Below are 57,671 nucleotides of genomic sequence, written 5' to 3'. Positions count from 1 at the left end.
CTGGATGATAGGTGGCTTGCCTTCATCCAGGCTTTAATTTATAAACCTTAAAACTGCCCCTTTACTTTTTGCAATGCCTGCCTCCAACCACGATAATCCATTTCTACCTGTTCTAAAGATCTTTGGGGATTAAATGCTTGTTCCATATCCCAGATAGCATGCAACTCATCTAAAGAATTAAAAACACCGGCTCCTAAAGCTGCCAATATTGCCGCTCCCTTAGCAGTAGTCTCGATATCTTTAGGCTTTTGTATTTGTAATTGGCATTGATCTGCCAAAAATTGCAAAAACCACCGATTAACAGCCATCCCACCATCAACACGCAAAAGAGACAAATCCAATTGACTGTCTTCTCTCATACAAAAACATACTTCGCGTGTTTGATAACAAACCCCTTCTAACGCGGCTCTGGCAAAATGAGCTCTGTTGCTAGACAAGCTTAAACCAATCATAGATGCTCCGGGTAGTGATAACCAATGTGGCGCTCCTAAACCCGTAAAGGCTGAAACCAAGTAGACCCCCTCATTTCCTTTTAATGAATTTGCTAAAGTTTCAGTCTCATCAGCATGTTTAATAAGCTTCATCGAGTCACGTAACCACTTTACAGTGGTACCCGCATGATAAATACTACCCTCTAGTCCATAAACTGTTTGACCTTGAATCTTATATGCGACTGTTGTTAAAAGTTTATGTTGTGATAAAACAGGTTTATTTCCTGTATTGAGTAATAAAAATGCACCAGTACCAAAAGTTGCTTTTATCATTCCTATGTGGAAACAGCCCTGACCAATTAATGCAGCTTGCTGATCGCCAGCAACTCCAGTAATTGGAAGTTCAACACCTAACCACTGTTTGTCAATCAGACCAAAATGACTGTCACTCGCACAAACTTTTGGCAAAACGGATTCAGGAATTTTAAAATAATCGAGTAAATCCCAATCCCATCGCTCTTTCATAATATTAAAAAGCATGGTTCTTGATGCATTTGTCACATCAGTTAAATGTAAATGTTCGGTAGTTAAGCGCCAGATAAGAAAACTATCAATAGTACCAAACGCTAAATCACCTTTATTTGCTAATTCTTTAGCTTCAGGATTATTTTCTAAAAGCCATTTTAATTTAGTCGCAGAAAAATATGGATCCGGAATTAAGCCGGTTTTCTCTTGAATCATGGGTTCATTAACCACCAATGTCTTGCAATATTCAGCTGTTCTGCGATCTTGCCATACAATAGCAGGTGCCAGACAAGCACCTGTTTTTTTATTCCAGATTACTGTTGTCTCTCTTTGGTTTGTTAGACCACAAGACACTATTTGCTCTACAGGAACTCGAGACACAACATCCCGCATAGCTGCTAGAGTTTTTTGCCATATTTCTTCCGGATCATGTTCGACCCAACCTGTTTGAGGATAATGTTGAGTCAGAGGATATTGACTGGAGGTAACTAATTCGCCTTGAACAGTGTATATCATAGCGCGTGTACTGCTCGTTCCTTGATCTATTGCAAGTAAATAATTCATTGTTGCAGAGTTCCTTGTCCCAACTATTATGTGTATATTGTAAGTGTATACTTTTTTTTTGGAGACCAAAATATGAATTCGGTTTTTGATGTTGCAATTATCGGTGGCGGCATCAATGGCTGTGGTTGTGCTGCAGATGCAGCACTAAGAGGATTATCTGTAGTACTCTTGGAACAAGATGATTTAGCCTCTAAAACCTCCTCAAGCAGCACAAAACTAATTCATGGTGGGTTTAGATATTTAGAAAATTATGAATTTGGAATGGTTAAAAAAGCAATTTCCGAAAGACAACGACTTTTAGATTTAGCACCACATTTAGTACATCCTCAAGCCTTAGTTCTACCTTATGAAGAACATATGCGTCCCGCTTGGTTTTTACGTTTAGGACTCTTTATTTATGATCATTTAAGCAGCAAAAATCGCTTGCCCAAATGCAAAACAATTTATAGAAAAAACAAAATAGAATATTTTGATCCTTTAATTAATAAATTAGATATGGGTTTTCTATTTTATGATGCTGTAACTGACGATGCTCGCTTAACCATTGTTAATGCAATCCAGGCAAAAAATCATGGGGCAAGCATTAGAACACACTCTGCAGTAATTCATATTGAAGTTGTAAATAATTTATGGCAATTAACAATACAACCTAAAGTAGGCCCAAGCTATGTACTTCATGCCAAATCAGTAATTAATGCAGCTGGTCCTTGGGTTAAATCGGTAGAGCAACTCACTCAAATTCCAGATCGACAAAAAATCAGTTTGATAAAGGGAAGCCACATTATTGTGCCCAAAATGTATGAGGGTAATCACGCATATTTATTACAACATCAGGACAATCGTGTCATTTTTGTTATTCCCTACCATGGATTTAGTATGATAGGTACTACTGATATTCCACTCACTGGTAACTCGGATAATGCGTGCATAAGTGACGAAGAAATTCATTATTTGATTGATTTGGTTAATGTTTACTTTAACAGCAAGATATCAGAAAAAGATATTATCTATACTTGGAGTGGTGTTAGAGCCTTACTCGCTGATGAAAACAAAGAAGCTAAAGCGTTAAGTCGTGATTATGCATATGAGGTTCACCTTAAACCTGCACCAAGTGTTACGATTTATGGTGGAAAAATTACCACCTACCGAAGATTAGCCGAAGAAGTCATAAACCAACTCCTTCAAACATTTCCACAAATGGGACATTCAATTACAGCGTCAACTCCGTTACCAGGGTCTTTTTTTGAACAAATGAATTTTGAGCAATACGTACATTATGCCCACAAAAAATATAAATGGATGGATACAGACTTACTTAATCGTTATTTGAATACTTATGGAAGTCGCATGGAACTTTTCCTTTCTTCCTGTAATAGTACAGAGTCCTTGGGAAAAAAATACTGTACCTATCTTTATCAAGTTGAAGTAGATTATTTGATTTTGGAAGAATGGGCACAAAATTGTGATGACATACTCAAGCGGCGAACAAAGCTCGATCTCATCATAGATGAAGCAGGCAAGAAAGAACTGGCGAATTATTTGTCAAAGATCAGTTCTTATCCTTCTGCTGAAGTTCCGCTTTTATTGCACTGACATCAACTGCCACGGCTTGTTCTACCAATTCCTTGAGGGTTGAAGCTGGCATACTGCCAGCATTTGAATAAATAACAATTCCTTCTTTGAACACCATCAGATGAGGAATTGAGCGTATTTCAAAGAAATCAGACAATTGTTGTTCTGCTTCAATATTTACTTTTGCAAATTTTATATTTGGAAACTGTTCAGCTACTTGCTCATAAACCTTAGAAAATTGTTTACATGGAGCACACCAGTCTGCCCAAAAATCAATGAATACAATTTCATTTTCATCAATTAAAGATTGGAATTCAGAACCGGTTGTAGTGAGGCTAGTCATATTTCTTCCTTAGCTTCTATTGAATTAACAATTTTTTGAAATACATCATCCACATCTCCAGTGCCACAAATACTATGAAATTCAGGAGCACCATGAGCGCTACTCTCTGCCCAAGACTTATAGTAATGAATTAAAGGGGCTGTCTGACTACGATAAACTTCCAAACGTTTTCTTACAGTTTCTTCCTTATCATCTTCACGTTGAATTAAAGCCTCACCTGTAACATCATCTATGCCAGCACGTTTTGGAGGATGATTTTGGATGTGATAAACACGTCCTGAAGGTTGATGAATCCGTCTTCCACTAATGCGCTTAATGATTTCTTCATCATCAACATCAATTTCAATGACATGGTCTAAATAAATTCCCGCTTGCTTCAAGGCATCTGCCTGTACAATTGTTCTAGGAAAACCATCAAATAGAAAACCCTTGGCGCAATCACTCTTTTTTAATCGTTCTTTGACTAATCCAATAATAATATCATCGGATACCAGCCCTCCCGTTTCCATAATTTTTTTGGCACTCAATCCCAAAGGAGTTCCTTGTGCAATAGCAGCGCGTAGCATATCACCTGTGGAGATTTGCGGAATTTGATAACGTTCAATCAAACGCAAAGCCTGGGTTCCTTTTCCTGCACCCGGCCCACCCAAAAGCATTAATCGCATTAAAAACTCCTTAGTGATCTGTATCAATTTTAATTACAGAGTATATTATTACTTATTAAACCATATAAATTCAAATGTACTCTAAATTTCTGCTTCATAAATTCAGGAAAACATTAGAATCAAGAACTCGATTCTAAAGTTTTTTACATGAATTAAGTTGCATTGCATAAAGTTGCGAACGTGCTTTTACTTTGCGAGCAACAGGGATTAACCATGATTTTCTCAAATATGTTTTACGCAGATAACCACCTATACCTTCATGATAGGCCAAATAAAGTGAATAAGCATCTGTACGAGGGACTCTTGCTCTTTTATAAGCTTCATTTGCGTACCAACCAATAAAATCAACACCATCACCAAAATCATCACGTGAAGCAAACCAGCCGCCACAACTTTGTTTATAGTGATTCCAGGTTCCATGCAGAGCTTGGGTATATCCATAAGCTGATGAAGGTCTTTTCCACGGGATAATACAAAAAAGCTTCTGACGTGGTGGTCGTGCTCGCGCATTAAATTTTGATTCTTGATGGATAATAGCCATTTGCACCGGAATAGGAACTCTCCATCGACGCTCAACATCCTTAGCGTCTCTATACCATTTGGGGTACTGTCTAAATATATTACAAAGATTATTTACATCCGCAGGAGGATGGCTAACACAAGCAGTAAGCACTACAGCAAATAATAAAAAAAGGGCTATTCGTAACTTCTTAAACATGTGTAATAAAGCGTCCATGAGCAACCAAACATTAAAAAGGCACATCTTAACAAATTTGATAACTACAATCTACGCTTGAATTATAGTCATGATGAACTCAAGATAACCTCTTATTCTTAAAAAATAAACCAGGCCTGTTTCCCTCCCCCTACGCCATGCTAAGATGTGGGTTCATTTAGGATAAATTAAGTTAAAGCGATGACAATTCTTGTATTCGATATAGAAACAATTCCCGATATTGAAACAGGCCGTAATTTATATGATTTACACGGTTTGTCTGATAAGGACACAGCAGAAGCAATGTTTGCATTGCGTCGTGCTAAAGTAGGTAACGATTTTTTGCCTCATTATTTACAGAAAATCTGTGCAATTTCCTTGGTTATGAGTCATGGCTCACAAATAAAAGTTTGGTCTTTAGGTGATGAATCCTCTGATGAAAAAGAATTAATAACCCGTTTTTTTGCTGGAATTGATAAACATACCCCAACTTTGGTGAGCTGGAATGGCAGTGGATTTGATCTACCTGTTTTACATTATCGTTCTTTGTTACATGGCATCACAGCCCCTACTTATTGGGAAATAGGGGAAAATCAACAAAATTTTCGTTGGAATAACTACTTAAGTCGGTTTCATTATAGACATCTTGATCTCATGGACGTAATTGCGGGATATCAAAATAAAGCGTTTGCTCCGCTTGATGAAATATCCAGCATGCTTGGATTCCCTGGAAAAATGGGTATGAGCGGTTCTAAAGTGTGGGAACAGTATTTATTAGGCCAAATAAAAAGTATTCGTGATTATTGTGAAACTGATGTACTCAATACATATTGTGTTTTTTTACGGTTTGAACTCATGCGTGGAGTGCTTCAACATGATGAATATCACCGTTTATTGGAATTGCTAAAAACTTATTTAAGTACGGAACAAGAGAAAAAACATTTACAAGAATTTTTGAGTAACATGGCATAAATCAATGTAGCCAGAGTGCAGCGAAAGGCCCTATGGGGACGGTCCGGGACGGCCCCCTGTTCACCTTAAATGGTCAAAATAATTTAAACAATCTGAACACTTCTTGCTGGGGTCCGTCCCGGACCGTCCCCACCTAGATCGTAAAAGGTCTATGACCATCAAAAGCAGGCTTTAATTTATCTGCATTAATCGTCTCAAGAGCACTCAGGTATTCTTCGCTCTGTAAATGTTCTAAAGTTTTTGCAAAACGTTCCGAGCCTAATTTTATGTATTCTTCTTTACTCACAGATTTTGCTTCATTTGCCAATTGGGTCCATGACCAAAGTGTTATCCACCACTCTACAACTGGTTTATACGCAGTAAACCATGCCTGTACTGAGTCTGTAAGTTCTGCTCCGAAATATGCTTTTAAATAAACTAGCTCTTGCTCTTTGCTCAGTTTTGCTTCGATTGCAAAATAAACAAGATCCCACATAAAATCGTTATTACTTGAATACTCCCAATCAATTTGATAGAACACCTCTTCCTTCTTCTTTAATCCTAAAACCGTCATCATATAGTTTAAAGGTGTTGAATCATTATGACATGGCCTCATTTCAATCTGATAAGAAGAAAATAGTTTCTTCAAAGCAAACATCTGTTCGGCGATAAAATCTACTTTCTCAGGAAAAACAAAATTTTTATTTTTTAGACGCTCTAATAGCTGTTCATTACGCTCGAAAACCGCGGTGTCATTGTCAAAGCGCTCTGATGTATGCAGTTTCTTTGCCATACGCGCTAGAATGTTTAATATATCAACTCGTTGTAATGTTTTCTTATCTAAACTCTGGACACCTTCTATAAATTCAGTTAACTGTAATCCTTCTTGATCAAAGTATTCTATGGGTACATTAAGGCCCAGAGCCGATGCTTTACGTGCATTCTCTGCTTCATCCTTACGCGATACTGAAAATGAGGATACTTCTCCAGGAATTCGTAGTACCCATCGTTTAGATTTCTTACGCTCAATGAGCTCCAGATTAACCCCAGGAATTTTTGCAAGCAACTTAGCCATATCATGACCAATTTGTACCCTGTAAACAGTATTTGTCATTCCACCTGACATTAATTTTAATTTCAGTACATCCAGACCCACTTTTGAAAGCAGCGGAATGCGATGAATTGTTGGCAATAAGTTCATGTATTTCTGAGTTAATTCGACCATCTCTTTCCATTTATGATTAACCCGCGATGCCTTGAACTGTGAGGTAGGATCGAGTAGACTAAGTATGTAGATCATTAAATGTTCACTAATTTTAGGATTACCGCTATCTTCGCCAAAAAAAAGCCATTTCATAAGATTGTTTCGCAAAAATTGAACATCAAAAGAGTATATAAAATTTAGTCACAGAATTACAAGACAGTACATTTAAAGAAAAAAATAATCAACAAGGGCTCTTGTTATGACCGAACCCCTTATTCCTATCACAAAAAAACAGGCTCTGATATTTACTTGCTTTTTTGTCATGTATGAGTTTCTAACTTATATAGCCAATGACATGATCATGCCCGGTATGATCCATGTGGTTCAGTCTTTTAACGCAACTGAATCAGCAGTAGCTACATCTTTAAGTGTATACATTCTAGGAGGTGCAAGCTTACAAGTTTTATTAGGCCCCATATCCGATAGTTATGGGCGAAGACCTATGATGATTCTTGGCGCTTTCCTATTTTTTATTTTTACTCTATTTATTGCTAGCTCCAATTCAATGAATCAATTTTTGATCGCACGTTTCTTTCAAGGCATGGGCTTATGCTTTATTGGGGTAATAGGCTACGCGACAATTCAAGAGATTTTTGAAGAAATGGATGCCATTCGTTTGATATCCATTATGGCAAACGTTGCAATTCTTGCCCCCTTATTAGGCCCTCTGATGGGGGCGATCGTGATTCATTATACTTCCTGGCGCTATATCTTTGTAACCATTGCACTAGGTGCGCTTATTACATTATGGGGATTATGGAAATACATGCCTGAGCCTATTGGGCAAACAAAAAGAAATGGCGAGCTTACACCAAAAGCAAAATTCTCAGCTAATAAAGTATTGCGAAACTATAAAGATTTGTTTACCAATAAAGCATTCTGTTTCGGGACATTAGCCGCAGGCACCGTGGGTATCCCATGTATTGCCTGGATAGCTTTAGCACCCCTTATTTTGATCGTTGAGGCAAAACTCACAGTGATTCAATATGGTCTTTGGCAACTTCCGATATTTGGCGCAACCATTTTGGGTAATTGGTTTTTGCACAAATTAACTTACAAGTACAAAATTAAACAAATCATATTCTTTGGCTGCATTATTCTGGTTATTGGGGCAATTTTAACTTCCTTACTCCCCTTCCTTTATGGTAATGCCTATTATTATTTGCTCCCGGGAATGATTATCTATTTTTTTGCACTCAGTGTGATTAATGCTCCTTTAAACAGATACTGCCTTTTTGTGACCCCAGTAAGCAAAGGCACTGCATCTGCTTTGGTTAGCCTATGTGTTATGGTTGTAGGTGCGATTGGAACAGAATTAGCTAACTTATTCTACATACATCACAATAACCTTCATTTCGGACTTTATTGTAACGTAATTCAACTTATATTCTTGATATTTATAGGCTTAACGTTCTTACCTCAACAAAATGCTATTGTGGAAGAAAACAAAGCAGATACAAGTAACAACAGATGACACTGCATATCTTGCCGTTCACTACTCGATGAATAATTCAACGGACTTATAGACTTTAAAGCATTTGCAAAAAGTATCCCATATAAAACTAAATAAAACGACACGCTTAAATTACGAAATCAATTCATAATGGTTGTAGTGATGATCCATTAAAGTGCTGTATCACAAAAAATTTTAGACTCAACTGACTTGAGTTTTTATTAAATTCATATTAAATCTAATAAGTTATTTGATGCAATCTATTGCAAACACCCTTCATTCATTCTTAAGGACTAGAAATGCTAAAGAAAATCCAAGCGTTCTCTTTATCAATAGCAACCGTGTTTTTCTCTAACGTTTCGGCAGAAACATACAGAGTCCCAGCCACAAAAGACACGGTAACCCTTGGTCTTTTTACACTGGATAAAACACCTGTAGTTAAAGTTCACTCTGGAGATTCTGTGTCCTTAGAAACCTGGAACAGTTGCTTGCATGAAATGGTCTTTAATAAGACAACGCCTGCTGAAATTGCAAAATTCTATACAAAATATGACATTCAAAAAAGACGTGGTATGCATAGCTTAACTGGCCCTGTTTACATTGAAGAAGCCGAGCCCGGAGATGTGCTTGAGATTCGGGTGCTTGATATCAAATTAAATGATTTTGGATATAACTTTTTAAGCCCTACGCAAGGAATTTTATCAGAATTTACCAAACCAAGAATCATGTACTTCAAATATGATAAAGAAAAGAAAACCACAGAATTCACCAAGGGTATATGTTTACGCCTAAAACCCTTCCCGGGAGTTATCGCGGTAGCTCCGCCTCGGGATTGGCCTGATGGGTGGCCGGTGAATTTAGAAACTCATATGGGCCAACCCGTACCAGGACAATTCAACTCAGTTCCACCTGGTCCTTTTGGAGGGAACCTCGATCAACCAAGCCTGCAAGCAGGATCTATTCTTTATTTGCCCGTTTTTCAAAAAGGTGCGTTAGTTTGGACAGGTGATTCACATGCCATGCAAAGTAATGGCGAGATTGATGTCACAGCACTCGAGACCTCTTATGAAGGAATTACTCTGCAATTTATTGTAAGAAAAGATCTAAAAGCTGAAGGGGTATTTGATAAAACCAAACGAAATGGAAATAGTTTATTCACATGGCCTATTGTCGAAAACTCTGAGGAATGGATAATAATGGGCTTACATGAAAACCTGTTTGAAGCGATGCAGCTTGCTTCTAAGAATGCAATTGACTTTTTAGTACGCACTCAAGGACTCTCTCCACAAGAAAGTTACCAATTTTTAAGTATGGTAGGGGATTTCAACATTCCCGAAGCAGTCAATGTCATTAAAAATGTAGCGGTGCACATCCCTAAAGAAACCTTCAAAAACAATGGGAAGATGACCACGCTTAGCTCTGAAGGCAAGTTTCCCCTAACAACGCCAAAGATCAATGAAAAATCAACCTGTATGCCTCAAGAAGGCAAAATTATTGAATAACCTTTAGGTGAAATAATGAATAAGATCTTAGTTTGTTTATGCATATACTTTACGGCTTCAGCTGCGTTAGCCGATCAAATTGTGCTTGATAATAAAACGAATTACCCTGCAAAAAATAACCCAGGTAAAATTGCAGTGCAATGGGTAACATCAGCTGAGGCCACTCAAGAGGCCAATAAAACCATCATTAATGGTTCAAAATTGAACTTAAGCTCCTTAATGATTCTCCCTCAAAAAGGGCAAATACGGCTTACTCCACCGAATCATGCCCATTACTTTAGAGTGGTAGTTTGGTCATCCGGCAACAAGGAGCCTGATCTACTTACAAACTGGGTAGATATTGTTCCTAATAAAACCTATATTGTAAACCAAGACCAACTTGTATCCGCGATACTAATGTCTGGAGCAGGTTGCTAGGTTCCGTCGAAAATTTTTTATAAGCATGTGGGCCTGATTTAGGCCCTAGAAGTTATTGTATCTTGCTTTAGAAAAATATATGGTTAAAGATGTAAAGAAAATAGTTGCATGTCTATGCTTTTAAAAGAAAATTATGATCAAATTATTATTTTTCATCTTGCTTATTCTCATAACCGGTATGCATAACATCGTTAATGCAACAACATTACAAACTCCTATCAAAAAGCCAACTAACTCAGAACTAAAGCCAATAGCAAGCAATTCGAGCATCAGTTCTAACCCTGCAGCAGTTAATGTAACGACTGGCTCTGGTACACTTCAACGTTATTTAGAGAAAAAACTAGGTATTCAGAATAATCATGGAATTATGCTTCAAGGAGCTTGGATTGGTGACACCAACAGATTGTTTTCAGGTGGCATACCTGATGCTGACCTGGTGACATCAAACAGTGTCCTTTTAGTGGATCTTACAGTGGATATGGAACGATTGACTGGGTGGAGTGGAGGGTTATTTAGCGCTCAATTTCTACAACAAAATGCTCAGAATACCAATGCGCAAGCAGGGCTTATACAAGGATATAACTCATTACCCGATGTTTATCCATTTAATCGTTCTGAACTTTACGCCCTTTGGTATCGACAAGAACTGTTTGATAAAAAATTATTCGTACGCATTGGAAAAACAATCACCACGCTTGATTTTAATAATGTGATTAAGCCAGCCCCTCTAAGCTCTGATGCACCGAACATTCCTGCAGTAACAAGCCTAATTTATACTCCAATTTTTATTAATCCCGAAGTAGACGGCATCATGCCTGGTTATACGAATACCGCATATGGCGTTACGATGACATTGGCCCCCATCTCTCAATGGTATCTATCCTATGGAATATATGATGGCAATTTAGCCAGTGGTAAACAAACTGGCTTAACGGGTCCAACCTTTAATGGACGTTACTTCCAAGTGAGTGAAACTGGTGGCGCTTGGGTATTAGGAAAAAATCATCTGCCAGGAACTGCTGGAATAGGTGTATGGCATCAGACCGGCTTAATTCGTCAGCGTAATCTCACTGAAATGGAAGCAACTGGTGCTTACCTGTTTGGTTCACAACGCTTATGGTATCGCCATCCAGGGTATGATATCAGTGGGATTTCAGCGTTTTATCAATACGGCATCAATAATTCCAGTGTTTTGCCCATGAAACAATCCATAGGAGCTGGTCTCACTTTATTTGGCCTTATTGCTCATCGTGAAGGTGACTCATTAGGTGCAGGATTTTCGCTTGCTTGGCTAAATCATCGGATTACTGATCGCTCTTCTGAGTTGATGTACCAAATCTATTATCAAGCCAAAATAGTAAATAATGTATATCTTGAACCCGTGCTTTCATACATACCTACCCCAGGTGAGAATGTCAATTTACCTCCTGCATTCGCAGGGACAATAAGAGCTATTGTATTGGCATAAAAGGGATTCGTTCTGATTGATTTTCATTGAGAATCAAACAGTAAGCGTACAATAATTACCACTGTAGATTCAAATAAAACCATAAGATCAATAGATTGACATGTATGACAATGGTCGATTAGAATGTACTTTAAATATTCAAATAAAAATATCCAGATAATTTTTTTAAGTCACATTCCTTTAAAACCTAAAGTTATAATTTTAATCAATCAAAACTGAGGGTTAAAAGCTCAAACTCATTGTTTTACTCTGTTACAAATCGTCGTTTATCAAAATGTAGCTTTATTTCCAAAGGAGCAATAATCATGACTGTTGAACTGATACGAATCGGGCAAGAAGATAAAAATGATTACGAACAAAGTTTAAATGACTTGGGATATACTGAATTAGATGCACAAATCAGAGAAGATGCCATTGCAGTCTGGAGGTTTTTCTGCAATGAAGAACTGGTATTATGCGGCCTAAAAAAATTTGTAACAGCATATTTTGAATTTAACCAAAAAGAAAAGAAATCATTACGTCAATTTTTTGATGAATGGGGAAGTAGAAATCATTTTAACATGCCAGATTCTTATGAAATTAGTAAAAAATTTACGGTCAGCCCCCATTTCCAGTATCCCAAGCATACTCCTGTTTTGTATGGTGAATTAACAGGAGATCTATTTAATAATGTTCTCCTAAAAAATGGTTATTTATCCGCTGATGTGGGGGCAGGACCACTACATGGAAAATGGGCTCACTCCATTCAACTTTATCTTTTGGAAGAGGCTCGTAAAAAAGGTATTTTGCAACTGCATGCCCAATCTGTACGCCATTTTTTGCAAACAATATCACAAATTAAAGGCGAGTTTGTATCATTCAGCTTATGGAATATTCTGTTTGACTCTTTTGAAGAACATATTTTTACCTATCCTAATAATATAACTCGAATCTTATCCACGTGGAATACTTCAGAGGCAGCAAAATTTTTTGCTACCAAACTTAAAGCCTTTGAAGAAAAATTTAATCGAGCCGCACAGACTGAAGAATGTTACGAAGGACTTGCAAAACAAAAGTATTTAAGTAGGTTAAATGAAGCAAGTTATATCTTTTATAAAGAAAAATGTGCGTTATTATGGTTTGCACCAAAAGATACAAAGGGAACAGGCAACTCAGACATCTTGAGTACTGAATACCAATCCGCATTGGGTGCTTGAAATTGCTGTGAGCTCAATCTCCTCATTAATTAAGGAGATTGAGCTTAAAAACTTTAGTGCTTCCGATGCGCTGGATGAGACTCTTTAAGCAAAAAACTTGCGATAAGTAAACTGACTAAATAGCATATCGGCATAACCATTAAAGCGATTTGGTAACTTGGAATACTGTAAACATGTACCCCATTCACCAAATGCCATAAGTTTGTATGCTGTAATATGTACCCTACTAATGGCTGAAATAATGCACCACCTATCACTACTGAAAGATTATTAAAACCAGAGGCAGTGCCAACAAGTTCAGGAGGATTATTTTCTTTGACCACAGCAAAACTTACTGTTTGTCCACCTGCTCCTAAACCCAATACAAATAGAATAAATGGCGTCCATCCATAAGATAATCCAGGGAAATACAATAAAACCAATGTAGCAAACAAACCTAAAATTGCACTGATAATCAGAGCGATGCGTCGACTTTCAATACGATCACTGAACCATCCTAATAGAGGGCTCCCTACACCAATTCCAATCCAAATCATACTGCATAATCCTGAAGCAGCAACCACGCTTATTTGGAATTTTTCTTGTAAATACGGAACCCCCCAGAGTGCAGCGAAGACTGCAATGGGAGCCCATATCGTGAACGCATAACCGCCTATTATCCAGGTATAACTATGTTTGCACACAGCCATAAGTCTTTTCCATTCATCACGCAGGTAATGTTCGGGAACTGCTTGACTTTTCTGGTGGGGATAATCTCGGATATACAACCAAAAGAAGGCTGCCAGAATAAAGCCAATAATCGAAAGAATAAAGCTTGCATTACGCCAGCCAACACCTTGAATTAGATAAGCTAAAGGCATTTCACCGAATATAGCACCTACTGAACTCATCAATTGTGCGATCCCTGCCAAAATAGCGAAATAATGAGGGGGAAACCAACGTGATAAAAGAACCAATACCCCAATAAAAGAAAATGCTGAGCCAATCCCAATAAGGAATCTTCCGATACATGCAGTGAATACACTGTCAGTTGAAGCAAAAAAAGCAGACCCAAGAGCACATAGGATAATTGCAAAAGTCATTAATTTTCGCGGACCATAACGATCGAATAACACACCTGCGGGTATTTGAGTTGGTGCGTAGGCATAAAAATAAAATGCCGAGATAACTCCAAATCCTTGTCCTGTAACCCCAAAAGTTTTCATCATCGACTCAGCCATAACACTGGGGGCTACTTGCAGAATGAATTCATATAAATAAAATGATGCTGCCAGGAAAAATATAAAATAAGCAGTCACAAGACTCGTGCTTGCTTCCCGAGGTGTTCTTTCTATATAATTTGCGCTCAAGTTAAGGTCACTCCGTTTGAAATTCCACATTTAAGCCTATACATATTTATTTTGTCAATATGATAGTGAATAAAAGGAGTTATGGCCCGGGTTTCGCTGCGCTGCACCCAGGCTACACAATCTTCTTCAAATTATTTTGCTTAGGATAGACTGCGCCCAAAATCACGGGCTCTCGAGACCCGGTAATCGTACTTAAATCCACAGGAACTCGATTTATCGTTTGTGAAGCTAACCAAGCAAACATCATCGCTTCTAAATAATCCGGACTAATACCTAATTCAGCGATACTGCTCACACGAGTTTCTGGCAATAATTCAGTAAGCATATGCAAAAGAGCAAGATTGTGGGTGCCGCCACCACACAAATACATCTTCTCGACATGATTTTGTTCGTTTAACACTGTATTCGCTATAGTTTTTGCAGTAAATGCAAGCAATGTTTTTTGTATGTCTACTGGTTTATATTCATCCTTAAAATAGTTTTCCAGCCACAATAAAGAAAAGTATTCTTTGCCAATGCTCTTTGGTCCTGAAGATGTAATAAAAGAATCTGACATAAATGTTTCAAGAAGAGGAGCAATAATTTCACCCTGTTGTGCCCATTCTCCGCCAGAATCATAATCTCTCCCCTGCTGTTTCATGATCCATGCATCCATTAAACAATTTCCAGGCCCTATATCCCAACCTTTAATTGGTTCATTCGCATTAATAAACGTAATATTGCTAATACCCCCTACATTTACTACAGCGACATGACTATTCTCACCATTAAATAATTTCTGATGATAAAGTGGCGCAAAAGGAGCCCCCTGCCCACCCAGCACTAAATCACGAGTCCTAAAGTCTGCTACAACAGTGATTCCTGTTAATGTTGAAATCGTATGGGCACACCCTAGCTGTAAGGTATATGGAATAGTGCAATTCGTGTTATGACATACTGTTTGACCATGACTACCAATAGCACGAATATCACTGGCTGATAATTTTGCTTTCTGTAATAACTCATTTACAGCATAAGCAAATTCTCTTCCAATTAATGTATTAAGTTGACAAATAGAAGCCAGACTTACGTCCGTCTCCTTCATCAATTTATCCATACGCGCTTTTACTTCATTACTATACTTATTCGTGATCCCATAAAGCAGTGTATTGCTTGATACATCAACCAGAGCGGCATCAATACCATCCATGCTTGTTCCAGACATCAAGCCTATATACAAAGTCATTATTGATCCCCAATCGAAAATATTAAAGACATGCACCCAGGCTACGAGCCTACAATTTGAAACAAGTATAAAAGTTATTCGTAGTAATTTCAGCTATTTTATCATAGGACATACCGCGGAGCTCAGCTATAGCTTCCGCTACATGTTTTACTAATGCAGGATGATTTTGTTTGCCGCGATAAGGTACCGGAGCTAAATAAGGTGAGTCCGTTTCAATGAGAATTCGGTCCAAAGGTATTTTTCGCGCTACATCTTGAAGTGCCGTTGCATTTTTAAAAGTAACAATTCCGGAAAATGAAATATAAAAATTCAAATCCATGGCTTGATACGCTATATCTAAACTTTCAGCAAAACAATGCATTACTCCACCAATTTGTTGTGCATTTTCTGCTGCCATTAATGCTATTGTATCTTCTGCTGCTTGGCGAGTATGAATAATCAATGGCTTTGAAGTTTTTAAAGCCGCCTTTACATGCGCTTTGAATCGACTACGTTGTACTTCTCGAGCTTCTTCGGTATGAGTTCGATAATAATCCAAACCTGTTTCACCTATTGCAATACATGCAGGATTCTTTGCCAAATCACACAACATTTCCGACGTAATAGGAACGTCCATTTCAGTATTTGGATGAATACCCACCGAAATACTAATATCAGGGTATTCTGAAGCAAGTTTTTCTAATTTTGGATAATCATTCAATTCGACACAAACACATAAAAAATGCTGCACGTCATTTGCTTTTGCTTGTGCCAAGACATTAGCCATATCATTATTAAAATCAGCTAAATCGAGAAAGTTCAAATGGCAATGCGAGTCAACTAACATAAAAATGGCCTCTTAAAATATTCATCAGCTCAACATAAGGAATAGAAATAAATGTTTTCCCATATTGCATTAAACTAAATTGTATCTGTTAATTGGGAAGATTTTAACATGCCTGCTAAATAGGTCTCTATTTTATTACATAAATTACGGCTGTTTTCATCGATAAATTGTACTCCTACTCCAGGTACTTTATTTCCCTGTGCTCCTTTAGGTGTAATCCAAATAACTTTTCCATCAACGACATAGAGTTCATCTTCATCCATTAATTTGATTGATAGCTTAACCACTGAGCCAAATAAATAGTTTGTTTTAGTGCGAATAAATAATCCGCCTCCTTTAACAAATGGCATATAAGCTGCATAAAGTGTTGATTCACTAAGAAACGAGCAATTGATTTGTTGTATTGTATCCATCATAGATCTTCCTTAAATATTCTGGATTTCATAAAAATCAAAACCTTATATAGACCAATTGCTTATAAGGCAGCCTTATTTACCGTATATTGCTAACAATAAATCTTCCAATGCTAAAGTTTGATTTACATTCATATTATGGCTTAATTTTCGCTGCAATGTATTTATTTTATCGATTTGAGAGAAAATCATTATGGGATTTAATAATGACATTAAACAGCTCAGCTGAGGCAAAATTGGGCCAATATCTCCAGTCATATTAATTTGCATCACTTGTACTTGCGCATACACTAAATACAAAAACCAAAGTAATGTTCCTAACTCAAATTGACTCCATTGAGCAGCAACAATACTAGGATGCATTTTTTGCTCGATTACTGCAATTAAACCATCTAAAATAAACTCTGACTGTTTCACAATCATTGCTTGTTCAGATTCCTCTGGGTAGTGCTCAGCCAATTGCAAATGATTAATCCGTGACAAGTCGTTATATGATGCAAAACGTACTATCTGGCATCTGCTCAAGACTGTAGGTAATAAAGTACTTATTTGCTGGGCTAAAAGTAAAAATATTGTCTGTGAAGGAGGCTCTTCTAAAATTTTTAATAATGAATTAGCCGCAGAGGTATTCATTCGATCAGCGGACTCGATAACAATCAAACGATATTTAGTTCGTTGAGGTGTTAAATAGGCATAATTTTGCAATTCTCTTATCTGATCGATTTTAATTGCACCGCCACTTTTTTCTGGTTTAACCCATTCAATATCAGGATGCTCGCCGCCTACAACCATCCGACAATCAACGCAGGTACAACAAGGTTCATTTCCCTTTTGCTTACAGAAAATTAACTGAGTTAATTTTTTTACAAAATCCACAAAATCACGATCAAACGCGCCAATAAACAGCATAGACTGAGAAATACGATTATTACTCCAAGCAGATTGAATCTGATTCCATTGCCGTTGATATTTTTTGTTTCGATCCGATGTTGGACGATCCGACACGTCGTTAAATTCGCTCATCGTTAATGCTCAATAAATTGATTTATCGCCTGTTGAATTGCCTGCTGTACTTCATTTAGAGGACAGCGCGCATCAATAATCACTGTATTGGAATCCATGTTAACATGATGAATGTAGCTTTCATGGACACGATGAAAAAAATCAATTGATTGTTGTTCAATCCTATCGAACTCACCTCTTGATTTAACGCGCATCATTCCCTCTTCAGGGCTAATATCCAAATATAAAGTCAGATCGGGTTTAAATCCATTAAGTGCAAAAGAAGATAACTGATGAATCACTTCTTGATCCAATCTTCTTCCACCACCTTGATATGCCATAGTTGAAAGTTCGAATCGGTCTGCAATAACCCAAATTCCTTGGTTTAAAGCAGGTTTAATAACTTCCTCAATAAGCTGAATTCGGGCTGCGTAAAGCAATAATAACTCACTGCGATCATCTAAAACCTCCCTATATTTGGGATTTTTAATCAGATCCCGTAAAATCTCACCGATAATTGTGCCCCCAGGCTCGCGGGTAGTCAGAGTTTGGATTTGCCTTTTGGCTAGAAGCTCTATAACGGTACTTATTGCCGTTGATTTTCCAGCACCTTCCAATCCTTCAATAACAATTAACTTCCCAGCTAAAGATGACATTAGAGATCCTTGCGTTTATATTGATTAATTGCTTGCTTTTGTTGTTGATACGTTTCAGAAAATTGATGTGTCCCATCTCCTTTGGCAACAAAATATAAATAGTTGGAGAGTTGAGGGTGAGCGGCTGCATCTAACGCTTCCTTACCCACCATAGCAATAGGTGTGGGGGGCAAACCTCTATAATGATATGAGTTATAGGGGGAATCAATGAGCAAATCATTATGAGCTAGCTTTCCCTTGTATGCAGAACCCAAACCGTAAATAACAGTAGGATCCATCTGCAACGGCATTTTTTTATTTAATCGATTAACCATTACACCCGAAATTAACTTACGCTCCTGCGGAATAGCTGTTTCTTTTTCAATTATTGAGGCAGCTGTCAGCAATTCATAGGGAGTTTTATAGGGTAAATTAGGCGCTCTATTCGCCCAGCTCATATTTAAATAATTAATTAAATTACGATGAGCATGTTCTAATAAACTAGTACCGCTGCTACCTCCTCGATACTGATAGGTATCAGCGAGTAATAGCCCCTCAGCATTGGGATAATTGCCCTTTATGGAATTCCAATCTTCAGGACGATAATTTAAATAGACCGCATTTGCCAAATCTTGTGAAATTTTTTTCTGGGTGGTACCCGCAATAATCGTGAAATTTTGGGTTAAAACATCTCCCGCTACAACCCGATGTATTAACTGCATTGCAGTTTCACCCGGCTTTATTTGGTATACACCCGCTTTAAGCTGGGATGATAAACCTGACAAACGAATCATTGTTAGAAGCGCGGAGTTTGAACGGATCAGGTTTTTCTCTTTCAATGTTTTTACAAATTGCGAAGCTGATGCAGTTCGGTCAAGAGTGATGATAACTGGTGAACCGTCTTTAGGAATAATGGGTCTTGCTATCTGAGTATAAGTACTAAAAAAGAAAAGTAAAAAAGACATAAAAAACAGCATTACTACATAAAGTATCAGTTTTTTATGTCTTGAAAATGTCATTTAGATCCGCTTAAATAACAAGCTACCATTTGTTCCACCAAAACCAAGCGAATTACTCAGAACATAATTAATAGCTCTTTTTTGAGGTGTATAAGGTACATAATTCAAATCACATCCTTCATCAGGATTATCCAAATTAATAGTTGGCGGAGCAATTTGATCTCTGAGTGCCAAAATGCTAAATATTGCTTCTACAGCACCAGCAGCACCTAATAAGTGACCTGTCATTGATTTTGTAGAACTAACCGCCAAATTATAGGCATGTTGTTTAAATACACGCTTAATTGCTTTCGTTTCATTCAAATCATTAAGATAAGTCGATGTACCATGCGCATTAATATAATCAACTTGTTCTGGATCAATACCTGCATCATGTATGGCTGCTTCCATCGCCCGAGCCGCACCATCCGCGTCATCATCAGGGGCAGTAATATGGAAAGCATCCCCAGACATACCAAAACCTACAAGTTCGGCATAAATTTTTGCACCACGTGCTTTAGCATGTTCATATTCCTCTAGAATAAGAACACCCGCACCTTCACCCATAACAAAACCATCTCTATCTTTATCAAAAGGTCTTGATGCCTTTTGAGGCTCATCATTGCGCTTAGATAGAGAACGCACAGCAGAAAACCCTGCCAAACACAGTGGTGTTAGGGTCATTTCAGCCCCACCACATACCATAACATCAGCATCACCATAAGCAATCATTCGCCCAGCAAGTCCAATATTATGTGTACCGGTAGTACATGCGGTTACAACAGAAATATTGGGCCCTTTCAGCTGATGTCTTATTGAAATCTGTCCAGCAACCATATTAATGATACCTGCTGGGATAAAGAATGGAGAAACCTTTCGAGGCCCACCTGCCATCAATTTATCTTGATTATTGGTAATTGTCTGGATGCCACCAATACCTGCACCAACAGCAACACCAATACGATTTGATAAATTCGCATCAACCTTCAAACCCGAATCCAGCATTGCTTCATCAGCTGCAGCAATGCCATATTGGGTAAAAACATCCATTTTACGAGCATCTTTAAGCGGAACATAGTTCTCAATATTAAAATTCTTAACTTTAGCCCATATACGCGTACTGTATTCATTAGCATCAAATTCATCTGCCAAAACAACACCACTTACACCTGCTAATATATTTTGCCAAGTTTCTTCTACATTAAGCCCGACAGGGGTAATCATACCCATACCAGTAATTACTACACGCCGCTTATTCAATGAAGGCTCCTCGTAAAACAATTCCCGTCCATCTCCCACACACTATGCGTAGGAGCGAAAGAGATAAAGCAAAAATGCTTATGCTTCTTCTTTATTTAAATTAGATTCAATATAATCAATCGCTTCCTGAATCGTGGTAATTTTTTCAGCTTTTTCATCAGGAATTTCTGTTTCAAATTCTTCTTCAAGAGCCATAACCAATTCCACAGTATCCAAAGAATCAGCACCTAAGTCATCAACAAACGATGCATCATTCTTTAACTCTTCTTCTTTAACGCCTAACTGTTCAACAACAATTTTACGAACACGCTCTTCAACAGTACTCATAACTTGATTTTCCTCTTTCGGTTGATAGAAATTTAAAAAAATTCCAGGTTATTTAACATACAACTTCCACTTAACTTTGATTACTTAACAATAAGTCTTAATTTATTTTAATTAGCAAATCAAATAAACATCAATTTAGCTATCATTTTCAACCCAATCACTTAAATTTGGAAGCACTCCATAAAAGCCAAACAACCAAAGTTAAATGGAAGTGGTATAGTTTATTCATTTATACAGATAACGCAAGTGCAATTAATCCATATACATGCCGCCATTGACATGAATTGTTTCACCCGTGATATATTTAGCACTGTCTGATGCTAAAAAAGCTACTGCTTCGGCTATATCTCCGGGTTCTCCCAGCTTCCGCATAGGAATTCTTTTTAACATTTCCTCCTTTACCATATCTGGTAAAGCCGCTGTCATGTCTGTATCAATAAACCCAGGCGCAACAACATTAACAGTAATTCCCCGGCTTCCGATTTCTTGAGCTAAGGATTTGCTGAAACCAACAACACCGGCTTTTGCTGCAGTATAATTTACTTGACCTGAGTTTCCGCTTGAACCAACCACTGACCCAATAGAAATAATTCGTCCCCATCGTGCTTTAAACATGGGTTTAATACAAATTTTAGACATTTTGTATATTGAATTCAAATTCGTTTCGATTACCTTATACCATTCCTCATCATCCATACGCAGCAATAAATTATCTGATGTTATCCCAGCATTGTTCACTAATATTGAAGGAGATTGATTTTCATGAGTCAATTCACCGATTACTTTTTCTATTTGCTCTGAATTGGTAACATCCAGGACAAGCCCCTTTCCTGACAATTTTTCTTTTTCAAAATAGGCATTTATTGATTGGGCGCCTTGTTCTGTAGTGGCTGTACCAAAGACAAAGGCACCTTGCTGCGCTAATTTAAGAGCTATAGCCTGACCTATTCCTCGGCTCGCCCCCGTTACTAAGGCAATTTTCCCATCTAGACTCGTCATTTATTTTCCTCTATAGAAAATGTTTATTTCTGATAAGCTGAGTACTTATTCGATCAATTTTGGACTCAATACTCATACAAAATTTAAGTTATGCTCATTCTACATCTCAACATACGCCTAAGGGTATCAGCAATACACTCAGGTTACGCAAACTGCTCCTCAAGCTGTTCTAAACTAATAGTATCGTAAACACTAATTGTATTTAAGCTTCTATCGATTCTTTTAACTAATCCGCCCAATACTTTTCCTGGACCACACTCCAGAACAAGTTCGATACCGTTGTTTTTAAAGAGCTGTATTGTTTCTACCCAACGTACCGGACTATATAGCTGTTCTTTTAATTGCTTACGTATATGCTGTGCTGAATGATAAATACTTAAATCAACATTACTCACAACGTCTGTTTTTGTATTATTAAATTCAATTTTAGCGAGATACTCAGCAAAGGATTCAGCAGCCTCCGACAATAAAGGACAATGACATGGAACACTTACTGGAATCACCTTAGCAAGACGAGCACCAGCATCCTCAGCTAAACCTAATATTCGTGTAACAGCTGGAGTATGTCCAGCCACAACTACTTGTCCAATTGCATTATAATTTGCTGGTGCAACCACTTCATTTTCTTGACTGGCTTGCTCACATAAAGTTTTTACTTGCTCATCGGTTAAACCTACGATCGCTGCCATAGCCCCTAAGCCTAAAGGGACGGCATTTTGCATTACTTGTCCTCTACGCGCTACTAAACACGCTGCGTCGTACAATGATAATGCATCAGCACAAACCAAAGCCGCATATTCACCTAGACTATGGCCAGCCATAATCTTTGGTTGAGCAACGCCATGTTGCATCAACACTCTATATACTGCGACATCTGCTGTAAGCATTGCAACCTGTGTATGTTCTGTTTGATTTAGTTTTTCTTCAGGCCCATGCTGCACAAGTTTCCATAGATCATAACCCACTGCTTCAGATGCTTCTGCAAATGTCTTGACAACAACAGGATACTGCAACTCAAAATCAGCTAACATTCCTACTGATTGTGAACCTTGTCCAGGAAATACAAATGCTGTTTTTACCATATTAAAAATAGCTCCGAACTAAAATATAATTCAAAAAAATGACTCAATAAAATTATTAATAACGAATTACCATAGCTCCCCAAGTCATTCCACCACCAAAGGACTCAATCAATAATAACTCATCTCTTTTAATCTGATTGGTTCGAATAGAATGATCTAGAGCCAAAGGAATAGATGCAGCCGAAGTATTACCTTGGCTACCAATAGTAACAATCACTTGTGACATAGGAAGGTCAAGTTTTTTAGCGATGGCTTGAATAATACGCATATTTGCTTGATGAGGAATCAGCCATTGAATGTCAGATTTTTTCAAATGACTGGCCTCTAAAACTTCATCAACAACATCGCCCATAATTTTAACGGCGATTTTAAAAACTTCATTACCACGCATACTAATTGTTGCACGTTGATTATCAAATGTTGCATTGCTTAGATTTAATAATTTTTCTGCATCGTAAGAAGCATGTAATACACTCCCCATGATACCTTGCCTGTCACTAGCACTTAAAACTACTGCTCCTGCACCATCTCCAAATAGAACACAAGTTGCTCGATCAGTCCAATCTACAGCTCTAGACATGCTTTCACTACCGATAACAAGAATATTTTTAGCTGCACCGGATTCAATATATTGTTTTGCAATATCCATTACATAAACAAAGCCACTGCATGCGGCACCGACATCAAAAGCAGGTATAGGGCGCTTAATGTTTAAAGCATGCTGCACATAACAAGCAACCCCTGGAAAAAAATGATCTGGAGTACATGTAGCAACTAATATTAAATCAATTTCATCTGCATCCAATCCGGAGGCACTTAATGCCTGTTCAGCGGCCTTGGAGGCCATATATGATGTAGTTTCATGAGGTTGTGCAATACTGCGACTGCTGATCCCAGTTCTAGTGACAATCCACTCATCACTGGTATCCAGAATTGACTCAAGCTCAAGATTGCTGAGTTGTTTTTCAGGAGTATAACTACCAGTACCACGTATTACAGCGTTTCTCATAACAGCAACCCCTGATTTATAAAATCATTTATTTGGGCACGCACTAAATCAACCACGTTATTTTTAACTTCAAGAACTGCCTGTTCAATAGCATGTTGGAACCCTAGTTCATTGGCACCACCATGGCTTTTAACAACAATGCCATTTAACCCGAGCATGCTTGCTCCGTTATAACGAGAAGGATCAAAGCGTCTCTTAAGATGCTTTAAAGCCGGGCGTGCAATTAAAGCAGAAAGTTTTGTATACCAGTTTCTATTAAATGACTCCATGAGCAAACCGACAAAAAACTTTGCAAGGCCTTCGCTCGCTTTTAAGGCTACATTGCCAACAAAACCATCGCAAACTACTAAGTCCACTTCTCCAGTATAAAAATGATCACCTTCTACATATCCCACATAGTTCATGACGTCACATTCAGCCAACATGTGTGCCGTACGTTTCACTTGATCATTTCCCTTCATTTCTTCCACGCCTATATTCAACAAGGCAATTTTGGGTTTGGGTTTATTTGATACTGCCTGTACTAATGCAGATCCCATAACAGCAAACTGAAATAAATGTTCAGCACAAGAATCAACATTAGCCCCCAAATCGATCACCCAAGTCCTACCACGCATAGTAGGCAATTCAGAAACAATCGCAGGTCTATCGATCCCAGGTAATGTTTTTAAAACATAACGCGCGGTAGCCATTAGGGCACCAGTATTTCCGGCACTAACACAAGCTTGTGCCATTCCTTCTTTCACCAAATTAATGGCAACGCGCATGGAAGAATCTTTTTTATTTCGCAAAGCATGTGAAGGCAATTCATCCATAGTCACCACTTCAGAAGCATGGACTATGGAAAATTGATTTGAAGAAGCCATATCATACTTTTTTAAAAAAGCATGAATCTTATCGTGAACTCCAACAAGAATGAGTTTCAAATCAGGATTATTATTTGCTGCGCGAATGCAGGCAGGAATCACAACACTCAGACCATGATCCCCACCCATCGCATCAATTGCAATGGTGATATTTTTCAAGAAAATTACTCTTTTTCTTCGTAAACATTATCAGTATCAATAATTTTTTTACCGCGATAATAACCATCTTCAGTCATATGATGACGACGATGTGTTTCACCAGTAGTTGAATCTACAGAAAGTGTCGGCTTAGTCAAAGCATCGTGCGAACGACGCATATCACGACGTGAGCGTGATTTTTTATTTTGTTGTACGGCCATTGTATTACTCCTAAACAAATTGCATTCATAAAGCGGGAATATTAGTGTTAATTAGATAAAATTTCAATAAAATTCATTTTTTCCCACTAAAATTTGATTTATTTCACTGCTGCAATCATTAATTTCAGGATGAAATTGTGGCGCGTACAGATGTAACTCATCGATCAGTATATCTTCCAAACTCACTTGCAAATTTTCAGAAACAATACATTCATAAAGTTCCAGTATCTGCTCTGCCCTCTCATCATTACGACATACAGCAACTACAGTCATATTATCGTATGGAAAATTAAATTCGTCTAGACAACGCTGGCATTGAATAGGGAGTATGCCCTTAACATGAAGATGAATTAGATAAAAATCTTCTTTTGCTTCAACATGATAAGTAACTTCAAGCTGACAGGAAGTAGTAATGAAATTTGGTAAACGCTCACTGAGTATCACTGTCCTAGTTTGTTGACCATGTTTAACCATTTCTTGTAAGTGCAACATTATTGTCGTATCCTAAAGAGTTATATTTTTGTATAAAGTATCAAAATTGTAGCCTGGGTGCAGCGAAGCGATTGTGTGCTTCTCTTCTCCCCAGGGGGAGAAGGTGCCCGTTAGGGCGGATGAGGGATACCCTCACCCCTACCCCTCTCACACAAATGGGAGAGAGGATATGTCACAACGCTTCGCTGCACCCAGGCTACGATTTTGAAAAATAGAATATTAAGCGGTATCTCAATTTTATGAAAGCTAAAGTTATAGTTGGAATGTCTGGTGGTGTTGATTCTTCAGTTGCAGCCTGGTTATTGCAAGAAGCAGGATATCAAGTTGAAGGCTTGTTCATGAAGAACTGGGAACAAGATGATAAAGATGGGTTTTGCCCTGCAGCACAAGATCTTGCTGATGCGCAGGCCGTATGCAATCAGTTGCGTATTCCTCTGCATACAGTTAATTTTGCTGAAGAATATTGGCAAAGAGTTTTCACTCATTTCTTAAGTGAATATGAAAAAGGAAGAACCCCAAATCCTGATGTTTTATGTAATAAAGAAATCAAATTTAATGCTTTTTTAAATCATGCATTAACACTCGGAGCGGATTATATTGCAACAGGACATTATGCCAAAAATAAAATAGAAGGAGATATTGGGCTCTTATATAAAGCTAAAGATCGCGATAAAGATCAAACCTATTTTCTTCATGCAGTAGACTCTAAAGCTTTGGCTAAGACTTTGTTCCCTATAGGAGATTATACTAAACCTGAGGTTAGAGAGTTTGCTAAAAAGCTTGGTTTAGTTACCCATGCAAAAAAGGACTCAACAGGTATTTGTTTTATTGGTGAAAAACGTTTTAAGTCCTTTTTACAAGAATTTATTTTAGCGCGACCAGGCGAGATAAAAAGCACAGATGGTAAAAGTTTAGGAAAACATGACGGATTAATGTTTTACACTTTAGGTCAGAGACAAGGATTGGGAATCGGTGGTTTGCAAAATTCAACCGATGATCCTTGGTATGTGGTTGATAAAGAAGTAGCTACTAACACTTTGTATGTAGCTCAAGGAAGCCAACATCCCATGCTCTATGCGCAAGGACTGATTTGTGGTCCAATCCATTGGCTAGCTAATTGTCAGGATAATTTACCACTTACCTGTTATGCTAAAACACGATACAGGCAAGCAGAACAAGGCTGTATTATTTCACCTCCAAATGATGATCAACATTATGTAATGTTTTCAAACCCTCAAAGAGCAGTTACACCAGGGCAATATGTGGTTTTTTACGACAAAAACCAATGCCTTGGGGGTGCTACTATTGAACAAATTATTAGATGATTACGTTATAATTATATTATCTTAGAAAAAACAGTTGAGGCCCACTTTTTCTAGGAATAAACAATGGGAGTTAAAATGGCTGCAATTAATATATCCCCTACTACCAGTGACATACGTTTTTCTGTCAGTGCGGCAGATAAAGTATCTGAGCTCATAAAAGAAGAAGATAATTTGAACTTAAATCTGCGTGTCTCAATTACAGGTGGAGGCTGTTCCGGATTTCAGTATGGATTTAGTTTCGACGAAGAAATCAATGAAGATGATACTGTAGTTATCCAACAATGCTCAGATGGTGTATCTTCAGTAAAACTTCTTGTTGATTCAATGAGTTATCAATACTTGCATGATGCTGAGATTGATTATGTTCAAGGCATACAGGGCGAACAGTTTGTTATTCGTAATCCAAATGCGAAAACCACCTGTGGATGCGGTTCATCATTTAGTATTGATGATGAAGATGATTACTAAGCCGAGTTCGCTTAATGGTGACGACTTAAGGGTAGCCTGGGTGCAGCGAAGCGAAACCCGGGTTTCGGTCTTATAGACCTTCACCCAGGCTACAGAGACTACACACACTACCCTATCTTACGGTATTAATAAGGTTTAACAACGATCTTTGTTCCTATTCTAATAAAATTCTTACTTAGCCAGTAAGCATCACTAGGATGCACGCGTATACAGCCATGGCTCGCATTATAATTTGGGACTTCATAAGAACCATGTACTGCATAATATTTAGTAAAAAACATACAATAAGGCATGGGTGAGCCGCCCTTTCCTACTGGATAACGAGTAGATTTACAGCCAGGCCCTCCTTTACTCCATACAGTAAATACACCTATTGGCGTTTTACATCCTCTATGTATGTCTGGACAATATCGTCTACCTCCAGATCCTCTTCCAGTACGTACTACTTTTCCATTTGAATCAATAGCCTTCCACGTAAGTGTATTTGGATTGAAAACAAAGGTATTCGCCGAAGCCGAGGAAGAATAGAATAGAAAAATGAACAAAGGAATGAATAAAAAGTAAGCTAATGGTGATAAAATAGAACTTTGTTTTTCCATAATAATTCCTAAATATTTATCCATCGTCACCTTAATTTTAGTTTATTTTTTGACCAAAACAAATTATTTATAAGCAAGAATGAGATATTTGTTCTACTATTTAATGGAATGATTATAAAAGGTATTCAATCATGACTAAAAAATTGCATACAGCTTTCTATATTTTTTTAGGGTGTACACTTATTTCTTTCACATCAAATGCTGAAGAGACATCTACTAGTACAGCTAATCCTACTGCTACTCCTACAAGCACTACAGACACTTCCGGTACTAAATCTGACAATTCAGCAGAAATATCGAAAGATAAATGGTTAAAATCAGTGACGCCATTATTGCCTGATCTCATTTGCAAAGGATTTGAAAATGATCCTCAGCTAAAAAAACGACTTGACGACATTAAAATGAACTATGAACAGTGCATCGCAGCGATTCCAGAGAGTGTCAGTAAATGCCAACAACAACTGTATGGTAGCATTCCTGATAAAATCAATAACGACAGTGCCGCTGTTTGGGGAAAGTCGCTTGGCGAATGTATAGGTAAAGATTTTGCAATAAAATACCTAATCCCTAAAAGTTAAGTCTAAATAGCATTGGGGAGAACCGAGTTTAGATTGGGTTATTAGTTACCTATGTAGAAACTATGCCCAAATATGTTAGATCTTGAATCTTACAAATTAAGCTCAGTTCTCTTCCCAATGGTTCACTCCTGATTTTTTACTCAAAAATGCTACAAAATCTTGATGTAATTCAAGTTCTTCACTATCTGCGTGCAATACGATCGGGCTTGTCAAATTCAGCGCTGCAATTTCTTGAGCTTTGATGTTAGTATGGATTGATGTTTCTTCAACTTCCGCAAATAAACTGGTTTGACCACCGGTCATAGCCAGATAAACATATGCAAGTATCTCAGCATCCAGCAAAGCACCATGAAGTTCCCGATTGAAGTGATCTATACCAAATCGTTTGCATAAAGCATCTAAGCTGTTACGCTGTCCAGGATATTTATCACGTGCTAAAACTAAGGTATCAATAATAGTGCAATAATCTTCTAATTTTTTTTTCCATTGAATAAGTTTCAGTTCTGAATTTAAAAAACCAACATCAAAGGGCGCGTTGTGAATGATTAATTCTGCACCTTCAATAAACTGCCAAAACTCCTCAGCTTTTTCCTCAAACAGTGGTTTGTCTTGTAAAAACTCATTACTAATTCCATGAACACGAAAGGCTCCTTCATCAACCTGACGTTGTGGGTTAAGGTATACATGAAAATGTTTCCCTGTTAATTTTCTATCAAATAACTCCACACAGCCAATTTCAATAACACGATGCCCCTGCTCGTGCCCTATACCAGTAGTTTCAGTATCCAGAACAATCTGTCGCATTATTTACTCACTTAACTCTTCAATAGCCTGGTTTGCAAGAGCATCAACCAAATCATTTTCTACATGGCCAGAGTGCCCTTTTACCCAGTGCCATTTTATTTGATGGCGTGACGCCAATTCATCGAGTAATTTCCAAAGATCTGCATTTTTTACAGGTTCTTTTTTAGAGTTACGCCAACCATTTATCTTCCAATTGGCTAACCAATCGGTCATGCCTTGTCTCAAATATTGAGAATCAGTATATAAATTAACTGTACAAGGACGATTTAGGGCTTCCAAGCCTTTAATCGCAGCCATAAGCTCCATACGATTATTAGTAGTATGTATTTCTCCACCATATAAAGTTTTTTCCTGTCCTTTATAACGCAACAATACCCCCCAACCGCCAGGACCTGGGTTCCCTTTACATGCGCCATCGGTATAAATTTCAATAGTCACTTTGATCCTTAACCCCACAAATGGAAAAATGGGGTAATAAACTCCTCATTCAAAATTTTTTGCTTGATTATGGCTATATCCGGAGCAAAAAAACGATCTGTATCATAGGGAGCCACATAAGAGCGTAAGCGTTGATGAACCTCTTCTAATAATACAGATGATTTTAGAGGTTTATAAAATTCGATTCCCTGAACAGCTGCCAATAATTCAATAGCTAAAATAGTTGCGGTATTATCATTCATGTCATGTAGTCTGCGTGCAGCACTAGTCGCCATAGACACATGATCCTCTTGGTTTGCAGACGTTGGAAGACTGTCTACAGAGTGAGGATGAGCAAGCGCCTTATTTTCACTAGCGCACGCAGCAGCAGTAACATGAGCAATCATAAATCCTGAATTCAATCCGCTCTCTTTGATTAGAAAAGCGGGTAAGCTACTAAAATTTTTATCAATTAACAATGCAATACGTCGTTCAGAGCTTGCCCCTATTTCAGCAATAGCCAGGGCAAGGTTATCAGCAGCCATAGCAACAATTTCTCCATGGAAATTGCCTCCTGATATTATTTGTTCTTGCTCACTAAAAACAAGTGGATTATCAGAAATTGCATTAACTTCTACCTGTAAGGTTTCTCTTACAAATCGAATCTGGTGCAATATTGCACCCATAATTTGAGGCTGGCATCTTAAAGAGTATGGGTCTTGAACACGAGAACAGTGAAGATGAGCAGCTCGGATCTCACTTCCTGCTATTAGTTCACGGTAACATGTCGCTACATCTTGCTGAGCCTTATAACCACGTGCCTTTTGAATTCGATCATCAAATGGGACATCACTACCATTTGCAGCATCAACAGATAAAGCACCAGCAATAAGAGCAGTTTCAAACAGGCTTTCTGAAGTAAATAAGGCATTTAAGGCAATTGCAGTAGACACTTGCAGGCCATTTAGAAGGGCCAGACCCTCTTTTGCTTCCAATTCAATGGGTTTTAAACCTGCAATCTTCAACCCATCAAGCGCAGGAATTACCTCCCCTTGATAACGTACCTCACCGACGCCGAGTAAGGGTAAAGACATATGAGCTAAAGGCGCTAAATCGCCAGAAGCACCTACTGAGCCTTTAGAAGGTATGCAAGGATAAACATTATGGTTAAATAAGGAAATCAATGCCTCAATTAGCTCCAGACGAACTCCAGAGTATCCTTGCGCTAAATTATTTATTTTAAGAATTAAAATTAATCCAACAATCTCATCAGAAAGCAATTCACCTGTACCGCAAGCATGAGAAAGAACAATATTGCGTTGTAATTGTTTCAAGTTTTCATCTGAAATTGTCTGATTTGCTAATGATCCAAACCCTGTATTGATTCCGTAGACTGTTTTTTTCTCGAGAATTACTTTTTTAACCGTTTGATGTGATGCTTTAATTCGCTCAACTGCCTCTTTAGCAAGAACACAAGGCATTTGCTGATTTAAAATATGTTTAATTGATTGCAAGTTCAACTCACCTGGTTGAAGAATAAAAGACTCTTGCATTAACTATCTCCTTAAAGTAGGTTGGGTCGTTGACCCAACATGAGATCACATTCCAAATGACGATTATTAATATTGTGACTTAAAAATCCAATCTTAAGATTCCATGGGCAGCCAAAGTGCATTTTCTTTAGCGCATTTTTTTGCCAGTTCATAACCTGCATCAGCATGACGCATGACCCCCGTTGCAGGATCATTATGGAGTACTCTTGCCAAACGCTGCGCTGCCTTTTCTGTCCCATCTGCAACAATAACCACTCCTGCATGTTGGGAAAATCCCATGCCTACACCACCCCCATGATGAATACTAACCCACGTTGCACCACTTGCACAGTTTAATAAAGCGTTGAGTAAAGGCCAATCAGATACTGCATCACTACCATCCATCATCCCTTCGGTTTCACGATTGGGGCTTGCAACGGAACCTGAATCTAGATGATCACGACCTATTACTATAGGTGCTTTTACAGCACCAGTACGAACCATTTCATTAAATGCTAATGCCAAACGTGCTCGATCTTTTAGTCCAACCCAACAAATCCGCGCAGGCAAACCTTGAAATGCAATTTTTTTCTTTGCCATATCCAACCAATTATGCAAGTGCTTATTATCTGGAATTAATTTCTTAACCATTTCATCAGTAGCATATATATCTTCAGGATCCCCTGATAAGGCAACCCAGCGAAAAGGCCCGATTCCTTCACAAAATAAAGGACGTATATACGCAGGTACAAACCCTTCAAATTTAAAAGCATTCTTTTCACCTGCCTCAAAAGCCATTTGCCTTATGTTGTTGCCATAATCAAAAACAGGAATGCCTCTTTTCTGGAATTCAAGCATTGCATGAACTTGTACTGCCATAGATTTTTTTGCAGCAGCAACTACTTCATCCGGTGCTGTTTTCCGCAATTGTGTTGCTTGCTCCAAAGTCCATCCCGCAGGGAGATAACCGTTTAATGGATCATGGGCACTGGTTTGATCAGTTACCAAAGCGGGTGAAGCGCCTCGTTGAACCAATTGAGGGAAAATTTCAGCAGCATTTCCTAAAATAGCAACTGAAATTGCACTTTTTTTCTGGCACGACTCATTTATCCAGCTTAAAGCTTCTTCTAAATCGGTTGTATAACGATCTAGGTATCTGGTTTTAATACGCTTTTCTATTCGCGATTGATCACATTCTACTGCCAAGACACTGGCTCCAGCCATAGTTCCAGCTAAGGTTTGTGCTCCTCCCATACCTCCTAACCCACCTGTTAGGATCCACCGTCCTTCCAGGTTGCCTGCATAATGTTTACGAGCAGCAGCAACAAAAGTTTCATAGGTTCCTTGCACAATACCCTGTGAACCGATGTAAATCCAGCTCCCAGCGGTCATCTGTCCATACATCATTAAACCTTTTTTGTCTAACTCATTAAAATGTTCCCAGGTTGCCCACCGAGGAACTAAATTGGAATTAGCAATAAGTACCCGAGGTGCATCCTCATGAGTTGTAAAAACACCTACAGGTTTTCCCGATTGAATCAATAATGTTTGTTGATCATTTAAAGTCTTGAGTACTTCTACAATTTTGTTGAAGCAGTCCCAATTACGAGCAGCCTTTCCCAAGCCACCATAAACAATTAGAGAATCAGGGTCTTCTGCCACATCTGGATCAAGATTATTGCACAACATGCGAAGTGCTGCCTCAGTAAGCCAACTTTTTGCTTGTTTTTCGCTGCCGTGGTTTGCTCTAATTATTTGCTTTGTCGTGTATTCTTCCATTAAGAATGCTCCGTAATAAACTAAAAATAGAAGCATCATACACCAGACCTATTACAGCGCCTAGATACAATTTAAGTATTAAAAATTTAGAAAAAAAATGAATAATTCTTATGGATATTTTTTGTAATAAATTTCTTAGAGTAAACCTCAAGCCCTGAATCCATTGTGACCATTATGAACACACATTGTCTATTATTACTCAAGGATCTATGGTATACTTCGGCTTACGTCAACTAACCGCGTAAGTACAGTGCATACCAAATCCGAAAAACATCCCAAGTCACTCCGTATTTTTTTCGCTACTGAAATGTGGGAACGATATGGTTTTTATGTAGTTCAATCCCTCTTAGCACTTTATTTAGCCTTACATTTTAAATGGCCTGATAAACAAATTTATGCCTTAGTGGGTTCATTTACTGCATTAACTTATCTATCTCCAGTAGTAGGAGGTTGGATAGCAGACAAATTAATAGGTCAAAAAAGGGCTGTTCTACTTGGTGCCATTGTACTCTTTATAAGTTACTGTATTTTATCACTGGTGGATAATACTACCGTTCTTACTGCCTCACTGGCTGGAATTGCTGTGGGAACTGGCTTATTGAAGCCAAACATCTCTTCGCTGTTGGGAAATGAATATCTTACGGGTTCTGCGCGTCGTGAGAGTGGTTTTACCATTTTTTATATGGGGATTACCACCGGTATTATTTTAGGTACCACTATACCGAGTATTCTAAATGAGTACTTTGGTTGGATAGCCTCATTCACAAGTGCTGCGATTGGTATGGTTATCGCTTTTTTTGTATTTTTTTATGGAATCAAAAAATATAATATTAAAGATTATAATCCCTTTGTTTTTCAATATAAAAAAATCATTACTGCCATTGTGCTCATGATATTTTTATGGGCTCTATCTTTTTATATTCTCAATTTTCCCCACTTAGCTGATATTATTTTTGGTCTTGTTGTCTTGTTTTCAGCCGGTTATATTTTGTATGCAGTCAATCGAGAAAATGCGAATCAATCAAGACAGACTCTAGTCATTGGCTTATTGTGTATCATTTCAGTAGTATTCTGGTCCTTTTACTTTCAAATGTTTATGTCTTTAACTCTGTTTATTTCACGAGTTGTTGAACCGACATTTAGTGGTATTCAATTCCCGCCACCATATTACGTGACCATTCAAAGTATTGGCATGCTTATTATCGGTTATTTTCTGGCCAAGAAAAATCCAAAGCTGAACCTAATCGAACGTGGCTTAAGTATCGGGAAAAAGTTTCTATTGGCTATATTTATCATTACTGCTGCCTATGCTGTAATTGCATTAGTTAGTAATTTTACTGATAAAAATTCCTTAATTTCCCCACTTTTGATAATCCCAGCTTATTTAATGTTTTCATTGGCTGAGCTTCTCTTATCTCCGGTTGGATTATCCGCTATTACACTTTTAGCGGATAAAAATAAGGTAAGTACTTTGATGGGGATCTTTTTTGTTTCTTTAGGAATAGGTGGATTTTTATCAGGTAAGCTTGCCTCATTAACTGCAATTCCTTCAGGTGAAACAAACATTGCTGTATTAAAAACGCTTTATGCGGCTGCTTTTGCTCAACAACTAGGAATATTGTTTGTTGCTGCTTTATGCTGTTTGGTTCTATTCGCAGTAATTAAATTTTTATTAACTCATGTTCGTATAACAGAATAAACATATTTTGGGTGGAATAAAGCATACTTATAGACTTTTTTGTTTCACCCCAAAAATAAGATAATGTTTATAAGATATATTTTTTATAATTCAAGAAATTATTTAGAAACGAACCATACTATTGGCTTCAACCCTTTTTATATAGTGAAAATACTGCTATTATTCAGCGCTTTTTATAAATGATTGCTTACATATGTCAGATCAAAATCCAATATTAGCAAAACTATTAAAACTGCTTGATGACAATCAAGCAATTGACGTTAAAGTAATTGATGTTCGCAAGCAAACAACAATTACAGACTATATGATTATTGCTTCAGGGCGTGCATCTCGCCATGTCAAAGCAATTGCACAAAAAATAATGGAAGATATGAAGGCTTCCGGGACCCCTGCTATGAATTGCACTGGTTTAGAAACCGGTGATTGGGTTCTTATCGACTTTAACGACTTCATAGTTCACGTCATGCAACCTGAGTACAGACAATACTATAATCTAGAAGGTCTATGGGAAGAACATCCAAAAGAATAAGTATTTTGATTGATCCATTATGTTAAAAATCACAATCATTACTTTAGGTAATAAAATGCCTGATTGGGTTACTCAAGGATCGAATGAGTACGCCAAACGATTTAATGATGGTATTCAGCTAAAAATAATTGAGATACCTCTAATTCGTCGCAGCAAGTCATCGGACTTATCACGGATTTTGGAAAAAGAGTCTGCTTTAATTAAAGAGGCTTTACCTAATAATGCACGAATTATTGCTTTAGAAATTGAAGGTAAGGCATTTAGTAGCGAAGAATTAGCCCTTAAAATATCCCAGTTGAACCAGACTACCAGCCACCTCTGCTTTTTAATCGGTGGCCCCGAAGGACTGTCACAAGACATTCTAAAATTATGTGACGAGCGATGGTCTTTATCAAAACTCACTCTTCCTCATCCTTTAGTACGTATTATTTTGCTGGAAACTTTATATAGAGCCTGGTCTATTATTAACAATCACCCATATCATAAATAGTAAGTGAGTAATTGTGATAATTGCAGCCTAGTGTATTGTAGCCTGGGTGACGCGCAGCGAAACCCGGGATCAGATGTTCGCTCATATTCATAACCCCGGGTTTCGCTGCGCGTCACCCGGGCTACAATACTAGTAAACCATCTAATTTTAAGTTACTATGCTGTCTTTTTGGGTCCAGCTTAACTGACTGTGCGTCCATGAGTCTAAATCAATCTTTTAAAAATTATCGTACAGAATCCCAGCAACAACTTTTTAGAATTAATTTGCTGGTAGCTTTTCTTATTATTTTATCTTTAATTCTTGTTTTAAGACTCGCATTTCTGCAAATATCTGAATTCAAAAAATATCAAACACTCTCATTAAAAAATCAAATGAGCATTATTCCTATCGCACCACCTAGAGGAGTAATTCTTGATAGAAATGGAGTATTACTTGCCGAAAATATTCCCGTCTATGTTCTAGAAATTATCCCCGAACATGTTAAAAACATAGATCAAACATTAATCGAATTACAAAAACTAATTCCTTCAATCTCTGAAGAAGATATAAAAAACTTCAAACGGACTCGAAAACAAAACCGCTCCTTTGTACCCATACCAATTAAATTAAAATTAACTCAAGAGGAAGTGGCGCTTTTTGCCATCAATCAATACCATTTTCCCGGTGTAAGTATAAAAGCGCGCCTGATGCGCCATTACCCTCTAGGTGAGTTGACAGCACATGTTTTGGGTTATGTAGGTAGAATCAATGTTGAGGAATTAAAAGCAGTCGATCCAACGAATTATCGTGCTACAAACTTTATTGGCAAGGCAGGCATCGAAAAATATTATGAAGATGTACTCCATGGCAAAGTTGGATACCAAATGGTAGAAACTGACGTCAGTGGGCGAACACTTAGAGTCGTTGATAAAATCAATCCTCGTTCAGGAGCAAAACTCTATTTAAGTATTGATGTCAGACTACAGCAAGCAGCTTACGAAGCTCTAAAAGACAAACGAGGTGCCGTTGTCGTGATTAATTCCAAAAACGGAGAGGTCTTAGCGATGGTAAGTTCTCCTAGTTTTGATCCTAATATTTTTGTTGGTGGGGTTAGTTCTAAAGAATATAAAAAACTATCAAATACATTACAAAGACCTCTGTTTAATCGTGCAGTAAGAGGTGTATACCCACCCGCCTCAACAATTAAGCCATTTGTTGGTTTAGCAGGTTTGGATAAAGGCTTTATCACGACAGCTACAACCATTTATGACCCAGGCCGATATAAACTTCCCACTGCAAGCCATATCTACAGAGATTGGAAAAAAACAGGACATGGAATGATTAATTTTAAACGAGCGATCACTGTTTCTTGTGATACCTATTTTTATCAATTAGGAAATAAAATGGGTATTTCCAATATTGAAGACATGCTTGTTAAATTTGGTTTAGGCCATTTGAGCCATATTGATCTTTATGAAGAAGCTTCAGGTATTGTGCCCAGCCTGCGGTGGAAAAAACAAACTAAAGGTGTGCCTTGGTATCCTGGTGATACTTTAATTTCCTCTATAGGCCAAGGTTTCATGCTGGCTACACCACTACAAATGGCTAATGCAACAGCATCCCTAAGCCAACATGGGCAACGTTTTAGACCTCATTTATTAACGAAAACCGTAAACAGCGACAGTGGCGAAGTGAAACACTATAAACCTGTTGAAGAGTATCCCCTTTACCTTAAAGATGAAGCAAACTGGGATATTGTTGCGGATGCAATGCATAGTGTATTAACCAGTAACGAAGGTACTGGTTATCGCTTTGGACGCAATCCTCCCTATCCAGTCGCGGGAAAAACTGGGACTGCACAAGTATTTAGTGGAAGACAATATGAAAAAGCAAAATATGAGGACATCCCTGAAGCATTACGCGATAACTCTTTATTTATTGCATTTACCCCAGTTGAAGAACCAGAAATTGCACTTGCGGTTGTTGTAGAGAATGATGTTGCAGCTTCAACAGTCGCCCGCAAAGTACTCGATACTTACTATCAACTTTATCCGATGAAAACTCATGAACAGAAGACACAGTAAACCCGTTTATCGTTTTACCACAAAATCACTCCATTTAGATTTTCCTTTATTGGGGTTATTGCTTGTATTAATCGGTTTTGGCCTTTTGATATTATACAGTGCCTCCAGTGCCAATGCAGGTATAATTTTACGTCAATCCATGAGACTCATTTTTGCATCGCTCATCATGATTGTGCTTGGTTTTATTCCACCTCATAAATACAAAATATGGACTCCATGGATCTATAGTGTAGGGTTAACTTTATTAATTGCTGTAATGCTCATGGGAAAAATTGGGAAAGGAGCTCAACGCTGGCTTGAACTGGGCTTATTTCGCTTTCAACCTTCTGAAATCATGAAGCTAGCCGTCCCTATGATGGCTGCATGGTACTTTGACCGACAAGCACGTCCGAGTAGTTTTAAATCTCTTATTATTGCAGGACTCATTATCTGTGCTCCCGCCTTGCTTATTGCTAAGCAACCTGACTTAGGGACTGCAATTATGGTCGCTGCTGCTGGCCTATGTGTTGTATTTTTAGCGGGAATTCGATTTAAAGTTATTTTGTTACTTATACTTCTGGTAGGAGCTACGATTCCAGTTGTTTGGCATGTGATGCATGATTATCAAAAGCAACGAGTTTATACACTACTTGATCCTGAACAAGATCCATTAGGATCTGGATATCATATCATCCAGTCTAAAATTGCCATTGGCTCAGGCGGTCTTGCAGGAAAAGGCTGGCTACAGGGAAGCCAATCCCATCTTAACTTTTTACCTGAACATGCTACAGATTTTATCTTTGCAGTTACGAGTGAAGAATTTGGATTCGCAGGTGGATTCGCCATCATTGCACTGATTGTTTTAATTTCACTTAGAAGTCTGAATATCGCCTCAAATGCACAAACGACTTATACTCGTCTCTTAGCCGCAAGCCTTGCCATGTCATTCTTCATGTCCGGTTTTGTTAATATTGGCATGGTTATGGGAATTATCCCTGTCGTTGGCATTCCCTTGCCTTTAGTCAGTTACGGAGGTACTGCAATGGTTACCTTTTTAGCGAGTTTCGGAATTTTAATGTCCATTAGCTCACATAAGATTTTATTCAATAGCCTGAATTGATAATAACTGGGGTAACTTTGTAGCTTTATAGCCTGGGTGCAGCGCAGCGGAACCCGGGATCGAGTGGACTTCCTCAGCTTAGAAAACTCAGGTTCCGCTGCGCTGCACCCAGGCTACATTTATTTAAATCAAAGCAATACAGCAACAGATTCAAAGCTTCGACGATGAATAATACATGGACCAAGTCGATTTAATGCTTCCCTATGCGTCACTGTCGCATATCCTTTATGTTCAGCAAACCCATATCCGGGATAAATCGCATCAAGCGCTGTCATTTCCGCATCTCGGAATACTTTTGCGAGAATGGAAGCGGCACTAATTTCAGGGATCAAGTTATCGCCTTGCACAATTGCCTTACAGGGAATACTTAATTTTGGGAGGTGTAAGCCATCAACCAATACCTGATCGGGTTGGATTGGTAACGCTTCAACTGCTCGTTGCATCGCCAGCAACGTAGCATGATGTATATTCAGAGTATCGATTTCATCGACTTCTGCTCTACCAAATGCATAAGCGATGGCCTGTTTCTTTATTTGTTCAGCCAGCAATTCGCGTTTTTTCGCAGTTAATTTTTTTGAGTCAGCAAGACCATCTATAGGCTTTTTTAAAATAACTGCTGCAGTAACAACTGCACCTGCCAAGGGACCACGTCCTACTTCGTCTACTCCAGCTATAAGCATAATATTTTTCTCATTATTTAAAATCAGTATAGTCATGGGCTTTAATGTTGGCTAATAATACTCTTATAAAATTGATTTATCATCCAGGAAATGCGATCATTCGCACAAATAATTAGCATATAAACATAATGAGCAGAATTCGTTGCGCAGTAATTGGGGTAGGTTATTTAGGTAGATTTCATGCCCAAAAATATAAACTCCTTCCAAACGCCGAGTTAATTGGGGTTTGTGACCTGAATCAGAAGGCATTAGAAGCAGTATCACAAGAATTGCATGTTCCAGGCTATAGCGATTATCGTGACTTATTTGACAAAGTGGATGCAGTAAGTATTGCCGCTACGACTAATAAGCATTTTGATATCGCCAAAGCGTTTTTGGAACATGGCATACATGTGTTAATTGAAAAGCCAATTACTGAAACAATAGCTCAGGCGGAAGAACTAATTCATCTTGCCAAGAAAAACCATGTAAAATTGCAAGTAGGTCATCTCGAGCGCTTTAACTCCGCACGATTGGCTTTAGATGAATATTTAGATACACCTTTATTCATCCAATCAGAGCGTTTAGCTCCATTTAGCCCTCGTGGTGCAGATGTTAATGTGATTCTCGATATTATGATTCATGACATCGATTTAATTCAGAATATTGTAAAAAGTCCCATTGCCTCAATCCAAGCCCATGGAGCACCAGTAATTACTGATGCAATCGATATTGCCAATGCCCATATTACGTTTGCCAACCAATGTGTTGCCAGTATTACAGCGAGTAGAGTGAGCTTTAAAACCGAACGCAAGACAAGAATCTTTCAATCTAATTCATATCTTTCAATCGATTATCAGAACAAAAAATTTGCAGTTTTTAAAAAAGGAAATGGCGAACTATTTCCCGGTATTCCTGATATCATTCGTGATGAAAAAGAATTTGACAAAGGAGATGCCTTGTTAGAAGAAATAAAATCGTTCATCCGATGCATTGAGGACGACAGCATACCAATGGTTACCGGTGAAGATGGCCGTCTCGCACTTGAAACAGCAGAGGCAATTACGTCGCTCATTCAGAATAATTTAATTGAACGTCATGCAAAACTCTAAACGTGTTGTTATAATTGCTGGTGAAGAATCAGGTGATGTTCACGCATCGGTCCTAATTCGTCAATTAAAAGCGACCTACCCTGATATAGAGATTAGCGGGATTGGTGGTCAACATATGCAAGAAGCCGGAGCACAGATAATTTCTGATTTAGCACGCTTTGGTGTCACAGGGCTTACCGCAGTTATTCGTCACCTCAATGTAATTCGTAAGGCATTTGTCACCATTAAAAAACATTTAAACCAACAAAAACCGGATTTATTGATTCTAGTAGATTACCCAGGTTTTAATTTGAGGCTGGCTAAATACGCAAAACAAAAATTAGGTATTAAAATTCTTTATTATATAAGCCCCCAAATTTGGGCTTGGAAAGCAAATCGTATTCATCTAATAAAAAAATGCGTTGACCGCATGGCCGTTATTTTGCCGTTTGAAAAAACTTTATACGAAAAAGCAGAAGTTCCAGTAAATTTTGTTGGGCATCCTTTAGTAGAGAAAATAACCTCTGTAGACAACAGTCAATCTCAACGTACAGCGTTGGGACTTCCTCAAGACGCAAATATTTTTGCTCTTCTTCCTGGAAGTCGTACTAATGAAATTAAATATCATATGCCCATACTGCGCGATACTGCTCAAATTTTGCAGCAACGCTATCCTAACTTGCATTTTGTAATTCCTGTTGCAGATACAATTAATCCAGAAACAATTAAACATTATTTTTCTGATATGAATTTACCGATCAGCTTTGTGCAAGGTAAGGCAATAAACTGTATGGCTGCCGCGGATTTTATCATTGTTTCCTCGGGTACCGCCTCTCTTGAGTGTGCGTTATTAGAAAAGCCTATGTGTATTATTTATAGGTCTTCTTTTCTTTCCTACGTATTGGCAATGAGGTTTATCAGAGTAAAATTTTTTGGTCTGTGCAATCTCTTAGCAAATCGAATGATTGTTCCAGAATTTTTACAATATGATTGCAATGCTTATGAATTAACTCGCTATATTGATCATTTTTATAATGATCCAGACCAGCCTACAAAAATGATTTCGCAATTAACTAAGGTAAAAAATTCATTGTCCTCTGAAAAATCCGATCGCTCATTATTTAGTCTTGTGGTGAATGAATTGCTCGAAAATAATGCATAGTTTTCTCTTAAAAATATAGAATATCAATTATCCTTCATGTACAATTAATTTTGCTTTCATTTTAAATGTTAGCAATTGGAATGTGTGATTTAATTAATAATAAGGAAGTTAAGATGACTGTCATTGAAACACCTGATACTACTCTAAGCATGACTAAACAAGACCAAGGTCTTCAAGATTTAGTCTACAATTTAGTCACTCGTTTTCTTGCTGAAAACAAGACTAAAAACATCGATGATCTTTACGACATGATATTATCTGAGGTTGAGCCTCCATTACTGCAAGCAGTTATGGAAAAACGTCGTGGCAATCAACTACAAGCTGCTAAGATGCTGGGTATTAGCCGTGGCACCATCCGTAAGAAACTCCAAAGATATTTTGGAACTAAATATTTTCGTTTAACTGATGAGTAATAAATTTTAATTCAGAAATTAGGGTCTGTTTACAACCCCACTTCTGTTTAAAAAGGCTCGATATTCGAGCCTTTTTTTTGCAGTAGATAAACCAGATTTTAAGGATTTGTAAATGAAAAAAATAATATACTTAACCCCTCTAATTGGCCTACTGTTAGCTTCTTGCGTGACTGATAAACCTGATGTAATCACAGATGATGCAGGTAACAAGCATTATACAACCCCCTATCAAGATGATAAACGTGGTCGCAAAGTTTTTCCTATGAAACGAGACGTCCAAGGGAAAAAACTCTTTGTTTTTGATCCAAAAGCTGATGCGTGGGCAGCTTATGATGCCCAAGGAAACAGAGTTATGACAGGTAGTGCCTCAGGTGGAATGGATTATTGTGATGACATTCACGAATCATGTAGAACAGTTACAGGAACCTACCATGTATTCAATAAAAAAGGAGCTGACTGTAAATCCAATGAATATCCTATTGCCCGCGATGGCCATGTAGTTGGCGGCGCTAAAATGCCTTATTGCATGCATTTCCATGATGGTTATGCAATTCATGCGGCCTATGAAGTTCCTAAATACAACAGCAGCCATGGTTGCATCCGAGTTTTACCCGGCGCAGCAAAATGGCTGAATGAGAATTTCATTGATGTAGGAACAACCGTATTAGTACTTCCATACGCTTAGTCATCGAATCTCGATCCCTAAAGTGATCCTGGAAAAATGTTTATTTTCCAGGTCATTTTCATTTTTTTATAAGGATAATTGAGTATGTCACTATCAAAACTGAATATTAACGCTTTAGTCGAGCAACTTACAGATTCATTTATTGTTCATGCCAATTATTCTGAACTACGCGATTCATGTATTCTTATGTCCCCGATTTCTTCTGTAACCAACGATGTTGAAAGACGGCTTGAGCTGCGCCTTAAAATGGAACAACCAGAGGCTTCATTACAATTAACATTAGATACGTGTAAAAAACAACTACAGCACGACTTGAATGAAGAAAAAGATGATCTAAGAGAAGAACTAAACGATTCAGAAACATCGAAGCGATTATTATTTAATCTAAGTTCCACTCAAGAAAAAATTAGAGCCGTTGATCAAGAGATGCGGGAGTTAAGCCTTCAAATTGAAGAAATTAAAACACGCATTGCGTTGCAAGAAAAAGCCCGTAATAAAATTGATGAGGAATCAACTCAACATCAAAATACACACTCCCATGGAGCCCATACTCATCCCGAGCAGAATCCCAAAACAACTCACGCTCATCCCGAGCTCGTTGATCAGCAAGCCAAAACAGTTCATGAACATTCAGGACACACTGAACAGCATGCTAAAACAACTCACACTCATTCTGAGTCTGATCAACATTTAAAAACAACTCATACTCATCAAGAAAAATCGCATCACGGTCACCAAGAATCAGATCCCATATTGCTAAAAAGAAGGCTTGAGGCTCAACTGGAGTTACTCAAAAGCAGCTCATCAACAGGGCATAAAAAACATAATGAATATGAAACTCAACTGAAATTAGTACTTGAAAAAATAGAACAAAGAAAACTCCGAGCTTTGGAGCGAGAAACAAGAGCTAGAGCTCGTTTAACTAATGATCCAGATTTATTGCAACTTTCACAGAGCAACCTCAATTTATTGAATGAAGCCATTTCAAGAAAGCATAAGGAACTGCAAAAAAAACAACAACAATTAATGCAAACAACTCTTGCAATCAGTTATCAAACTTATCTGGACCGACTTGAAATTTATTTACAATCAGTGACACCTCTCTCTTACCAAGAAAACACTTCGCTTAAACAAATTATTATTTTGATCCGCAGCCATCTTTCAACTAAAAGAGAAGAAAATAAGGTAACTTTAGAACGAAATGAAGCTGCTCTTAGGAAAGAACAAGCAATAGAAGAAAAGCGTCAAAAGGAAAATATGCTTGCTCATATTCAAAAATCAAATCCGGAGCTCACGTCACTAAATGTAGCGTTAAAAGAACAAAATCAACAATTAGCACAAACCATCGAAGAGCAACATAGCTATAGAAATAGTCTTTTAAAAATAGGACTATTTTTTCTTCTTTTTACTGGTGGGGCTGCCGGAACAGGGATAGCAATCGAAGGAGAATTGATTGCTTTAACGTCCCTGCTTTTAGCTCCTGCTGCTGTGCTTGGTGTTATCACCTTGAGCCTTTTCATTGCAGCATTGGTTTATACAATCAAAAACAGTATGGATAACAATCAATTAAACAAAAACCAAACAACAATGGAAGATAACCAATCAACAATTGAGCGGCAAAATAGCGAGCTGACTTCACTTGTAAATGATCTAATTCCTTTAATAAACGAGCAAATCAGTAACGCCGAAAATAATCTCATTGCACTCGATAAACGCATCAATGAATTACATCAACTGGCTGAACTCCAACTTAACATGGCAAAACTTGTAACCGTTAAACCAACAAGTGAGCAATCATTTTTCGTTGAGCAAATGCCCCAAGATACTCACCAAACTTTAGCCCCACCTTCAGCTCCACTTATGGAAGAAAATATAGATAAAAGTGATGCGTTTTCCTATAGCTAAATTGTATTGTTGGTCGTAGCCTAGGTGAAGCAAAGCGTAACCCGGGTTATAAAAAAATCCGGGTCACGAAAAATTGTTTACACTGCAGATGAAACGAGTAACTTATTGATTCGATTTACAAAATCTGCAGGATTATCTAATTGACCACCCTCAGCTAAAACAGCTTGTTCAAACAACATGGTGACCCATAATTCAAATAAATCATCATCTTGAATATCATGTAAGCGTTTAATTAATGCATGGTCAGGGTTAATTTCAAAAACAGGCTTGCTTGCAGGTACTTGTTGACCAGCTGCTTGTAGAATACGTTGCATTTCCAAACCCATATCTTGCTCATCAGCAACAACACAAGCGGGTGAATCAGTCAACCTGTTTGTCACTAGTACATCCTTAACTTGTGTATCCAAGACTTGCTTGATATGTTTCAACAAAGGCTCAAGTGTTTTTTCTTGCTCTTTTATTTGTTCAGTTGACTCATCATTTAATTCCACTTTACCCTTGGAAATTGACTGCAGTTTCTTTCCTGCATATTCACTCAAATAACCAACTAACCACTCATCAACCTTGTCGCTGAGTAATAAGACTTCAATCCCTTTTTTCCTAAAGATTTCTAAATGAGGGCTATTCTTAGCCGCATTGTAGCTGGACGCAGTAATATAATAAATCTTATCCTGGCCTTCTTTCATACGACTTACATACTCGTCTAAAGTTACTTCTTGTTTCTCAGAGTCATTTGCAGTTGTCGCAAAACGCAATAATTTGGCAATCGCTTCTTTATTGGTAAAATCCTCAATTGGCCCTTCTTTTAAAACTAATCCAAATTCATTCCAAAACTTTTGGTACGTTTCTTTATCTTGAGTACTCATTTTTTCAAGCATGGATAAAACACGTTTTGTACAAGCAGAACGTATACTCTCAACTTGCTTGTTATCTTGTAAAATTTCTCGAGACACATTAAGCGGCAAATCACTCGCATCAACAATACCTTTTACAAAGCGCAAGTAGCGGGGTAAAAATTGGGTGGCATCGTCCATAATAAAAACACGTTTTACATAAAGTTTTAAGCCATGTTTTACTTCATGTTGCCACAAATCAAACGGCGCATGAGCAGGAATATAAAGTAAAGAAATATAATCATTCTTACCTTCAACATGGTTATGTGACCAAATGAGCGGATCCTGAAAATCATGCGAAATGTGCTTATAGAGTTGTTTGTAGTCCTCATCAGAAATATCTGATTTTTGCATCGTCCATAATGCAGTTGCCTTATTTACAGTTTCATATTCGTTTGATTCTTTATCATCCTGAGAAATTTTCTTCATCTCGATAGGCCAGCAAATGTGATCGGAATATTTGCTGATAATACTTCGTAAGCGCCAATTACTTAGGAATTCATCGTTATCGTCTCTGATATGTAAAGTGATTTCAGTACCACGAGTTGCTTTATTTTCAGAACCAATGGTAAATTCTCCTTCACCATTAGATTCCCAAATGATTCCATCTTCAGGCTTCATGCCTGCTCGTCGGCTTTTAACAGTTACTTTATCCGCTACAATAAACGCTGAATAAAAACCTACACCAAATTGCCCAATTAACTGAGAATCTTTTGCACTTTCACCCGTCAAATGACTCATAAACTCTCTGGTGCCAGATTTTGCAATGGTTCCTAAATTCTCAACCGCTTCATCCCAAGTTAAACCAACGCCATTATCTTTAATAGTTATTGTTTTTAGCTTCTCATTAACATCAATAATAATTTTTAAATCAGAATCATTTTCATAGAGTGTACCGTTTGATAAGGCCAAAAATCTCAATTTATCTAATGCATCCGAAGCATTAGAAATTAACTCACGTAAAAATATTTCCTTGTTGCTATAAAGCGAATGCACTACCAAATGCAACATTTGCTTTACTTCTGTTTGAAAGCCCATAGTTTGTTGCTTATTCGACATTACCTAATCTCCTGTTACTCATTTTTCTGATTGATGTTTTTCATATAGGGTTTACTTAATAAATTTCAAGGGGGAAATGCAATGAAATTATCATTCAGCTATATATAATTAAATCCAGGCATGGTTAAAGTACCTCCGGAATGAATGATTAAGACATTGCCCTTTAAGCGCTGAGTTTCAATGTATTTTCTTGATTCATAAAATAGTTTTGCGGCGTAGATTGGATCAGCCAAAATACCTTCTTCCCGAGCCATACGCCTTACTTCTTTTTTAATGGTTTGATTTACCGAACCAAAAGCTTTTGCGGTAGTTGGATAAAGACATAGAAAATTCTGTGGAATAAAGCCAATCCATTGTTGTAATTTACTTCGAAATATTGATTCGTTATCAGCAAGTAACAATACATGAACTTGCGCTGAATGATTTAATCGATTCAATCCATTGATAAGACCTGCAGCAGAAAAACCTGTCCCCGCATCAATAAAAATATGTTGAAATTTAAAACCTAAACTTTGTTCATTTAAAATAATATCATCAGCAAGGGTCAATGCCCCACTCATAGCCTCCACAACGCTTGCCCCCTCCTGCAAAACAAATCCTGGGGCTTTTAGTGTAAGCAGATAGTTATACGCCAATTCATTAACGCTTGCCCATTTATCACGACTAATCCAAACAATTTCTTGCTCGTCTAGAAAGAGACGACTTAATTTATAATTTCCATGGAGTTCTAATTTCCAGGGTTCAATCAAAAAAGCAGTAATTTTTAGCTTAAACTCTCTGGCTAACTGTAGCGCGGCAAGTAAATTATTGGATTGTGGTCCAGCAATAACAATTAAGTGTTTAATTCCCTGGTCAATTAAAAAAGGAAAAAGACTGGCGTATTTACGCAATTTTGATCCACTAATACCACATCCTAATTCATCATCCCGCTTAACATAACAATTCACTTCATGATTGGGAAAATGATTTAAACTGTGTACACGACTCGATAAATTCCACATAGAAAATAGAATAAATTATACATGTAGCCTGGGTGCAGCGCAGCAAAACCCGGGAAACTCTATTTGAAAAAAAATCCCGGGTTTCGCTGCGCTGCACCCAGGCTACAAATAAAAATCAGTGTGTATCTCTTATAAAATCAAGATGCTGATCCGTTGAGGACGGCGCATGAAATTTATAACCTAATTCATTAAATTGCTTAAGCTGTGCCAAATCATCAAATTGATTTTGCATAAGAAATTTTGTCATCGTTCCTCGAGCTTTTTTAGCATGAATGCCAATCATTTTCAGTTGAGCATTCTTCTTCTCATAAAAATTGATTGTAACGATTGGATAATTTAATTTTTCCTCATCCACTACTTTAAAATATTCCGTAGATGCAAGATTAATCAAGACTGGATTTTTCTGCATTGCTAATTGTTGATTAAGCGACTGAGTCACTGTTTCTTGCCAAAAATCATATAGATTTTTACCAGAAGGATTCTCTAACCGTACTCCCATTTCAAGCCTATAAGGCTGAATGCTATCCAGAGGTTTCAATAAACCATAAAGCCCAGATAATATTCGCAAGTGATTTTGTGAGTAATCCACATTCTTTTGCTCCCAGGTTGCGGCTTTTAAACCCTGGTACACATCTCCCTGAAATAAAAATAAAGCTGGGTATGAATGCGGCAGCGCTTTTTCATCTAAATCAAAAGCTTGATAACGCTTGTAGTTTAATTCAGCCAAATCTTGAGACAAATCCATCAAGGCAGCTATGTCGTTAACTGATTTTTTTTTCATCAGTTTAACAAGAATTTTCGTTTTATCCGTAAATAGAGGCTGAGACGTAGTGCCGACATACGGTTTGGAAATATCTAATAATTTTTTAGCTGGCGATAATAAAATTAACATAATTAATTTTCCCTAGAAATATAGCGTCTGTTTACAATTCGCTATTTAGGCCAAGAGAGTACCGTTGTAAACAGACACTAATGTGCTCCACGAGTACCAGGAACCATACCTACCCGTGGTCTAAAAACATAAATAGTTATAGAATCGCTTGTTTCGATCACATTTCCATCTGCATCCAAAATTTGAACTGCCAAAGTATGGGTTCCCCGATACATACCACTTATTTCAAACACAGGGTTTCTTTGAGGCTCACCAAGAACACCGTTATCGTATATCAGTTGCAACTTATCTCCAGGAAATAAATCAGGCTCTACTTCTACAGTCACTGCAACAAACCCCTGATTATTACGAATCGTTGTACTCGTTTCAGGCTGAACAATCGCTAATTTAGTATAAGTATGCTTTAACTTTTCTGTGTGATTATCATGTTGTGGTGGTCTTGAAGTATTTGAAGGAGTTGGTGATGAAAAACTTTGTGCATCAGGAATCGTTATTACCTGAGCTCCCTTATGAGGAGTATCACTGAAATGAACATTTCCCTGACTGTCAGTCCATTTGTAAATTTGCGCATAAGCATAAGATGCGCAAATTACCATCATCAATGATAGAGAAACAAAAAATTTATTCATCACCATTTATTCCTAAAGGCTATAATATAACTCAAACTCATAAGGATGAGTCAGACTTCTGATTTTGCTAATTTCCTTTTTCTTCATACTGATGTAGTTATTAATGAAATCTTGGGTAAATACATCACCTTGTAATAAGAAATCATAATCCATTTCCAGATTTTCCATAGCTTGTTCCAAAGAAGCACATACTGTAGGTACATCAACAAGCTCCTCTGGTGGTAAATCATAGAGATCTTTATCCATTGCATGGCCTGGATGAATTTTTCGTTGAATACCATCCAATCCCGCCATCATCATAGCAGAAAATGCTAAGTATGGGTTTGCTGTAGGATCGGGGAAACGTACCTCAATACGACGCGCTTTAGGATTGTTCACATGAGGAATACGAATTGCGGCAGAACGGTTTCTTGCTGAATAAGCCAATAAGACTGGAGCTTCAAAACCAGGTACTAACCGTTTGTAACTGTTGGTCGATGGGTTAGTAAACGCGTTTAAAGCACGCGCATGCTTGATAATTCCACCGATATAATAAAGCGCTGTTTCCGAAAGACCTGCATATTGATCTCCAGAAAACAGATTCACCCCGTCTTTAGTTAATGATTGATGGCAATGCATACCACTTCCATTATCACCAACTAGAGGCTTAGGCATAAAGGTAGCTGTTTTTCCATAATTATGGGCTACGTTATGAACTACATATTTTAAAATCAGCAATTCATCTGCTTTTTTAGTCAAAGTATTAAATCGAGTAGCAATCTCACATTGGTTTGCCGTAGCAACTTCATGATGGTGTGCTTCAACTACCATTCCCAATGATTCAAGAGTTAAAGACATTGCAGAACGCAGATCATGCGAAGAATCTACTGGAGGAACAGGAAAATACCCTCCTTTTATTGCTGGTCGATGACCGATATTACCCCCTTCTAACGCTTTTCCTGAATACCATTGAGCTTCTTCTGAATCGATTTTATAAAAAGCACCACCTATGGTTGTTTCCCATTGCACGCTATCAAAAACAAAAAACTCTGGCTCAGGTCCAAAAAGGCAGGTATCTGCAATACCAGTAGATTGTAAATAAGCTTCAGCTCGTAAAGCCAGTGATCTGGGGCAACGCTCATAGCCCATCATGGTTTTTGGGTCAACTACGTTGCATCGAATAAATAATGTATTGTCTTGAAAAAAAGGATCCAGCTTAATTGTTTCCATATCTGGTATTAAAGCCAAATCAGACTGATGTATTTTTTGCCATCCCTCAAAGGATGATCCATCAATCATTTTTCCATTTTCAACAAAATCGTCATCCACAGCTGAAACTGGAATGGTGATATGCTGTTCTTTTCCGCGAATGTCTGTAAAACGCAGATCAATTAATTTGGCATCATGTTCCTTAATCGCCTCAAGTACTGTATTTTTGCTCATTATGGTTCTCCAGGATAGTCTGGGTATATAGTGTACCTTAAGTGACTTATTAATCCCAATAGATTAAACTCTATGTTTTTAACATAAACCATAAAAAATTATGGGTGCTTATCAATATCAGGCGCTTCAAAAAAGTGGAAACGCAACCAAAGGCGTATTGGAAGCAGATTCTGAGCGTCATGCGCGCCAACTTTTGCGTGATCAAGGATTAATTCCAACCCAAATTCGTGTTCTCACTCAGCAACGTTCGGGTAACAATGCCAAAGGCAAAATTTCTGCGGCAGATCTTGCGTTATTTACACGCCAATTGGCTACATTGCTGGCCGCTGGCATTCCCGTTGAAGAATCATTACGTGGAGTCAGTGAGCAAACAGAAAAAGATAAAGTAAGAGAACTGATTATCGGCGTTCGTGCAAAAGTGCTTGAAGGTTATGGATTAGCACAAGCGATGGGACAATTTCCACAAGCATTCCCCGAATTATATCGTTCAACAGTGGGTTCAGGTGAGCAAACTGGGCATCTTGATGTGGTTTTAGAAAAATTAGCAGACTATACTGAAAATCAACAGCAAACCCGACAAAAAGTTCAACAAGCCTTGATTTATCCCCTTATTATGATCATCGTTTCTATTGCTATTATTTGCTTTTTGCTGAGTTTTGTAGTTCCTAAAATCATAGAAGTCTTTACCAGTGGCGGACAAACCCTACCGGAAATGACACTCATATTAATTAATATAAGCCATTTTATTAAGGATTATGGTTTATATGCTTTAATTGGGGTTATTGTAGTGATTATCGGCTTTAAGAAAAGTCTTGCCAATGAGAAAATTAAAACACTTTGGCATCGCCTATTATTGAGATTACCTATAGTTTCGTACTTAGTAAAAACAGTTAATGTTTCGCGTTATATCCACACTTTTGGTATACTATTCGCAGCGGGTGTAAGCGTTCTAGAAACAATGCGTGTTGCAGCGAGTCTAGTAACTAACGTTGTTATGCGGCAAGCTTTTGATACTGCAGCAGTTAAAGTTAAGGAAGGATGCGGTATTAATGAGGCTTTAAAGGAAACAGGTTATATTAGTCCCATGGCAATCCATTTAATTGCCAGCGGTGAGAAAAGTGGCCAATTATCGAATATGATGGAACGGGCCGCCGTACATCTGGATAATGAAGTCAAGCGGTTAATTGATACCTCATTGACATTATTGGAGCCAATGGTGATTTTGTTGATGGGTGCAATTGTTTTGTTTATTGTACTCGCTACGTTGTTACCTATTTTCTCTATGGAGCAACTAATTACTTAAAGTTAAAAATCAGTTTGTGGTTAATTGGAGTAAAAATGAATAGACAAAAAGGTTTTTCATTAATTGAAATCATGGTTGTGGTTGTTATATTAGGTATTCTAGCTTCTATAGTTGTACCTAAAATTATGGGCCGTCCCGATGAGGCACGAAAAGTAAAGGCCAAGCAAGACGTACTTGCAATACAAAATGCCCTGGATTTATTTAAGCTTGATAATGGTAATTACCCATCTACTGATCAAGGCTTGTTGGCACTTGTTGAGAAACCCACATCAAATCCAGCACCGAATAACTGGAAACAATATCTGAAATCGCTTCCCAAAGATCCATGGGGCCGAGATTACCTTTATTTAAATCCTGGTCAACACGGTGATGTAGATGTATTCACCTACGGTGCTGAGGGACAACCTGGAGGTACAGGTATTAATGCCGAAATTGGTAACTGGGATGAGAAAAAATAGACTTTTTCGACAACACGCTACAGAGAGAGAAGTGTCGAAGCGGTCTAATCAAGGTTTTACTCTAATTGAAATCTTGATTGTTTTAGTGATTATAGGCATAACCTTTGGTTTTGCCTTAATTGCTTTTGGTGATTTTGGTGAAAGTCGTCGTATCTTATTTTCTGCAGAACAATTAGTTAATACAATTCGTTTAGCGCAACAGCAGGCTATTTTAGAAACTGGCACGCTGGGTTTGCGTATTGATAATGCCAGTTATCAAGTTCTACAGCTCAACAACAACACTCAATGGAGGCCTATTTCCGAAAAAGGGGTGTTTAAAATGACTTATTTTCCCCAAGACGCACATATTACTTTGAAAACCAATCACTCAACTCCAGCAGGAGCCCCTGCCATTATTATTTCTGCTTCCGGTGACATGACCCCTTTTACTTTGAATTTTGGCAGCAAACAGGACCATAATTTAGCATCGCTGATTGGTAAACGTAATGGGGAATTGCAACTTAATGTGGTACAAACTAAATGAATGCACAATATAACAGACCTCTTCGGAAACTCGCTGCGGGGGATGAAGTGCAAGGAGAGACGGCGCGCAGAACCGGAGTGTACACGCTAGTACATGAGGATTCGAGCACCGGATCGACGAAGCAATCCGCCCCCTCAGTAGAGTTTCCAAAGAGGTCTAATAAATCAGGATTCACTTTAATTGAGGTATTACTAGCACTTTCTATAATAGCAATTGCATTAACTGCTCTGCTTAAAGCAATATCACAAAATGTAGAAACAACACGCCGAGTAAAAGAAAAAACTGTGAGTCATTGGGTTGCTATGCAAGGTGTAGCAATGATTCAGCTCAATTTATTACAGATTAATCAAAGTCAAGAAACGACCCAGGATACAACCATGTTGAATGAACACTGGTACTGGCGAGCAAAAGTGAGCTCCACGCCACAAAAAAATATTCAAAAAATAGTTATTTCTGTGAGTACAGAAAAATCAGGCCCTTTTAGAGAAGAGCTGCAAGCATTTCGGTATGTACCATGAAAAAAAATATCACTTCTACAGAGATTAATGGCTTCACCCTGATTGAAATCTTAATCGCACTCGCAGTGTTTGCGATTTTGGCAACAATCACTTCCTCTGTTTTGTATAATGCATTCACAACACGCTCTCGAGTCAATGAACAAAGTCAACGTCTAAATGAGCTGCAACTTGCAATAAGCCTCATTCAACAAGATACAAGTCAAACATTGGAACGTCCTATTCGTAGTAATGACATGCAACTGTTGCCTGCTTTTATAGGACAAACGAACTATCTAGAATTCACTCGTGATGGAGATGTAAACCCAGGAAGCATTGAAAAACGCAGTACGCTCAAACGAGTTGCTTATGTCTGTCAACAAGGGGCCTTAATTCGTAGAACCTGGAGCACTCTTGATAGAATCAATCAAAACATCTATGAGGATAAGCTTTTGCTGAACCGTCTTACTAATTGTCATTTCGGTTATTTAAATCAAAATTTACAAGTACTGCCTGAGTGGAGAGAGCAAGCAGTCGCTTTAAACCAGCGCAAAGAGCCTTTTCCCAAAGCCATACAAGTTAATATGACTTTGCAAGATCAGGGCGAAATAAATTTATTTTTTATTCTAGCGGGTGCGCTTTATGCTGAAGGCTAAAATGATAAAAGGTAGCGCCCTACTCACCTCACTGTTTATTATGACTCTAGTTGCAATTGTAGCCACAGCAATGAGCACTAAAGTACAATTAGATATTTACCGTACAAAACTTATAGTCACGCATGACAGGCTATATCTTGCTTCGCAAGCGGTTCCCTTCTGGGCACTTGGTCAATTAGCTGATAAAAAAAATAAATTTACTAAAGCAACGCCTCAAGGAATCGTCAGCCTCTATCCTTCTAATATGGAAAATACCTACAACACCGTTACCTTGAAGGGGGGACTTTATGATTTACAAGCCCTATACAACATTAATAACTTAGGGAATAGGAAAGCAATGCTAGGGTTTATAAACCTTATCGGTACCGTCATACCGCAAAATGCTGAATCCGAAAAAGTAAAGTTAACCTTAGCAATTAATGATTGGCTCTCTGTTTATGATCTCGCACGGGGCAAGGACAATTATCTATCCTATTATACGAGTCAAAAACCACCCTATTACCCCAGCCATCAATTTATGAGCAGTAAGTCTGAGTTGCGTCTGGTCAAAGATGTAAACGCTCCACTTTATTTGGCGCTCGAACCTTTAATTACTGCATTACCTGAAGCGACACCAATTAATATCAATACAGCACCACTAAAAGTACTCAAATCACTAAGCAGCGGCATGAAGGAAACCCAACTGAATGAATTAATCAAGGCAAGAAAAGAAAATGGGATAAAAGACTTAGGAACAATCTCGGAATTACTCAAAAAACTTGATATAGCGAATGATCAAATAACCCTAGAGAGCACCTACTTCCTCAGTGTAGCTTATGCTACGAGCGAAAATCTAAATCTTACCGTATATACATTGTTCAAAAGAACCAAAGATAAAAATGGAAAAATCTCGGTCAATGTGATTCGGCAAAGTTTCAATGTCTATTAGGCTGATGACAGATTTATTGTTCTACACCAACGTGAACGTATGCGTGCCCGTGAGCATGCCAAAAAATTGGCTTATATACTTTGATTGATCACAAATATCGCTAATTATACTATAAAGGTTTTAGCATCTTCGGAAAAACTAGTTGGGATTATGTCACTTTGTAATTGCTTCACTCCTTGTTTGAAGTGATTTGTTATGTCTATCCCATGCGGTACAGGGCTTTTGTCGGCTAATGAGCGAATTGAACAAACTGTTTCTACAATTGCGTCTGGTGCTTTAGGTGGGTTTACATCTTTAAAACAACAATAAGTAGATAACCATTGAAATAATGGTTTTATACCGCCAACAATAGACTCTGCTACCTGCTGAAACACAGTCGGTCCGTTCATTGAATTTGAAAAACTTACGGCGCAATCACCAGTTGCCATGTCCATTGCACAAAATGAAATAGAGCCTTCATTATTTCCCCAATGAAATGCAATAGTCTTTTCTAGATCTCTGTAAACTCCCATTCCCAAACCCCACTGGATTTGTGTGGTTTCAGGGGAGGTTGTTTGGGGTAGTTCTGATAGAGCACCTGTCAGTAATGTTGATCTAAGATAATCATTTTTAAAACAATACTGCAGAAAAGCGATATAGTCCTCTGCGGTTGTAAGCATAGATCCTGCAGGGATCCCAGGTGTATTGTCTGGTAATGGTGGTAAAGGAGTAAAGGGAGCATCAGAAGATAGATTTACTTTGTGCGCTTTAGCAACATCTCGATAAACACCGTTGAGATGGCCTTCTGGCAACTGCCTCTGAAAGGTGGAGCTTTTCATGCCAGCTCTTTTAAAAAAATCTTGGGCAATTTCTTCCCATTTTTTTCCAGTTTTTTTCTCAACAGCCTGCTTTAAAAAATCAAGTGCTACTCCTGAATAAGTAAATCGAGTGTTAGGTTCTGCGATAAATTTTGTTCCATCCTCACCAGGCTGGCCAAAGTTTGCTAGACCAGAACATTGTCCGATGACCATGCGAGTTGTAAGCGTTTCATAATGAGGGTCATCCCAAAGTTCTTGGGGGCCATATTGAGCAATATACGCTAGAGGAGTATCTAAGTCCCATTGACCTTGAGCAACTAAATCTAAAATAATAGCTGCTGATACGGGTTTACTGAGGGATGCCGCTTGAAATAAAGTATTTGTATCAACAAGGTTTGCTGCTGATGTATCAGTCTTTCCATAAGCCACAGCATGGCGGGTGCCTTTTTGACACCAAGATAACGATAATGCAGGAGTATTTGCATTATTAATCAGTTCTTTCATTAATTCTTGTCGTTCCTGCATAAAACACCACTTCAGGCAATAGAATGATCTCTTCGATCATTAGCCCTTAAATTTACAATAGTATTTATTTTACACAACCCAGGGAATATCATTTTTGAACTTTAAATTTTTTTACAAAAAACTAACAATTTTAGGTAGGATCCGGAGATACGTTCACGCAAATGAATGGTGCACTCCAAGAGACAATTATTCTTCTCTTTGAGGTACCTTAAAGTTGTTGTTTTGAATTATTTCTTTGGCCAAATCATTGCCTGCTTTAACATCAGCATCAGATAGTTTATTTTTCAACATCTTTAGCTCTTTTGCTGCTTCCTCATTTTTGTTCTGTGCCGCTATCTTAAACAAGGCATACGCTTTAATCCAATCTTTGTCTACACCCAATCCAGCAAGATACATATAACCTAATTTGGCCTGCCCGATAGGACTTCCCTGTGCGGCAGCTTTAGTAAACCAATATGCGGCTTGTTGGTAATCTTTATCAATTCCAGTGCCAGTTAGAAGTAATTGACCTATTTCAGCTTGCGCCTCAGGTTGTCCACTCAGTGCTGCAGCCTGGTACCAATAAGCAGCTTTTTCTGGGTTTGGTTCAACTCCATACCCTTTTAGATAGTAATAAGCCAAATAAGTTTCTGCTTTGACATGGCCTTGATTGGCTGCTTGAGAAAACCAATAAAATGCTAATTTATCATCTTGGGCAACACCTGGTTGTTGCCCAGTATACAAAAGACCTAGGCTATACTCTGCCCTAACGTCACCCTGATCGGCAGCTTTTTGATACCATTCTAAAGCCTTGTTAATATCTTTTGCTGTTCCTTCACCCATAATATAGTCGTAGGCAAGATTCACTTGTGCTTTACTGTATCCTTGTTTTGCAGATTTTTCGAAC

At 37.9% G+C, this 57,671-nt stretch carries 59 protein-coding genes (1 of these 59 cut by a window edge); 26 read left to right on the top strand and 33 right to left on the bottom strand.

The features are described from left to right. Positions 1–47 precede the first annotated feature (47 nt). Positions 48–1,520, bottom strand: a complete 1,473-nt coding sequence (gene glpK, locus Lstg_RS09905; RefSeq protein ID WP_058477499.1) for a glycerol kinase GlpK — start codon at positions 1,518–1,520, stop codon at positions 48–50. A 72-nt stretch (positions 1,521–1,592) separates the two neighbouring features. On the opposite strand from glpK, the gene glpD reads away from it, so the two are divergent. Beyond that, positions 1,593–3,113 (top strand): glycerol-3-phosphate dehydrogenase, encoded by a 1,521-nt coding sequence (glpD, locus tag Lstg_RS09900; protein ID WP_058477498.1) that lies wholly within the window; start codon positions 1,593–1,595, stop codon positions 3,111–3,113. Here glpD and Lstg_RS09895 read toward each other — a convergent pair. From Lstg_RS09895 to Lstg_RS09885, 3 genes are all read right to left on the bottom strand, one after another. After that, complete coding sequence (locus Lstg_RS09895) at positions 3,070–3,435, bottom strand: thioredoxin family protein (protein ID WP_058477497.1); 366 nt, start codon at positions 3,433–3,435, stop codon at positions 3,070–3,072. The two genes, glpD and Lstg_RS09895, sit on opposite strands and share 44 nt — an antisense overlap. After that, positions 3,432–4,100 carry an adenylate kinase gene (gene adk / locus Lstg_RS09890; RefSeq protein WP_058477496.1) on the bottom strand — a complete coding sequence of 223 codons (669 nt, stop codon included), beginning with the start codon at positions 4,098–4,100 and terminating at the stop codon, positions 3,432–3,434. Before adk ends, Lstg_RS09895 begins: the two co-directional genes overlap by 4 nt. Before the next feature lie 133 nt (positions 4,101–4,233). After that, on the bottom strand, positions 4,234–4,836 hold the full coding sequence (locus Lstg_RS09885) for a transglycosylase SLT domain-containing protein (protein WP_058477495.1): 603 nt from the start codon (positions 4,834–4,836) through the stop codon (positions 4,234–4,236). A 180-nt stretch (positions 4,837–5,016) separates the two neighbouring features. Here Lstg_RS09885 and Lstg_RS09880 point away from each other — a divergent pair, with 180 nt between their 5' ends. After that, a complete protein-coding gene (locus Lstg_RS09880; RefSeq protein WP_058477494.1) occupies positions 5,017–5,787 on the top strand; it encodes a 3'-5' exonuclease in 771 nt (256 codons plus the stop codon). Between the two features lie 133 nt (positions 5,788–5,920). On the opposite strand, the gene Lstg_RS09875 is transcribed toward Lstg_RS09880, so the two are convergent. Then, positions 5,921–7,123 (bottom strand): phosphotransferase family protein, encoded by a 1,203-nt coding sequence (locus Lstg_RS09875; RefSeq protein WP_058477493.1) that lies wholly within the window; start codon positions 7,121–7,123, stop codon positions 5,921–5,923. 106 nt (positions 7,124–7,229) lie between these two features. On the opposite strand from Lstg_RS09875, the gene Lstg_RS09870 reads away from it, so the two are divergent. The 5 genes from Lstg_RS09870 to Lstg_RS09850 all read left to right on the top strand — a co-directional run bounded on the left by Lstg_RS09870 (position 7,230) and on the right by Lstg_RS09850 (position 13,066). Further along, on the top strand, positions 7,230–8,504 hold the full coding sequence (locus tag Lstg_RS09870; protein WP_058477492.1) for an MFS transporter: 1,275 nt from the start codon (positions 7,230–7,232) through the stop codon (positions 8,502–8,504). A gap of 278 nt (positions 8,505–8,782) precedes the next feature. Continuing rightward, entirely contained in the window at positions 8,783–9,985 is a 1,203-nt protein-coding gene (locus tag Lstg_RS09865) for an acetamidase/formamidase family protein (protein ID WP_058477491.1), read from the top strand. A 15-nt stretch (positions 9,986–10,000) separates the two neighbouring features. Further along, positions 10,001–10,402 carry a hypothetical protein gene (locus Lstg_RS09860; protein ID WP_058477490.1) on the top strand — a complete coding sequence of 134 codons (402 nt, stop codon included), beginning with the start codon at positions 10,001–10,003 and terminating at the stop codon, positions 10,400–10,402. A gap of 133 nt (positions 10,403–10,535) precedes the next feature. Beyond that, positions 10,536–11,870, top strand: a complete 1,335-nt coding sequence (locus Lstg_RS09855) for a carbohydrate porin (protein ID WP_058477489.1) — start codon at positions 10,536–10,538, stop codon at positions 11,868–11,870. A gap of 305 nt (positions 11,871–12,175) precedes the next feature. Next, on the top strand, positions 12,176–13,066 hold the full coding sequence (locus Lstg_RS09850; RefSeq protein ID WP_058477488.1) for a LirA/MavJ family T4SS effector: 891 nt from the start codon (positions 12,176–12,178) through the stop codon (positions 13,064–13,066). 53 nt (positions 13,067–13,119) lie between these two features. Here the strand turns inward: Lstg_RS09850 and Lstg_RS09845 are convergent, their stop codons facing one another. The 15 genes from Lstg_RS09845 to Lstg_RS09775 all read right to left on the bottom strand — a co-directional run bounded on the left by Lstg_RS09845 (position 13,120) and on the right by Lstg_RS09775 (position 25,908). Then, a complete protein-coding gene (locus Lstg_RS09845; RefSeq protein WP_058477487.1) occupies positions 13,120–14,415 on the bottom strand; it encodes an MFS transporter in 1,296 nt (431 codons plus the stop codon). 112 nt (positions 14,416–14,527) lie between these two features. After that, positions 14,528–15,640, bottom strand: a complete 1,113-nt coding sequence (locus Lstg_RS09840; protein WP_058477486.1) for an anhydro-N-acetylmuramic acid kinase — start codon at positions 15,638–15,640, stop codon at positions 14,528–14,530. A gap of 49 nt (positions 15,641–15,689) precedes the next feature. Next, positions 15,690–16,466, bottom strand: a complete 777-nt coding sequence (locus Lstg_RS09835; protein WP_058477485.1) for a TatD family hydrolase — start codon at positions 16,464–16,466, stop codon at positions 15,690–15,692. A 74-nt stretch (positions 16,467–16,540) separates the two neighbouring features. Beyond that, positions 16,541–16,879: a PilZ domain-containing protein gene (locus Lstg_RS09830; protein WP_082650837.1), complete on the bottom strand. Its 339-nt coding sequence runs from the start codon at positions 16,877–16,879 to the stop codon at positions 16,541–16,543. A gap of 75 nt (positions 16,880–16,954) precedes the next feature. Then, the gene (locus tag Lstg_RS09825; RefSeq protein ID WP_058477483.1) at positions 16,955–17,902 is read right to left on the bottom strand and encodes a DNA polymerase III subunit delta'; all 948 of its coding nucleotides are present in this window, start codon (positions 17,900–17,902) and stop codon (positions 16,955–16,957) included. Positions 17,903–17,904: 2 nt separating this feature from the next. Next, positions 17,905–18,537, bottom strand: coding sequence for a dTMP kinase (gene tmk, locus Lstg_RS09820; RefSeq protein ID WP_058477482.1), 633 nt, complete (start codon positions 18,535–18,537; stop codon positions 17,905–17,907). After that, positions 18,537–19,535, bottom strand: a complete 999-nt coding sequence (gene mltG / locus Lstg_RS09815; protein ID WP_058477481.1) for an endolytic transglycosylase MltG — start codon at positions 19,533–19,535, stop codon at positions 18,537–18,539. The genes tmk and mltG overlap by 1 nt, the downstream gene beginning before the upstream one ends. Beyond that, complete coding sequence (gene fabF, locus Lstg_RS09810; RefSeq protein ID WP_058477480.1) at positions 19,536–20,774, bottom strand: beta-ketoacyl-ACP synthase II; 1,239 nt, start codon at positions 20,772–20,774, stop codon at positions 19,536–19,538. Between the two features lie 78 nt (positions 20,775–20,852). After that, positions 20,853–21,101, bottom strand: a complete 249-nt coding sequence (acpP, locus tag Lstg_RS09805) for an acyl carrier protein (RefSeq protein ID WP_003631752.1) — start codon at positions 21,099–21,101, stop codon at positions 20,853–20,855. A 252-nt stretch (positions 21,102–21,353) separates the two neighbouring features. Continuing rightward, positions 21,354–22,100 (bottom strand): 3-oxoacyl-ACP reductase FabG, encoded by a 747-nt coding sequence (fabG, locus tag Lstg_RS09800; protein ID WP_058477479.1) that lies wholly within the window; start codon positions 22,098–22,100, stop codon positions 21,354–21,356. Positions 22,101–22,243: 143 nt separating this feature from the next. After that, positions 22,244–23,182, bottom strand: coding sequence for an ACP S-malonyltransferase (fabD, locus tag Lstg_RS09795; RefSeq protein WP_058477478.1), 939 nt, complete (start codon positions 23,180–23,182; stop codon positions 22,244–22,246). A 55-nt stretch (positions 23,183–23,237) separates the two neighbouring features. Next, the gene (locus Lstg_RS09790; RefSeq protein ID WP_058477477.1) at positions 23,238–24,191 is read right to left on the bottom strand and encodes a beta-ketoacyl-ACP synthase III; all 954 of its coding nucleotides are present in this window, start codon (positions 24,189–24,191) and stop codon (positions 23,238–23,240) included. Further along, on the bottom strand, positions 24,188–25,216 hold the full coding sequence (gene plsX, locus Lstg_RS09785; RefSeq protein WP_058477476.1) for a phosphate acyltransferase PlsX: 1,029 nt from the start codon (positions 25,214–25,216) through the stop codon (positions 24,188–24,190). Before plsX ends, Lstg_RS09790 begins: the two co-directional genes overlap by 4 nt. 5 nt (positions 25,217–25,221) lie before the next feature. Next, positions 25,222–25,416: a 50S ribosomal protein L32 gene (rpmF, locus tag Lstg_RS09780; RefSeq protein ID WP_058477475.1), complete on the bottom strand. Its 195-nt coding sequence runs from the start codon at positions 25,414–25,416 to the stop codon at positions 25,222–25,224. A 63-nt stretch (positions 25,417–25,479) separates the two neighbouring features. After that, positions 25,480–25,908 carry a YceD family protein gene (locus tag Lstg_RS09775; RefSeq protein ID WP_058477474.1) on the bottom strand — a complete coding sequence of 143 codons (429 nt, stop codon included), beginning with the start codon at positions 25,906–25,908 and terminating at the stop codon, positions 25,480–25,482. A 239-nt stretch (positions 25,909–26,147) separates the two neighbouring features. Here Lstg_RS09775 and mnmA point away from each other — a divergent pair, with 239 nt between their 5' ends. Then, a complete protein-coding gene (gene mnmA, locus Lstg_RS09770) occupies positions 26,148–27,233 on the top strand; it encodes a tRNA 2-thiouridine(34) synthase MnmA (protein ID WP_058477473.1) in 1,086 nt (361 codons plus the stop codon). A gap of 75 nt (positions 27,234–27,308) precedes the next feature. Beyond that, the gene (erpA, locus tag Lstg_RS09765; protein WP_058477688.1) at positions 27,309–27,701 is read left to right on the top strand and encodes an iron-sulfur cluster insertion protein ErpA; all 393 of its coding nucleotides are present in this window, start codon (positions 27,309–27,311) and stop codon (positions 27,699–27,701) included. Between the two features lie 125 nt (positions 27,702–27,826). On the opposite strand, the gene Lstg_RS09760 is transcribed toward erpA, so the two are convergent. Next, on the bottom strand, positions 27,827–28,300 hold the full coding sequence (locus Lstg_RS09760) for a L,D-transpeptidase (RefSeq protein ID WP_058477687.1): 474 nt from the start codon (positions 28,298–28,300) through the stop codon (positions 27,827–27,829). A gap of 131 nt (positions 28,301–28,431) precedes the next feature. On the opposite strand from Lstg_RS09760, the gene Lstg_RS09755 reads away from it, so the two are divergent. Further along, on the top strand, positions 28,432–28,878 hold the full coding sequence (locus Lstg_RS09755; protein WP_058477472.1) for a hypothetical protein: 447 nt from the start codon (positions 28,432–28,434) through the stop codon (positions 28,876–28,878). Positions 28,879–28,980: 102 nt separating this feature from the next. On the opposite strand, the gene dnaQ is transcribed toward Lstg_RS09755, so the two are convergent. The 4 genes from dnaQ to hutU all read right to left on the bottom strand — a co-directional run bounded on the left by dnaQ (position 28,981) and on the right by hutU (position 33,410). Beyond that, positions 28,981–29,682: a DNA polymerase III subunit epsilon gene (dnaQ, locus tag Lstg_RS09750; protein ID WP_058477471.1), complete on the bottom strand. Its 702-nt coding sequence runs from the start codon at positions 29,680–29,682 to the stop codon at positions 28,981–28,983. A gap of 3 nt (positions 29,683–29,685) precedes the next feature. Then, positions 29,686–30,120 carry a ribonuclease HI gene (gene rnhA, locus Lstg_RS09745; RefSeq protein ID WP_058477470.1) on the bottom strand — a complete coding sequence of 145 codons (435 nt, stop codon included), beginning with the start codon at positions 30,118–30,120 and terminating at the stop codon, positions 29,686–29,688. Between the two features lie 8 nt (positions 30,121–30,128). Further along, positions 30,129–31,652: a histidine ammonia-lyase gene (hutH, locus tag Lstg_RS09740; protein ID WP_058477469.1), complete on the bottom strand. Its 1,524-nt coding sequence runs from the start codon at positions 31,650–31,652 to the stop codon at positions 30,129–30,131. A 93-nt stretch (positions 31,653–31,745) separates the two neighbouring features. Beyond that, positions 31,746–33,410 carry a urocanate hydratase gene (gene hutU / locus Lstg_RS09735; protein ID WP_058477468.1) on the bottom strand — a complete coding sequence of 555 codons (1,665 nt, stop codon included), beginning with the start codon at positions 33,408–33,410 and terminating at the stop codon, positions 31,746–31,748. 250 nt (positions 33,411–33,660) lie between these two features. Here hutU and Lstg_RS09730 point away from each other — a divergent pair, with 250 nt between their 5' ends. The 5 genes from Lstg_RS09730 (at position 33,661) to rodA (ending at position 39,290) form a co-directional block, all read left to right on the top strand. Next, positions 33,661–35,109, top strand: coding sequence for a peptide MFS transporter (locus tag Lstg_RS09730; protein ID WP_082650824.1), 1,449 nt, complete (start codon positions 33,661–33,663; stop codon positions 35,107–35,109). A 193-nt stretch (positions 35,110–35,302) separates the two neighbouring features. Next, positions 35,303–35,638 carry a ribosome silencing factor gene (rsfS, locus tag Lstg_RS09725; protein ID WP_058477466.1) on the top strand — a complete coding sequence of 112 codons (336 nt, stop codon included), beginning with the start codon at positions 35,303–35,305 and terminating at the stop codon, positions 35,636–35,638. A 19-nt stretch (positions 35,639–35,657) separates the two neighbouring features. Next, positions 35,658–36,128, top strand: coding sequence for a 23S rRNA (pseudouridine(1915)-N(3))-methyltransferase RlmH (gene rlmH, locus Lstg_RS09720; protein WP_058477465.1), 471 nt, complete (start codon positions 35,658–35,660; stop codon positions 36,126–36,128). 197 nt (positions 36,129–36,325) lie between these two features. Continuing rightward, a complete protein-coding gene (gene mrdA / locus Lstg_RS09715) occupies positions 36,326–38,191 on the top strand; it encodes a penicillin-binding protein 2 (protein WP_058477464.1) in 1,866 nt (621 codons plus the stop codon). Continuing rightward, a complete protein-coding gene (gene rodA, locus Lstg_RS09710) occupies positions 38,172–39,290 on the top strand; it encodes a rod shape-determining protein RodA (RefSeq protein ID WP_058477463.1) in 1,119 nt (372 codons plus the stop codon). The genes mrdA and rodA overlap by 20 nt, the downstream gene beginning before the upstream one ends. 128 nt (positions 39,291–39,418) lie before the next feature. On the opposite strand, the gene rnhB is transcribed toward rodA, so the two are convergent. Further along, on the bottom strand, positions 39,419–39,970 hold the full coding sequence (rnhB, locus tag Lstg_RS09705) for a ribonuclease HII (protein WP_058477462.1): 552 nt from the start codon (positions 39,968–39,970) through the stop codon (positions 39,419–39,421). A 128-nt stretch (positions 39,971–40,098) separates the two neighbouring features. Between rnhB and Lstg_RS09700 the strand changes: the two genes are divergently transcribed. From Lstg_RS09700 to Lstg_RS09680, 5 genes are all read left to right on the top strand, one after another. Continuing rightward, positions 40,099–41,061, top strand: coding sequence for a Gfo/Idh/MocA family protein (locus Lstg_RS09700; protein ID WP_058477461.1), 963 nt, complete (start codon positions 40,099–40,101; stop codon positions 41,059–41,061). Next, positions 41,048–42,202 carry a lipid-A-disaccharide synthase gene (lpxB, locus tag Lstg_RS09695; RefSeq protein ID WP_058477460.1) on the top strand — a complete coding sequence of 385 codons (1,155 nt, stop codon included), beginning with the start codon at positions 41,048–41,050 and terminating at the stop codon, positions 42,200–42,202. The genes Lstg_RS09700 and lpxB overlap by 14 nt, the downstream gene beginning before the upstream one ends. A 113-nt stretch (positions 42,203–42,315) precedes the next feature. Next, complete coding sequence (locus Lstg_RS09690; RefSeq protein WP_028380363.1) at positions 42,316–42,615, top strand: helix-turn-helix domain-containing protein; 300 nt, start codon at positions 42,316–42,318, stop codon at positions 42,613–42,615. A 112-nt stretch (positions 42,616–42,727) separates the two neighbouring features. After that, a complete protein-coding gene (locus Lstg_RS09685) occupies positions 42,728–43,300 on the top strand; it encodes a L,D-transpeptidase (protein WP_058477459.1) in 573 nt (190 codons plus the stop codon). An 84-nt stretch (positions 43,301–43,384) separates the two neighbouring features. Continuing rightward, a complete protein-coding gene (locus Lstg_RS09680) occupies positions 43,385–45,205 on the top strand; it encodes a hypothetical protein (protein ID WP_058477458.1) in 1,821 nt (606 codons plus the stop codon). A gap of 77 nt (positions 45,206–45,282) precedes the next feature. Here the strand turns inward: Lstg_RS09680 and htpG are convergent, their stop codons facing one another. The 5 genes from htpG to glnA all read right to left on the bottom strand — a co-directional run bounded on the left by htpG (position 45,283) and on the right by glnA (position 51,101). Further along, positions 45,283–47,157, bottom strand: coding sequence for a molecular chaperone HtpG (gene htpG / locus Lstg_RS09675; RefSeq protein ID WP_058477457.1), 1,875 nt, complete (start codon positions 47,155–47,157; stop codon positions 45,283–45,285). 98 nt (positions 47,158–47,255) lie between these two features. Beyond that, positions 47,256–48,158 (bottom strand): pyridoxal-phosphate dependent enzyme, encoded by a 903-nt coding sequence (locus Lstg_RS09670; RefSeq protein WP_058477456.1) that lies wholly within the window; start codon positions 48,156–48,158, stop codon positions 47,256–47,258. Between the two features lie 115 nt (positions 48,159–48,273). Continuing rightward, positions 48,274–49,050 (bottom strand): peroxide stress protein YaaA, encoded by a 777-nt coding sequence (gene yaaA, locus Lstg_RS09665; protein WP_058477455.1) that lies wholly within the window; start codon positions 49,048–49,050, stop codon positions 48,274–48,276. Between the two features lie 77 nt (positions 49,051–49,127). Beyond that, positions 49,128–49,679, bottom strand: a complete 552-nt coding sequence (locus Lstg_RS09660; protein ID WP_058477454.1) for a DUF4124 domain-containing protein — start codon at positions 49,677–49,679, stop codon at positions 49,128–49,130. Between the two features lie 12 nt (positions 49,680–49,691). Beyond that, positions 49,692–51,101, bottom strand: a complete 1,410-nt coding sequence (gene glnA, locus Lstg_RS09655) for a type I glutamate--ammonia ligase (protein ID WP_058477453.1) — start codon at positions 51,099–51,101, stop codon at positions 49,692–49,694. A 100-nt stretch (positions 51,102–51,201) separates the two neighbouring features. Here glnA and lspF point away from each other — a divergent pair, with 100 nt between their 5' ends. Genes lspF through gspK form a run of 6 tightly spaced genes read left to right on the top strand, consistent with a single transcriptional unit; the run spans position 51,202 to position 55,463 of the window. Further along, positions 51,202–52,404, top strand: coding sequence for a GspF family T2SS innner membrane protein variant LspF (gene lspF, locus Lstg_RS09650; RefSeq protein ID WP_058477452.1), 1,203 nt, complete (start codon positions 51,202–51,204; stop codon positions 52,402–52,404). A 35-nt stretch (positions 52,405–52,439) separates the two neighbouring features. Then, positions 52,440–52,862: a GspG family T2SS major pseudopilin variant LspG gene (lspG, locus tag Lstg_RS09645; RefSeq protein ID WP_058477451.1), complete on the top strand. Its 423-nt coding sequence runs from the start codon at positions 52,440–52,442 to the stop codon at positions 52,860–52,862. Further along, entirely contained in the window at positions 52,849–53,385 is a 537-nt protein-coding gene (gene gspH / locus Lstg_RS09640) for a type II secretion system minor pseudopilin GspH (RefSeq protein ID WP_058477450.1), read from the top strand. The genes lspG and gspH overlap by 14 nt, the downstream gene beginning before the upstream one ends. 47 nt (positions 53,386–53,432) lie before the next feature. After that, positions 53,433–53,903, top strand: a complete 471-nt coding sequence (gene gspI, locus Lstg_RS09635) for a type II secretion system minor pseudopilin GspI (RefSeq protein ID WP_082650836.1) — start codon at positions 53,433–53,435, stop codon at positions 53,901–53,903. Then, on the top strand, positions 53,900–54,535 hold the full coding sequence (gene lspJ, locus Lstg_RS09630) for a GspJ family T2SS minor pseudopilin variant LspJ (RefSeq protein ID WP_058477449.1): 636 nt from the start codon (positions 53,900–53,902) through the stop codon (positions 54,533–54,535). The genes gspI and lspJ overlap by 4 nt, the downstream gene beginning before the upstream one ends. Beyond that, positions 54,522–55,463: a type II secretion system minor pseudopilin GspK gene (gspK, locus tag Lstg_RS09625; protein ID WP_058477448.1), complete on the top strand. Its 942-nt coding sequence runs from the start codon at positions 54,522–54,524 to the stop codon at positions 55,461–55,463. Before lspJ ends, gspK begins: the two co-directional genes overlap by 14 nt. Before the next feature lie 104 nt (positions 55,464–55,567). Here the strand turns inward: gspK and Lstg_RS09620 are convergent, their stop codons facing one another. Together Lstg_RS09620 and Lstg_RS09615 are read right to left on the bottom strand one after the other, a co-directional pair. Next, entirely contained in the window at positions 55,568–56,785 is a 1,218-nt protein-coding gene (locus tag Lstg_RS09620; protein WP_058477447.1) for a serine hydrolase domain-containing protein, read from the bottom strand. Positions 56,786–56,971: 186 nt separating this feature from the next. Further along, positions 56,972–57,671, bottom strand: the 3' portion of a protein-coding gene (locus tag Lstg_RS09615; RefSeq protein ID WP_058477446.1) for a tetratricopeptide repeat protein. The gene runs 437 nt beyond the window's last position; only the last 700 of its 1,137 coding nucleotides appear in the window; the start codon falls outside the window, past its right edge — the gene reads right to left on this strand; it ends in the stop codon at positions 56,972–56,974.

This window comes from Legionella steigerwaltii (genome assembly GCF_001468065.1).
GTDB lineage: Bacteria > Pseudomonadota > Gammaproteobacteria > Legionellales > Legionellaceae > Legionella > Legionella steigerwaltii.
This window is presented reverse-complemented; position numbering and strand designations above follow the sequence as displayed.

Bases quoted from the DNA above. Each gene is read 5' to 3' on its own strand.
- glpK (WP_058477499.1), bottom strand. From the start codon at position 1,520: ATGAATTATTTACTTGCAATAGATCAAGGAACGAGCAGTACACGCGCT.
- glpD (WP_058477498.1), top strand. From the start codon at position 1,593: ATGAATTCGGTTTTTGATGTTGCAATTATCGGTGGCGGCATCAATGGC.
- Lstg_RS09895 (WP_058477497.1), bottom strand. From the start codon at position 3,435: ATGACTAGCCTCACTACAACCGGTTCTGAATTCCAATCTTTAATTGAT.
- adk (WP_058477496.1), bottom strand. From the start codon at position 4,100: ATGCGATTAATGCTTTTGGGTGGGCCGGGTGCAGGAAAAGGAACCCAG.
- Lstg_RS09885 (WP_058477495.1), bottom strand. From the start codon at position 4,836: ATGGACGCTTTATTACACATGTTTAAGAAGTTACGAATAGCCCTTTTT.
- Lstg_RS09880 (WP_058477494.1), top strand. From the start codon at position 5,017: ATGACAATTCTTGTATTCGATATAGAAACAATTCCCGATATTGAAACA.
- Lstg_RS09875 (WP_058477493.1), bottom strand. From the start codon at position 7,123: ATGAAATGGCTTTTTTTTGGCGAAGATAGCGGTAATCCTAAAATTAGT.
- Lstg_RS09870 (WP_058477492.1), top strand. From the start codon at position 7,230: ATGACCGAACCCCTTATTCCTATCACAAAAAAACAGGCTCTGATATTT.
- Lstg_RS09865 (WP_058477491.1), top strand. From the start codon at position 8,783: ATGCTAAAGAAAATCCAAGCGTTCTCTTTATCAATAGCAACCGTGTTT.
- Lstg_RS09860 (WP_058477490.1), top strand. From the start codon at position 10,001: ATGAATAAGATCTTAGTTTGTTTATGCATATACTTTACGGCTTCAGCT.
- Lstg_RS09855 (WP_058477489.1), top strand. From the start codon at position 10,536: ATGATCAAATTATTATTTTTCATCTTGCTTATTCTCATAACCGGTATG.
- Lstg_RS09850 (WP_058477488.1), top strand. From the start codon at position 12,176: ATGACTGTTGAACTGATACGAATCGGGCAAGAAGATAAAAATGATTAC.
- Lstg_RS09840 (WP_058477486.1), bottom strand. From the start codon at position 15,640: ATGACTTTGTATATAGGCTTGATGTCTGGAACAAGCATGGATGGTATT.
- Lstg_RS09835 (WP_058477485.1), bottom strand. From the start codon at position 16,466: ATGTTAGTTGACTCGCATTGCCATTTGAACTTTCTCGATTTAGCTGAT.
- Lstg_RS09830 (WP_082650837.1), bottom strand. From the start codon at position 16,879: ATGGATACAATACAACAAATCAATTGCTCGTTTCTTAGTGAATCAACA.
- Lstg_RS09825 (WP_058477483.1), bottom strand. From the start codon at position 17,902: ATGAGCGAATTTAACGACGTGTCGGATCGTCCAACATCGGATCGAAAC.
- tmk (WP_058477482.1), bottom strand. From the start codon at position 18,537: ATGTCATCTTTAGCTGGGAAGTTAATTGTTATTGAAGGATTGGAAGGT.
- mltG (WP_058477481.1), bottom strand. From the start codon at position 19,535: ATGACATTTTCAAGACATAAAAAACTGATACTTTATGTAGTAATGCTG.
- acpP (WP_003631752.1), bottom strand. From the start codon at position 21,101: ATGAGTACTGTTGAAGAGCGTGTTCGTAAAATTGTTGTTGAACAGTTA.
- fabG (WP_058477479.1), bottom strand. From the start codon at position 22,100: ATGACGAGTCTAGATGGGAAAATTGCCTTAGTAACGGGGGCGAGCCGA.
- fabD (WP_058477478.1), bottom strand. From the start codon at position 23,182: ATGGTAAAAACAGCATTTGTATTTCCTGGACAAGGTTCACAATCAGTA.
- Lstg_RS09790 (WP_058477477.1), bottom strand. From the start codon at position 24,191: ATGAGAAACGCTGTAATACGTGGTACTGGTAGTTATACTCCTGAAAAA.
- rpmF (WP_058477475.1), bottom strand. From the start codon at position 25,416: ATGGCCGTACAACAAAATAAAAAATCACGCTCACGTCGTGATATGCGT.
- Lstg_RS09775 (WP_058477474.1), bottom strand. From the start codon at position 25,908: ATGTTGCACTTACAAGAAATGGTTAAACATGGTCAACAAACTAGGACA.
- mnmA (WP_058477473.1), top strand. From the start codon at position 26,148: ATGAAAGCTAAAGTTATAGTTGGAATGTCTGGTGGTGTTGATTCTTCA.
- erpA (WP_058477688.1), top strand. From the start codon at position 27,309: ATGGCTGCAATTAATATATCCCCTACTACCAGTGACATACGTTTTTCT.
- Lstg_RS09760 (WP_058477687.1), bottom strand. From the start codon at position 28,300: ATGGAAAAACAAAGTTCTATTTTATCACCATTAGCTTACTTTTTATTC.
- Lstg_RS09755 (WP_058477472.1), top strand. From the start codon at position 28,432: ATGACTAAAAAATTGCATACAGCTTTCTATATTTTTTTAGGGTGTACA.
- dnaQ (WP_058477471.1), bottom strand. From the start codon at position 29,682: ATGCGACAGATTGTTCTGGATACTGAAACTACTGGTATAGGGCACGAG.
- hutH (WP_058477469.1), bottom strand. From the start codon at position 31,652: ATGCAAGAGTCTTTTATTCTTCAACCAGGTGAGTTGAACTTGCAATCA.
- hutU (WP_058477468.1), bottom strand. From the start codon at position 33,410: ATGGAAGAATACACGACAAAGCAAATAATTAGAGCAAACCACGGCAGC.
- rsfS (WP_058477466.1), top strand. From the start codon at position 35,303: ATGTCAGATCAAAATCCAATATTAGCAAAACTATTAAAACTGCTTGAT.
- rlmH (WP_058477465.1), top strand. From the start codon at position 35,658: ATGTTAAAAATCACAATCATTACTTTAGGTAATAAAATGCCTGATTGG.
- mrdA (WP_058477464.1), top strand. From the start codon at position 36,326: ATGAGTCTAAATCAATCTTTTAAAAATTATCGTACAGAATCCCAGCAA.
- rodA (WP_058477463.1), top strand. From the start codon at position 38,172: ATGAACAGAAGACACAGTAAACCCGTTTATCGTTTTACCACAAAATCA.
- rnhB (WP_058477462.1), bottom strand. From the start codon at position 39,970: ATGCTTATAGCTGGAGTAGACGAAGTAGGACGTGGTCCCTTGGCAGGT.
- Lstg_RS09700 (WP_058477461.1), top strand. From the start codon at position 40,099: ATGAGCAGAATTCGTTGCGCAGTAATTGGGGTAGGTTATTTAGGTAGA.
- lpxB (WP_058477460.1), top strand. From the start codon at position 41,048: ATGCAAAACTCTAAACGTGTTGTTATAATTGCTGGTGAAGAATCAGGT.
- Lstg_RS09690 (WP_028380363.1), top strand. From the start codon at position 42,316: ATGACTGTCATTGAAACACCTGATACTACTCTAAGCATGACTAAACAA.
- Lstg_RS09685 (WP_058477459.1), top strand. From the start codon at position 42,728: ATGAAAAAAATAATATACTTAACCCCTCTAATTGGCCTACTGTTAGCT.
- Lstg_RS09680 (WP_058477458.1), top strand. From the start codon at position 43,385: ATGTCACTATCAAAACTGAATATTAACGCTTTAGTCGAGCAACTTACA.
- htpG (WP_058477457.1), bottom strand. From the start codon at position 47,157: ATGTCGAATAAGCAACAAACTATGGGCTTTCAAACAGAAGTAAAGCAA.
- Lstg_RS09670 (WP_058477456.1), bottom strand. From the start codon at position 48,158: ATGTGGAATTTATCGAGTCGTGTACACAGTTTAAATCATTTTCCCAAT.
- yaaA (WP_058477455.1), bottom strand. From the start codon at position 49,050: ATGTTAATTTTATTATCGCCAGCTAAAAAATTATTAGATATTTCCAAA.
- Lstg_RS09660 (WP_058477454.1), bottom strand. From the start codon at position 49,679: ATGAATAAATTTTTTGTTTCTCTATCATTGATGATGGTAATTTGCGCA.
- glnA (WP_058477453.1), bottom strand. From the start codon at position 51,101: ATGAGCAAAAATACAGTACTTGAGGCGATTAAGGAACATGATGCCAAA.
- lspF (WP_058477452.1), top strand. From the start codon at position 51,202: ATGGGTGCTTATCAATATCAGGCGCTTCAAAAAAGTGGAAACGCAACC.
- lspG (WP_058477451.1), top strand. From the start codon at position 52,440: ATGAATAGACAAAAAGGTTTTTCATTAATTGAAATCATGGTTGTGGTT.
- gspH (WP_058477450.1), top strand. From the start codon at position 52,849: ATGAGAAAAAATAGACTTTTTCGACAACACGCTACAGAGAGAGAAGTG.
- lspJ (WP_058477449.1), top strand. From the start codon at position 53,900: ATGAAAAAAAATATCACTTCTACAGAGATTAATGGCTTCACCCTGATT.
- gspK (WP_058477448.1), top strand. From the start codon at position 54,522: ATGCTGAAGGCTAAAATGATAAAAGGTAGCGCCCTACTCACCTCACTG.
- Lstg_RS09620 (WP_058477447.1), bottom strand. From the start codon at position 56,785: ATGCAGGAACGACAAGAATTAATGAAAGAACTGATTAATAATGCAAAT.